Here is a 57,671-nt window from a genome sequence, read left to right on the forward strand (position 1 = left end):
CGGGCAGAAAGGCATCAGACTGCGTGAAATGCGGAAAATGTGAGAAAGTATGTCTGCAGCACCTGCAGATCAGAAACCTGCTGGAGGATTTGGTGAAAGAGTTTGAAGCGGAGCGTGCTTGAAAAAATTTCCGAAATTTACAAAAAGTACATCTGATCAGGGAGTAACCTGATCAGATGTACTTTTTTGTACGCAGTATACCAGAGTTTGATCCAAGGGGACCATTCTGCTGCAGAATAATTGGATTAATAGTTGGCTTTATAAGAATTTCTCTTTTCCGCCGTTACGCGGTGCATCCGCTCTGCCATTACAACCATCAGAATCAAAATGGCCATCAGGAATACCGGATACAGTCCGAAGGAAATATGCTGGCCGAGAACACCGAAAACCGGCGGCATCAGGCAGGTTCCGACGTAAGCAAAGGCCATCTGGATGCCGATGATTCCCTGGCTTAAGTCAGCACCGAAGTTTGCCGGTGTCTCGTGAATGATGGAAGGATAAATCGGCGCACAGCCAAGTCCGATCAGGATCAGGCCGATAAAAAGAAGGGAATCGCCAAACGGCAGCAGCATCAGAACCGCACCAACGGCGATGAAAAACTGTCCCAGACGAATCATATTCTGATCGTTCAGCTTCATGGTAACGAAACCGCAGATAAAACGTCCGATGGTAATACCAATGTAAAACAGGCTGGCCCAGCTTGCGGCACGCTGTGCATCAATACCGCGGAACAGCGTACAATAACTTGCAGCCCACATGCCAGCAGTAGATTCCACTGCACAGTAACAGAAAAAGCAGATCAGCACCTCTTTGACACCAGGAACACGGATCAGACTGGAAAAACTCCGCTCCGCCGGAACAGAGGTATCCTCTTCGGCAGCTCCGGCAGGTTTCTGCCAAAGAGGAAGGCTTAAGAACAAAACCAATGTCAGCACAATCTGGAAAATGGAAATGATGAGATATCCTTTGTTCCAGTTCAGGTGACTGATTGCCCAGCTCATCACAACAGGGCCGGTACTGCAGCCAACACCCCACATGCAGTGCAGCCAGCTCATATGGCGCGCCTTATAATGAAGCGCAACGTAGTTATTCAAAGCGGCATCGACGCTTCCGGCGCCGAGACCGTAGGGAATTCCCCAGAGGCACAGGGCCCAGAAAGAATGGCTGATGGAAAAACCAAACAGTGCCACAGCGGTTGTCAGAACACTGACAGCGGTGACCTTTCCGGTGCCAAACCGTGTGTTCAGCCGGTCACTGTTCAGACTGGAAACAATTGTTCCGGCAGAGATAATCATGGAAATGATACCGGCTGCGGAAACGGAAGTTCCAAGTTCCTGGTACATGACCGGCCACGCAGAGCCAAGCAGGGAATCCGGCAGTCCAAGACTGATGAATGCCAGATAAATGACAGGCAGCAAAAGTGAAACCATAGTAAAACCCTCCTAATAAAAAAATCATCGTAAGAAATCAGAAAAAAGAAAAGATATGCTTATTTCGGATTTCTGCAGATAGCAAGCAGGTACAGAAAATTTTCGTTAAGTTTAACGCAGAACCTCTGTACGCAATAATTTCAAGGTATCATACTTGAAAAAAAGAATCAATACTTTCTTTTCAGAAAACAAAAAAAGCGATATAGTAGAAGAAAGAAAATTCTTTCCCAAAAGCAAAGCGTGTTTGAAAAACATTTCTGCAGTTTGCAAAAAGCCTTTTTCAAATATGCTTCAGGAAAGAAATAAAAAACGAAACAAATAAAACGAGAGGGAGACATATGGAAACAAGAGTACTTCGCTATTTTCTTGCCGTAGCACGGGAAGAAAACATCAGCCGTGCGGCAGAGGTCCTGCATATCACGCAGCCAACCCTAAGCCGTCAGCTGTCCCAGATGGAAGAAGAACTGGGGGTAATCCTGTTTGAACGGGGAACTAGGAGAATCCGGCTGACAGATGCGGGGGTCCTGCTGCGCCGCAGGGCAGAAGAAATTATCGGGCTGATTGATAAGACAGAAAAAGAACTGGCAGAGCAGGAAGCACTGATCGACGGACGTGTGACAATCGGATGCGGAGAGACAAGGTCTGTGAATGTTCTGGCAGATCTGATCGAAACTTTCAGCCAAAAATATCCGAACGTGACGTTCGATCTGGTGACGGGAACCGCAGATGTATTGAAGGAGCAGATGGATCGTGGTCTGATGGATGTTGCACTGCTTCTGGAGCCGGTTGATGTGGGAAAATATGAGTTTGTGCGTCTGAAAGAAGGGGAGCGGCAGCAGGTGCTGATGCGTCCGGATGATCCGCTGGCACAAAAAGAAGTCGTACATCCGGAAGATTTAAAAGATCTTCCGCTGATTCTGCCAAGAAGACAGGATGTGCAAAATGAAATTACCAACTGGTTCGGAGCATATTATCAGAAGCTGAACATCCGATTTACCTGTAATATGCCGACAAATGGAGCAAAAATGGTTCGGAAGGGACTCGGTTATCTGATTACGGTGCAGGGCGTTTCCGAGCTATGGAAGGAAGAAGAGATTGTCGGACGATTCTTAGATCCGCCGATCATCTGCCGCAGTGTGTTTACCTGGAAAAGGGAACAGCCATTCAGCCTTGCTGCGACGAAGTTTATCGATCATATCCGGGAAAATTTGTGAAAACAGCCAGAAAATGATTTATTAATGTAAGTTATTTTTGTAATCTAATTTATTAGAAAAACTTTACAATCCGGGAAAAATCGTGTTACACTATAACAGGACAGAGCGTATGTGTAAAGAAAAACTGTGGAAACAGGGCAACCGCCCGAATTGCATATGCGTTTCGTATGATAAGGGAGAAAAAATACAAAAGAGAGGTAAACGACAAATGGGAGGCTTTTTTGGAGTTGCATCAAGAAAAGACTGTACACTGGAACTGTTTTATGGAGTAGACTATCACTCACATCTCGGAACAAGAAGAGGCGGTATGGCGACATACGGAGCAAATGGCTTTTCACGTGCTATCCACAACATTGAAAATTCACCGTTCCGTACAAAATTTGAGCGTGATGTGGAAGAAATGGAGGGAAACCTCGGCATTGGCTGCATTTCCGACTATGAACCGCAGCCGCTTTTGATCCAGTCACACCTTGGAAGCTTTGCGATTACCACGGTTGGAAAAATCAACAACATGGATCAGCTTTTAAAAGAGGTTTACGGCAACGGCCGCACCCATTTCCAGGAGATGAGCACCGGTCAGATCAATGCGACCGAACTTGCGGCATCTCTGATCTGCAGTGAAAAGACGATTCCGGAGGGCATCCGCCATCTGCAGGATGTTGTTGACGGTTCCATGACCCTGCTGCTTTTGACAAAAGACGGCATCTACGCTGCGCGCGATAAAAAAGGTCGCACCCCGCTTGTTATTGGCAAGAAAGAGGGAGCGTACTGTGCATCCTTTGAAAATTTTGCATATCTGAACCTGGGTTACACGGATTACCATGAACTCGGACCGGGTGAGATTGACTTTATTACGCCGGAGAGCGTCGAGATGCTCGTGCCGCCGCAGGAGGAGATGAAGATCTGTTCCTTCCTGTGGGTTTACTATGGTTACCCGACTGCGTCCTATGAGGGGATCAATGTAGAGGAGATGCGGTATCACTGCGGTGCCATGCTTGCCAAACGTGATGCGGGAAGCAATGTCCACCCGGATCTCATTGCAGGCGTGCCGGATTCCGGAATTGCCCATGCAATCGGCTATGCGAATGAGTCCAAAGTTCCGTTTGCAAGACCATTCATCAAATATACCCCGACCTGGCCACGCTCCTTTATGCCGACCAACCAGGAACAGAGAAATCTGATTGCCCGAATGAAGCTGATCCCGGTGCAGGCACTGATCGATCAGAAAAAACTGCTGCTGATCGACGACTCCATCGTGCGCGGTACGCAGCTCCGTGAGACAACGGAATTTTTATATCAGAGCGGTGCAAAAGAAGTTCATGTCCGCCCGGCGTGCCCGCCGCTGTTGTATGGCTGCAAATTCCTGAATTTCTCCCGCTCCAAATCCGAGCTGGATCTGATCACCAGACGGATTATTCTGGAAAAAGAGGGAGAAAACGCAGAGAAAGTACTGGAAGAGTATGCAGATCCGACCAGCGACCGCTACGAGTCCATGTGCCAGGAAATCTGCCGCCGTCAGAATTTCACCAGCCTCAGATATCACCGTCTGGACGATCTGGTAGAGTCGATCGGACTGCCGAAATGCAAAATGTGTACCTATTGCTTTGACGGAAAAGAATAAACAGGTTATAATGGTTTTTAAACAGGCCAGCTGACAGAAAAATAAGAGTCTATCGGCTGGCTTTTTTCTGTAGGAAAAAGAAGAAAAACAGAAAAAATATATTGGAGGCTTACCTATGGGAATTAGTATTCTGATTGTAGATGATGATAAGCTTCTGGTGGAAAAGCTGGAAGAAACCGTCAACTGGAGCGGAATTGGAATTGATATGGTATTTACGGCAAACAACATCCGCCAGGCGCAGAAGCTGCTGGAAGAGTATCCGATTGAAATGCTGCTGTGTGACATTGATATGCCACAGGGCAACGGGCTGGAGCTTCTGGAATGGATCCGGTACAAAAAGCTGGATATTGAATGTACCTTCCTGAGCAGCTATGCAAATTTCGCGTATGCGCAGATGGCGCTGAAGCTGTCATCAAGGGAATATCTGTTAAAACCGATTTCCAATGTGGATCTGGAAACAGCGCTGCGCAGAATTGTCGGGATTGTGCAGGAAAAACATCAAAAACAGAAGAAACAGGAGAAAAAAGGAGAGAATGAAAAGCAATTCTGGGAGGATCTTCTGGTTCAGTGTCTGCAGGAGGAGTATTGGATTGAAAGGGCAAAAAAGAGCGGATATTGTACTCCGGATGAGACCTTCCGTCTGATTCTGCTGCGGGTACTGGAAATTCCGGATAAGGAACATTATAAAAAGGAGATCAGCTTATATAATTTTGTGATTACAAATGTTCTGACGGAATATGTGGAAACAACAGAAATGAAACTGGAAACCGTGGTACATGTCAGCGATCTGGAATGGGCAGTTGTGTTGCGAAATCACGGAAGTGCGATGGGAACGCAGGAGGAACTGGCAGAACTGCGGACCTGTCTGGCGGGTGCGTTTCCGGCAAGATTCTGCATGTACATGGGAAAACCGGCGGTACTGGATGAGATTTCAAAGAGCCGCGATCAGCTCGAAGAGATGGAAAAGTATGTAGTGCCGGATGAAACAGGGATTCTGTATGAGACACGCTGGTCCTTCGTAGAGCGTGATTATCAGGAAGTGCCGTGGAAAACGTATCTGGCTGAGATGGAGCGATCCGATTCCCTTGCGGCTGTGCGGGAAAAGCTGCAGGAATATCTGAAAAAGCGTGAGAAAAGCGGCGGTCTGCGAAAAGATTTCACAAGTCGTTTTTTTGAAGAAATGATACAGAATATATATGTTTATTTAAAAGAGAGCAATATCGTTTTCGGACAGATTTTTGACAGTGAAGAGTATGAAACGAAACGGAGAGAGGCGGTTCTTTCTGTGGTAGGTGCCCATGCGTTCATCGATTATCTGTTTGATGTGCTGGAAGGTCAGAAAAAGAACGAATCCCGCAGTGACAATGTGGTGGAGCAGCTAAAAGACTATATCGAACAGAATCTGAACGAGGATCTTTCAAGATCCGTGCTTGCAGGAAAAGTGTTCCTCTCAGAGGACTACGTTTCCAAAATTTTTATGAAAACAACGGGAATGTCGCTTCCGAATTATATTGCTGAGCGGCGCATTGAGCGGGCAAAGGAGTATTTGCGCAGTTCATCGCTTCCGATTAGCAAAATTGCGATGGAAGTCGGCTATGGAAATTTTTCTTATTTCAGTAAAACGTTCCGGGAGCTGGTCGGATGTACACCAAATGAGTACCGGAGCAGACAAAAATAACAAAAAAACGATGTCAATAACAAAAAAACGTTCTGATTAAAAAAGAGATGTGAAAAGACATCTCTTTTTTAATATACAGACTGCCGGAAAATGATAGAAAAACGCCCCTCTTTTTTGTATAATATGTTCATCGGTTGAAACGAGAGCATGAAAAAGAAAAATTGTAACGATTCAGAGCCATGCGAAATGGAAGAAAAATCGAGATGGGACTCTGAACAGTTACGAAAAATTTAAAGGAAAGAAGGGATGATATGTGAGCGCCAACCATAGTAAAACCAAAAAGAAAAGCTCCATAGGATTTGTAGAGGAAGTGAGAAGAAGCAGGCCATTATATTTACTGATGCTTCCTTCCATCATCATTTTTGCACTGTTTACGTACTATCCGATGTACGGAATTGTGATTGCATTTAAAAACTTTACACCTGCGGAAGGAATTATGGGAAGCAGCTGGGCTGGACTGAAATACTTCAAACAGTACTTTAACTCCTATCAGTTCGGTCTGACCATTAAAAACACAATTATCATCAGTCTTTACACCATCGCGGTAACATTCCCGCTTCCGGTTATCATGGGACTGCTGGTTAACCAGATGAAGGCACAGAAGTTTAAAAAATTCTTCCAGGTATCAACCTACCTGCCGCACTTTATCTCCACCGTTGTTATGGCCGGAATGCTGATCCTGTTCCTTTCCCCGAGTACAGGTATTATCGCAAAGCTGGTGGGAGTGCTTGGATTCAAGCTCCCGAACCTGATGGGAAGTGCAAAAGCATTCCCACACATTTATGTATGGTCTGAGGCATGGCAGCATGTAGGATGGGACAGTATCCTCTATATCGCAACACTTTCCTCTGTAGACCCGACCCTGTATGAAGCGGCAACAATGGACGGTGCCAACAAATGGCACAAAATGATCCACATCGATGTTCCGGCTCTGCTGCCGACGGCAACCATCATGTTTATCATGAGAATGGGAAGCGTTATGAGCATTGGATTTGAGAAGGTTTACCTGCTGCAGAATACACTGAACAGTACTTCAAGTGAGATCATTTCCACCTATGTGTATAAGATGGGTCTTGTGAGCAGCCAGTACAGCCTTTCCGCTGCAATTGGCCTGTTCAACAACATTATCAACCTGATTCTTCTTCTGGCAGTCAACTTCATTTCCAGTAAAATGAGTGATACCTCACTGATCTGACAGAATTTTGAGCCTACATAGGAATGGAGAGCAAAAATATGAGTAAAGCAAAAGCAGTATCAACAAATAAAGTAAAGAAATCCAGAGAAGACTGGATTTTCGATATCATCCTGTATACGATCGGCGTGCTTCTGATCATCATCACCCTGTATCCGATGTACTTCATCATCATTGCATCGTTCAGTGATCCGGCAGCCGTATCCAACGGACAGATTATGTTCCTTCCGAAAGGAGTTAACTTCAAAGGATACAAACAGCTGGCGAGCTATGCAAAGCTGTGGACCGGCTACCGTAACACGATTGCTTACGTAATTATGGGAACACTTGTGACAATTGTTGTCAATATTCCGGCTTCCTACGCGCTTTCCAGAAAGCATTTATATGGAAGAAAATTCTTCACGGCATTTTATCTGATCCCGATGTTCTTCACCGGTGGTCTGATCCCGACCTACCTGGCAGTACAGAGATTTCATCTGCTGGATACCTTCTGGGTTATGGTTGTTCCGTTCTCCGTTGTAACGTATTACATCATCGTAGGACGAACGTTCTTCAACAACAGTATCCCGGAGGATCTCTGGGAGGCGGCGCAGCTGGATGGATGTGGATACCTTGGATTCTTCTTCAAGATTGTGCTTCCGCTTTCCAAAGCCGTTATCGCTGTTATTGCCCTGTGGGCAGCAGTAGGACAGTGGAACTCCTACTTTAATGCATTGATTTATATCCGAAGCGAAAGTCTGCAGCCGCTGCAGATTGTCCTTCGAAGCATTCTGGTCGGCAATCAGACCATGAGTGCCATGAGTACCGGCGCTGCAGCCGTTGAGGCAAAGCAGATGGCCGATCTTATCAAATACGCGATCATCGTGGTTTCCTCCGCGCCGATCATGTGTATGTACCCGTTAGTGCAGAAATACTTCAATCAGGGTGTTATGCTCGGATCCCTGAAAGGCTGATCCTGCGGACAGGAGAGAAGTATTGCAAATAAAAAAATCATAAAGGAGAGATGATGATGAGAAAGAAAACGAAAATGGCCTGGAGCGTTGCTCTTTCGGCCGCAATGGCAGCCGGACTGCTTGCAGGATGTGGAAGTAATGGAGGAGCGGAAAGTACGAGTGGAAGCACTGCAGCAAGTTCTGCCAAGACAGAATCTTCTGCCGGCGATACAGCAGATACCAGTGACCGCCCAACCTACAAAATTGCAACGGTAAGATGGACCGATACCTGGCCGACCGATTTCCTGCATGAAGGCGTCATGAAAGAAATCGAGGACAAGATGAATATCAACATCGACTGGCAGGTTTATTACAACAGTGACTGGTCCGAGCAGAAATCTCTGCTGCTGGCTTCCGGAGACCTCCCGGATGCATTTCTTGGCTCCATCTGCTTAACACAGGCAGATATGGCACAGAACAAATCGGCATTCCTGGATCTGACAGATCTGATCGAAAAAGATATGCCGAACCTGAAAGCAGCCTTTGAGGCTGATCCGGAACTGAAAGCAGTCTGCACCAGCCGTGACGGAAGAATCTACAGCTTACCGAAGAAGCTTCCGCTTCGTCCGAAGGTTTGCGGCGATGTTATGTGCATCAACCAGGAATGGCTGGATAACTTAGGACTGGAAACACCGAAGACCTATAAAGAGCTGGAAGAGGTTCTTGTTAAATTTGCAACAGAAGATGCTGATGGTGACGGGGATCCGACCAACGAAATCGGTATCACAAATTCAGCAGGCAGCGGACTGTTAAGCGGTGATCTGCGCCACATTCTTTCCCCGTTCGGAACCATGGTAAGCCGTGACGGAAACTACATGGGACTGAATGGCGAAGGAAAACCGGTCTTCATGCCGATGGAAGAAAATTACAAAGAAGCAGTAAAATGGATGCGTCAGTTATGGGAAGAGGGCGTTGTTGACCCTGAGTACTTCACACAGGATGGCTCCATGAAGACAGCAAAACAGCAGGCAGATGGAGGTTCTCAGGTAGGTCTTATCTTTGGATGGACTGCAGATGCTGAGGTTGGCCCGAACGTAAATCAGTTTAAGACCCTTGAGGCAGTAGAAGGCTACGATGGAAACCACTACGTAGAAGCAGCAACCAATTACCTTGATATCTCCGACCGTGAGCTCATGATCTCCAAAGACTGTAAAGATCCTGACACCCTGCTGAAATGGGCGGATGAATTTTACACCGATCTTGCATCGTTACAGACCTTCTATGGTACGATCGGAAGCCAGATCACAGACAATGGCGACGGAACCTACAATGTAGATGTGCCAAGCGATGGATCTTCTCTGGATACTTCCGCATGGTCCAACTCCTTACGTGACTTCGGACCAAAATACATGAACGGAGATTTCTATGACAAAGTTTCTCTTCCGGAAGATCAGGGTGATGGTATCAAACTGGCAGACGATGCAATCAACGAGAAATATGTTGATACTGAGAAAAACTGCGGATTCCCGATGGTTCAGTATACCGACGAAGACCTTTCCAGAATCACGGCAATCGGAACCGATATCTATAAATATGTAGAAGCACAGTATGCGCACTGGGTAGTAGACGGCGGCATTGATGATGAGTGGGATTCCTACATCGATCAGCTGAAAGCTATGGGCATTGACGAGTTCCTTCAGATTCAGACAGATGCTTACAATGCATACAAAGAAAATCTGGCAAAATAAACAGAAAAAAATATTACCTGTAAGAAGCAGGCGTTGATCCGGCGGGTCAATGTCTGAAGTGCCAAACAGCAGGAGAAACGGCAGGCCAGAAATGACCTGCCGTTTTTGACAAAAGGAGGATTTTTACATGTTTTGGGAAAAAGAGGGTAAGTTAATTTATTCTTACGATGGCGAGACCGTCTGCATCGAAGCGTGGGGAAAAGATGCACTGCGTGTACGCGCGACAAAAAATCGAAGCTTTACCGGCCGCGACTGGGCGCTGGAAGCAAAGGACGCGCATGCGGGAGAGGTTGAAATCTTTGAGGATCCATCAGCAAAAGGCGGAGCCTTTGCCAATATGTATGAGGGAACGGATACTTCCTACGGAAAAATCACAAATGGAAAGCTTCATGCAGTGATTGATTCTGGCAGCGTCATTACGTTCTATCATGAGGATGGAAGAGTTCTGTTAAAGGAGCATTTCCGCCGTCTGCGCGATGAGGAAAGCATGCCGCTCAACATCATGGGACGCGAGTACAGCAACGGCGTCGGGGATAATTTCCGTATTGTAGCGCGGTTTGTAGCAAGAAAAGGTGAGAAAATCTTCGGAATGGGACAGTATCAGCAGCATGAGCTGGATCTGAAGGGCTGTATGCTGGAGCTGGCACAGAGAAACTCACAGGTCAGTGTTCCGTTCTATCTTTCCAGTATCGGCTACGGCTTCTTATGGAACAATCCGGGCGTCGGACAGGTGATGTTTGCGAATAATGGAACGGAATGGGTAACGGAATCCGGGAAAGAAATCGATTATCTTGTGATTGCAGGTGATACGCCTGCCGAGATCGAGGAGAATTATATGACGCTGACCGGAAAACCGCCGATGATGCCGGAATATGGCATGGGCTTCTGGCAGTGTAAGCTCCGCTACTGGAATCAGGAACAGCTTCTGTCTGTAGCAAGAAAATACAAAGAACTCGGTGTGCCGCTTGATGTGATTGTCGTCGATTTCTTCCACTGGACGAAGCAGGGCGAGTTCAAATTTGATCCGAAATACTGGCCGGATGTGCCGGGCATGTGCCGCGAATTAAAGGAGATGGGAATTCAGGTTGTTGTGTCGGTATGGCCGACCGTTGACATTTATTCCGAAAACTTCGAGGAGATGAAAGAGAAGGGTTATCTGGTTCGCACGGAGCACGGTGTACCGCTGACGATGCTCTGCGGCGGAAATGAAGTTTTCTTCGATGCGACTAACCCGGATGCAAGAACATATGTCTGGGAGAAGATCAAGAAAAATTATTATGATCAGGGTGCCAAGCTCTTCTGGCTGGATGTGGCAGAGCCGGAATACAGCGTTTATGATTTCAAGAACTACCGCTATCAGCTCGGAAGCGTACAGGAGGTCGGAAATATTTATCCGAAATATTATCTGAAAGCGTTCTATGACGGCATGACGGCAGAAGGCGATACTATGCCAATCAGCCTGATCCGTTCTGCCTGGGCAGGCAGCGCGAAATATGGTGCACTCGTATGGTCAGGCGATATTGTAAGTACCTTTGAGTGCTTCCGGCGCCAGGTACAGGCAGGTCTTAACATGGCGGTTGCCGGTATTCCGTGGTGGACCACTGATATCGGCGGCTTCCACGGCGCAAGAACCGATGACCCGGATTTCCATCGTCTGTACATCCGCTGGTTTGAGTACGGATGCTTCTGCCCTGTCATGCGTCTGCACGGAAACCGCAACCCACAGGAGGGCTACGGTGCAGAACAGATCGGATCCGGCAGTGACAATGAGATCTGGAGCTTTGGTGATGAGGCATATGAAATTTCCAAGAAATACATTTTCCTGCGTGAGCGCCTGAGAGATTATATCCGGGTACAGATGAAGAAAGCACATGAGGACGGAACCCCGGTGATGCGGCCTGTTTTCTATGATTTCCCGACAGATCCGGAGAGCTGGAATGTGGAGGACGCTTATCTGTTCGGACCGGATCTCTATGTTGCACCTGTGATGGAGGATCACGTAACGGAGCGCGAGGTTTATCTTCCGGCCGGAACGACATGGTTTAACGCATGGACCGGAGAAAAGTATGAGGGAGGACAGAAGGTAACGGTTGCTGCTCCGATGGATACTATTCCGGTATTCGTAAAGGAAGGAGCAGATGCAGAAAAGCTGCTGAATATTTTCTCTGAATAAGAGAATGTTCCCGTTCACCGGTACCAGGCGAACGGGAACAGAAAATCCTGTTCTTGCCATGTGAAACACGGACTCTGCATGGACAAAGCCGGAAAATATGGTATAATGGGCTGTGTTACAAAGAACATAGCTGCAAATGCATTCCGTGAGTGTAAAAGGACTGCCGGAGCTGCGCGGTAAGGTGCGGCGTCCGGCAGTCGCTCTGCAGAAAGAAAAAAGGAGGGGTGGATGCGCTTATGAATCTCTGGCAGAAAGGAAAACGAAGGATGCTGCATAGCGTTCGAATACGCAGTTTGAAGGATACGTCCCTGCGGCTTGGAACTCCGGTTTTTCTGGTCCTGATGGGGCTTGTTGTCTGCCTGCTCTGGGGCGTTTGGGAAAACCGCAAGCTGGCAGATAAATATATTGCCGATACGGCAAAGCTCTATGTCGATCAGATCAACCGTGATATGTCGCAGATCAACAGTGAACTGATCTATCTGCTGGATTCTGACAGCAATATCAAAGAAATCCCGGATCAGATAACATCGACAGATGCTCAGTATTATGAAATGGAGCAGACGCTGCGGGAGCGAAACCGTGTGCTGAAAATCCGTTACCATGAGGTACAGACCTTCTTCGTCTACGGTCAGAAAGCCAATGTTCTGATTACGGACAGCGGAACTATGTTTACCGAGAGTAAGGGAATGACAACGCTGAATCAGATGCTGATGTCCTATCTGCAGATTATGACATCAAAGGATTCGATCAGCACACAATGGACTGTGATTACGTTTGGCGACGACGACTATATTGTCGGCTGGTACGCGAAAAACAAAAAAGTCATAGGCTGCGTCATCAATCTGAATCTGATTTTCCGGACCATCCGCGCCAAAACAGAGGAGTATGATGTCATTCCGTTTATGGTGGATGCCAGAGGCCGTGTCATGACGCAGGCAGATACGTCGGAAAAATATAAAAATGAGATTATCGATTTTTCCAAAGCGGGAGAGAAAAAAGAGAAAAATGCGACGGTCTATTCCTACCAGCTTGGAACGGTCGGAAAAATCAATCTTATGGTTCTGCCGGGAGGAGGTATTCTTGAGAATGTACTGATTATGCAGATTGCATTTGTCGTCCTGATCGCGGTTCTTCTGATTGTCTGCGCATTGGAAATTACAGCATATTACCACCGGATTCTGGAACCGCTGGAAAAATTCGGACAAAAACTGGAGGAGCTGGAAAAAGAGCAGAGTCTGAATGACGATGGAAGCAACAATCTGTTAGAGCTGGAGTCTGTGAGCGGCAAATTCAAGGAGCTGCTGCGGAAAATACAGGGATTGAAAATTGCGATCTACGAAAAAGAGCTTGCCGAACAGAAAGCCGAGCTGGAATACACGCAGGAACAGATCAAGCCACACTTCTTTCTGAACTGCCTGAGCCTGATCCATGGCATTGCGGATAAGAATAACGAAGGCGAGATCGTTGAGATCACAACGGTGCTGTCCGACTATATGCGCTACATTTTCCAGGATTCCAAGAAGCAGCGCGATGTGGAGGAAGAGCTGGAACACATTGAGGCATATATCCGCATCCAGAAGCTGCGGTACGGAGAAGAAGCCTTTTCCTTTGAAGCAACGACGGATGGTGATATCGGAGAATGGAAGGTTCCGTCTCTTCTGCTGCAGACACTGGTGGAAAACTCCGTAGTACACGGTGTATCCCTGGACCGGAAGAGTGAGATTTCCCTATATCTCACAAACGAGACGTACGAGGACGGTGAGTACCTCTACATCTGTATTTCCGACACCGGAAACGGATTTTCGAAAGAGGCACTGGATGCAATCGAAAACGACACGCCTATCATCTACCACGGCCGTCACCATGTCGGCATCTCCAATATAAAACGCCGCCTGGCGCTGATGTACGGCGAACGGGCGAGCATTACGTGCTCCAATATGGATGAAAATTACGGAGCCGTCGTAGAGGTGCGGCTGCCGAAAACAGAATAAAGCGAAAAGAAAAAAGGCGGGAACCCGGAGAAACATAGAGGGTTCCCGCCTTTTTGCGTGAAAAAACTGCAGGAGCTTCCGGAACCTGATGGATCCGGGAAGCTCCTGCAAAGGGGGAGATGATTCAAAAACTGTTTTCTGTATCAGATACGGGAAACTCCGTCATCGGTATAACGCTCGTAGGAAGCGCCTTCGTATCCGACCATGCGGATGCTTTCCTCTTTGATATCCGGTATGGATTCTGCAAAATCAGCAACCGGGATTGCGCAGCCTTTGCGGATGAAGAGCGGAACCTCATTCAGGGCAACTTCTACATAGTGGATACCTTTTGGAAGAACCTCCTGGAACATGTTTCCATTGCCGAGGAATTTTACAAACATCATTTCTTCCGGCAGATATACGTAACGGCCGATGGCATTCTGGGTGTAAACCGGTGCGATCATGATCTCATTACCGATCATCAACTGAGCTTCTGTATTTCTTGCCAGTTTGTCGTCCGGATAAACGAAGGCAAGCGGTTTGAAGTACATATCGTCGTTTAAAGCAGCCTTCATGTACTCGCTGTACAGATACGGAACGAGGCGGTAGCGGACGCCGATGACGTTGCGGAAGTCCTCGATATGCTCAAACTGGTAAGGTTCCTGCTCACGTGTTCCGAGTGCAGCATGGTTTCTCATCAGAGGAGTGAAAACACCAAGTGCCAGCCAGCGGAGCAGCAGGTCTCTTGTGGTATTTGCACCGAATCCGCCGAGGTCGGCTCCGGTATAGAGGAAACCGCACATGTTGAGGGACGGCATCATCTTCAGGTTCAGCAGGATGTGTGACCACCACGAGCAGTTGTCTCCGGTCCAGATTCCACCGTAACGGTGCATGCCGATGTAGGAAGAACGGGAGAACATCAGGATTCGCTTATCCGGGGAAATTCGTTCAAAAGCTTCACCGGCAGAACGTGTCATGTTGTAGCCAAACAGATTGTGTACCTTGTCATGGCGGACCTGTTCGCCGTTTACGTTGTGATAGAAGCGTTTATAGTCCTCATGGTTGTTTGCCAGTGCCTGAAGCTTTCCGCCTACCATGTAGTGCGGAACCTCCGGGTCACCTTCCACATATTTCTTTGCAGTCTCCTTGAAATCAGCAAGGCCTTCCTGGGAATAGAAGATGGATGGCTCGTTCATGTCATTCCAGAAGGCATCGATTCCCTTGGAAACGAGAACATCGTATTTGTCACCAAACCATTTTCTGGCATCTGCATTTAAGACATCCGGGAAATGAGTCCAGCCCGGCCATACAGTAGCTTCGAAGTAGGAGCCATCCTCACGGCGGCAGAAGTAGCCTTTTTCACAGCCCTCTTCGTAAATGTCATAACCCTCTTCGACTTTCACACCGGCATCGATGATCGGAACGAGATGGATCTTTTCTTTTTTCATATCCTGTACAAATCCCTCGAAATCCGGGAAACGTTCTTCATTTACGGTGAAGTCCTTGTAATCCTGCATGTAGTCAATATCCATGTAAACCATATCGAGCGGCACATGGTTTTCGCGGTATTTTTTCACTACCGTGCGGAAATCATCCTCTGTTTTGTAGCCCCAGCGGCTCTGACCGTAACCGAAAGCAAACTTCGGAGCAATGTAGCTGCGTCCGATGATGCCGCGGAACTGTTTTACGATATCAAGATCGGAATCACCGGTGATCATGTAAACGTAGAGATCTGCGTTTTCGCAGGAAACAGTCATTGTATCGGAAGTCGTGTAGCCGATATCGAAACGCAGGGTGCCCGGATAATCGAAGAAGAATCCTACGTGTGTCTTGCCGGAGATGATGATGAAGTTGTGTGCTGCATACAGAGAGGTTTTGCTCTCTACGTGGTTTGGATCATCAGCGCAGTCACTGATGTAAAGAAAACCGCGTTTGTTGATGCCGCGGTTGGCTTCGCCAAGTCCGAATACCATGTCCTCGTCAGCAAGCTTTGTAGTGAAGGAGAAGCCGTTCTCGGTGGAGAAGGTACCGTAATCCGGGTTTCCTTCGGAAGAGGGGATCTCTTTTACGACAGCTTCGGTTTCAAATGGGGTTCCGTAGACAAATTTTTTTACCATGTCATCCTCCTTGTAAAATAAATGGAAAATATAGTGTTTTGGTTAGGTTTAGCGCAACACCTTTGTAATTTTATTATAACAGGGATCGGAAAAATGTCTAGCAAAATTCTTCCTTTTTTTAACAAAAAAACGTGTACAGAAAAAAATCAGGTTATGTTGGCAGGCCTTCTGCGCGTTTCCGGAAATCTCTCGGCGTACAATGGTAAGTACGCAGAAAAATTTTGGAATAATAACTCTGATGATTGAAACCGCATGCGGTACAGATTTCCGCGATGGACATTTTGGTTGTGTTTAGCAGATGACAGCTTACTTCCAGACGGTAATGATTCAGAAAATCAATTGGGCTCTGGCAAAGATAGCGGCGGAAAATCTGACAGCATTTATTGCGGCAGACTTTTCCGGCGGCGGCGATCTCTTCCAGATTGATGGATTCACTGTAGTGGCTGTAAATATAGGAAACCATATCGCGCTGGATCAGAAGATCTGGATCCTGTGAGACGGCGGTGTTGCCGTCCGGCATCATCGGATGCGTGCGCAAAAGACGGCACCACAAAAGGGAAAGCAGAGCAGCAGCCTCGATTTCGTAGGCGGTCGGCTGTTCCTTCTTCAGCCGGAGAATTTCCGGGAGGGTCTGCAGCGCTTCAGTATCTTCCGGATTTTCCGGCTTCAGATGAAGATATTCCAGAGCCGGATTCGAAAGAACCGGCGTAATATAAGACTGGTACAGAACGCTGTTCGCGGTGAGGATTTTCGGATGGCACAGGATACAGATAAAGTCACATTCCTGGCCGTTTTCAGAATATCCGTAGTGCATCTGGCGGGAATTGACGATAATCGCCTCCCCGGCGTTTAAAAGGACTCTTTTTCCATTGATATAGTAGTTCATCTGACCGGAGCGGATCTGTACCCATTCGATATCCTCATGCCAGTGGCAGAGCGCCCGGTGATCCGGATAGGAAGAAAGCAGTCCTTCCCGGATATAAAGCGGAATGCCGACTTCATCGTAGCGGACGATCTCGGATGCGTCCTGCATGACTTTTGTAATTGGGTCATTTATCATAAAAACCTCCGTGAAAAAGTACAATTATTATAAAAAATAAGGAATATTGTCGTAGAAAAAACGCAAAACCTAAGATAATATGATTATAACATATACGTGTATGGAATAAAACAGAAAAAAGGAAAAAGAAATGAAAAATCAGAGGGAAATCAAGAAAAAAGATCCAGAATTCTACCGGAAACTTCTTGCACTGCTGATCCCGATGGTTGTACAGAATCTGATGAATGCACTGGTAAGTGCGTCCGATGCGTTAATGGTCGGTACGCTGGACCAGAATTCCCTGTCTGCAGTTTCGCTTGCCACACAGATTTCTTTTGTCCTGAATCTCTTTTATGCGGCGATTACGATCGGAACAACGGTCATGGTCGTTTATTTCCTGCTGAATCTGGATGAAATGATTAAGCTTCCTGCCGTATACAGACACTATAAAAAATATCAGTGGGTGAATAATATTACCAGGGAGGATACAGAATAATGAAAAACGTAGAGAGAAGAGACAGACAGTTACCGTACATTTCCGATGCAGAGGTCATGGAGCAGCAGATGAATGCGAGAAGACTGACGCAGAAACTGAACACCATCGACCGTTCGGATTTTGACGGAATCGCAGCCATTGTAAAAGAACTGTTTGGAAAATCCGAGGGTGCATTTGTCAATCCGCCATTTTACTGTGACTATGGCTTTCATATTGAGGTTGGAAAAAATTTCTTTGCAAATTATAACTGCACCATTCTCGATGTGGCAAAGGTAAAAATCGGAGACAACTGCCAGATGGCGCCGAACGTTGCCATCTATACTGCAGGTCATCCGGTGCATCCGGCGGCAAGAAACAGTGCGTATGAATACGGCATTGAAGTTACCATCGGAGATAATGTCTGGATTGGCGGAAATACCGTTATTTTACCAGGCGTACATATCGGAGATAACGTTGTTATCGGCGGCGGAAGTGTTGTAACAAAGGACATTCCGGACTGGTCGATTGCAGCAGGAAATCCGTGTAAAGTCATTCGGAAGATTACCGAAGAAGATAAACAGTACTATTTCAGAGATAGAAAATTTGATGATGAAGCATGGGAGGTAATCAAAAATCTGTAAAAACGAAATGTTTTCTTGGGCAGTTATGCGACGAAAAAAACTCTGTACCGTATCCATCCGGGAATTTCCGGGGATGCGGTGCAGAGTTTTTTTGCGATAGGAGACAGGAGATTCTGCCGGATTTTGCTGTGGCAAAAAATGTGAATCCTGCTTTTGTGCAGCAAAAAATGCCCAGAGCCGGAATCGAACCAGCGACACGAGGATTTTCAGTCCTCTGCTCTACCAACTGAGCTATCTGGGCATTTTGATTTCCTGTTGGAAACCTCTGTTAATATAACATGGATTCGCGAAAATTGCAACTGTTTTATCGAAAATCGCGAAAAAATTGTGCTTTTGGAGGAATGGCGGTGTATTTTCGTTCGAGAATGTGGTAGTATAAAGGGTATGCAAAGAGATGTACTCTCGGAATCTTTCTGCAAAAATCATCTCTCAAAATCAAGCACAGAAAGGCTCCGAGAGTACAGAGAGGAACAAAGGAGAAATGGTAAAAATAGTATGAAAATGATTCTGACTGCGGTCAACGCAAAATATATTCATTCCAATCTCGCAGTTTACACGCTGCAGGCGAGCGCGGAGAAAGCCGGTGTGTTCCCGGAGATCCGTGAGTTTACGATCAACCAGTCAAAAGATTCCATGCTGCGGAGTCTGTTTCTGGCGCATGCGGATGTCGTCTGTGTGTCGTGTTATATCTGGAACATATCTATTGTGGAAGATTTGATTACAGAATATCACAAAATCAGCCCGGAAACGAAGATCTGGCTTGGCGGGCCGGAGGTGTCGTACCACGCGGAGGAGATGCTGGAGCAGTATCCGTTCCTTGACGGAATCATGAAGGGTGAGGGCGAAATTACCTTCCGTGAACTGGCAGTGTATTACCAGAATCAGGAGAACGGCGCGGATGGGAAAACGCTTGAAGAGATCCACGGCATTACATACCGTGATGCAGAAGGAGCCATCAAAAGCAACCCGTGGCGTCCGGTCATGGATCTGTCCGAGGTGGATTTTCCGTATGCGAATCTGAAAAAATTCGAGAACCGCATCATTTATTATGAGTCAAGCCGCGGTTGCCCGTTTTCATGCAGTTACTGTCTTTCTTCTATTGATAAGCGGCTTCGGTTCCGAAATCTGGATCTGGTCAAAAAGGAACTCGCCTTTTTCCTGGAACAGAAAGTACCGCAGGTCAAATTTGTGGACCGTACGTTCAACTGCAAGAAAGACCATGCAATGGCGATCTGGAAATTCATTGCGGAGCATGACAACGGCGTGACGAATTTCCACTTTGAGATTGCCGCTGATCTGATTACTGAGGAGGAACTGGAACTCTTAAATACCCTGCGCCCGGGGCTGGTACAGCTTGAGATCGGCGTTCAGTCTACGAATCCGCAGACGATCGAGGCGATCCACCGGAAGATGGATTTTGGAAGAGTCACAGAGATTGTAAACCGGATTGCGAAGGGAAGAAACATCCATCAGCATCTCGACCTGATCGCGGGCCTGCCGTATGAGGATTATGACAGTTTCCGCCGTTCGTTTGCGGATGTCTATGCACTGCGTCCGCAGCAGTTACAGCTGGGATTTTTGAAAGTGCTGCGCGGTTCTTTCATGTATGAGCATACCGAGGAATATGACTGCCATTATCAGGAACGGGAGCCGTATGAGGTGCTTTATACGAAATGGCTGCCGTATGATGATGTGCTGAAACTGAAAGACGTGGAAGAGATGGTAGAAGTCTATTACAACAGCGGTCAGTTTGTCCACACGCTGCCGATGATCGAGCGGTTGTATGAGAACCCGTTCGACTTCTTCCAGGAACTCGGTGATTTCTACCGGGCGAAGGGCTACAGTGAGGCGGCGCATAACCGGATCCAGCGGTATGAAATTCTGCTCGAGTTTTTACGGGACGAAAAACAGCAGGACGAAGCATTCTTCCGCCAGATGATGGTACTCGATCTGTATGCGCGGGAAAATATGAAGACGCGGCCGCATTTTGCAAAGGATCCGTCGGAATGGAAAAACGAATCGCGTGATTTTTACCAGAAGGAAGCCGAAACGAGAACGCTTCTGCCGTCGTATGCCGCATACGACTGGAAACAGCTGCAGCGCATGACGCATCTGGAAGTCTTTGACTATGATGTGCTTGGAAGCGGAGAAAAGGCACGAAAGGTGATCCTGTTTGATTATCAGAAGCGCGATCCGCTGACCGGAAATGCGGAAATGATCGACTGCAGCAGCGGTTTTTACGCTTGACATTTCGAAAGAACATGAGATACTAATATTGCGTTGCAAAACGCGATCCGAAAAAGGAAAATACGTATGAAAATTCAAGATTTTGTAGTACTGGACCTCGAGACGACAGGGCTTTCGGTGAAGGAAGACCAGATTCTGGAGATCGGAGCGGTAAAGGTGCAGGGCGGAGAGGTCGTCGCATCGTATGAGACGTTTGTAAATCCGGGGAGAAAAGTACCGGAGCGGATCACCGCACTTACCGGCATCCGGGATGAGATGATCGCGGATGCGCCCGATGTGGAGAATGCCGTCCGTGGATTTTTAACCTTCTGCGGCGACCTGCCGCTTCTTGGCCACAATATTCTGTTCGATTACAGCTTTATCAAACAGGCGGCCGTCAACGCCCGTCTGGAGTTTGAAAAAGAGGCGTGGGATACTTTAAAAATCGCACGGAAAGCACTGCCGGATCTGGAGAGCAGAAGCCTTGAAGCACTCTGCGGCTACTATCAGATCCCGCGGGAACACGCACACCGTGCAATGGACGATGTGCTGGAAACGCTGGCACTGTTCCGAAAACTGGAAGAAGGATTTTCGGAAGATCACCCGGAATGGTTTGCCGCAGCGCCTCTGAAGGCCAAAATGAAACGTGAGGTTCCGGCGACGGAGGCACAGAAAAAATATCTGGCGGATCTGATCCGGTACCATGAGCTGGATCTCGAACCGGAGTGGGGAGCACTCACAAAAAGCCGTGCATCCCGCATGATCGATCAGATTATTCTGGCACATGGAAGAATGGAAAAACGACAGAGAACTGAGAAAAAATAGAAGAGAAAAAGAAAGGATGGAACGATGAGTAATAAAGTCAATCGAAAAGCCCCGACAGAGGCACAGAAAAAGAAGAAAGATCCGCTGGCAAAGAAGAGAAATGCAGCAAAGATACTGGCATTGATTCTTGCAGTGGTTATGGTGCTTGGTATGGTTCTTCCAGCACTTTTATGGCTGGTGTAAAGAGATTCTGTAAAAGACAGAGTGAAATGGGAAACGGATCAAGAAGAGGCACAGTATGAAAAACAGCAGAAAAATGAGAGGCCTGCTGGTGATGCTTATCGCATTCGCATTCTGCTTTTTGGCAGAACCAGTCAAAGCGGATGACCGGACAGCGCTGGACGGAATCTATGTAGAAGACATTTCCGTCGGCGGTATGACCGAAGAGCAGATCACACAGGCAGTAAACGACAAAATTGAACAGTTAAAACCCTCGGTTATCAACCTGTCTGCCGGAGAGCAGAATGCACAGGTGACAGCAGGGGATCTCGGACTTTCCTGTGCCAACCCGGAGGTGGCAAGAGAAGCCGTCACAATCGGGCAGGAAGGCAATGTACTGAAGCGGTTCCTGACACAGAACCGGCTCAAAAATGGAGAGACGGTGACGTTTTCCCTGAAATATACAGTCGATGGCGAGGCAGCGCGCCAGGCGGTAGAAAACAACACGGCTGTGCTGAACCGCGAGGCAACAGATGCAACGCTGACCCGCGAAAACGGCGAATTTATCGTCAATCCGGGCCAGACCGGATGCAGCGTCAACGTGGATGAGTCCATGGCGAAGGTTGTCAATTACCTGACGACAAGCTGGCGGGGCGGCATCGGCGGCGTAGAACTGGTAACAGAAGAAACACCGGCAGGCGGTAATCCGGAGCAGCTTGCACTTGTCAAAGATCTGCTCGGCGAGGGTACGACGGAGTATGGCAACGGTACGAGCGGCAGAAAACAGAATGTCGCAGTCGGCGCAGAGAAGATTAACGGAACGCTGGTACAGCCGGGCGAGGAATTTTCCGTAGAGGCGGTCGTTGTGCCGTTTGATGCGGAAAATGGTTATGCACTGGCAGCATCGTATGAGATGGGCAAGGTCGTCGATTCGTACGGCGGCGGTATCTGCCAGGTTTCCACAACGCTCTATGTTGCTGTCTTAAAAGCAGAGCTTGAGGTGACGGAGCGGTACAGCCATTCCATGATTGTCCACTATGTGGATCCGTCGATGGATGCGGCGATTGCAGAGGGATTGAAAGACCTGAAATTCATCAACAATACGGATGCGCCGATTTATATTGAGGCGAGCGCGGACGGAAGCACCCTGCATTTTGCCATCTACGGCCATGAGACGAGAGATCCGAACCGCACGGTCCACTATGAGAGTGAGACGACAAACACGGAGGATCCGACGCCGAGCCTGACGGAAGATGCGAATGCATCGTTTGGAACAATTGAACAGACATCGTACGGCTATCAGGGTTCGACGGCGCGGCTGTGGAAGATTGTGAATGACAATGGAAATGAGACGAAGGAGCAGGTGAATTCCAGCACTTACCGCATGACATCGGATGTCTATACCGTGGGAACAAAGACGGACAATGCAGCGGCGCGTGCGGAAATGCAGGCGGCGATTGCGGCAAATGATCTTGCAAAAGCAAAGGAAGTTGCAGCGAAATACAGCCAGAGCAGTTCGTCATCGAGTTCTTCGGAGAAGAAGGAAGACAGCAGCGATACAGAGAAAACGGAGGACGATGAGGACTAGGCGTTTTCTGGTTACAGTTCGCTGGGAACCAGTGAACTGTAACATTTTCCGTGAAAAATGGGAAAGCAGAGGGAAAAGGAGTACGGATTCCGTCTGCTTTTTCGTTTGAAACAGGAAGTTCGAGGAGGACAAGGGATGCGAAAGGGTAAATTACAGCAGAGCGTGCTGGTGCGCTCGGTGTTTAAGATGCTGGGGCAGAAAAGAGAGGACGCAGCAGGGCCGGCGGTTGGACGTGGGGTATCGGCATTTGCAGGAGAAAAGGAGACGCAGGTGTTTTCGTGTGCGCCGGTGCTGGTGAAGGATCCGGAGGACGCGGTGCTCGCGGTCTGCCGGGTGTGCAACAGTGTGGCCGCGGCGGGGGCATCGGCAAAAGGAGTGCTGGTGTCGCTGATGCTGCCGGAGGCGATGGAAGAAAAGGATTTAAAGGAGCTGATGCGGGCGGTTGACGGTGCGTGTGTGCGGTATGGAACTGCGGTGATCGGCGGGCATACGGAGGTGACGGACGGGGTTTTGTATCCGGTGCTTACCGTGACGGCGGCAGGCGGGACAACGCGTGCGGGGCTGTTTGATCCGTCGTGTGTGACAGCGGATTTGGATCTTGTCGTGACGAAGGGGATTGCGCTTGGCGCGGTGTCTTATCTGGCAAAGACAAGAAGGGATGAGCTTCTGACGAGATTTTCTCCGGGATTTATCCATGGGGCGGCGGATTTTTCGGAGGATTACTCTGTCTGCCGTGAGGCGGAGATTGCGATCGAGCACGGTGCGGCTGCGATGCAGGATCTCTCGGAGGGCGGGATTTTCGGGGCGCTCTGGGAGATGGCGGACGGCGCGGGTATCGGGCTTGATGTGGCGCTGAAGAGGATTCCGATCCAGCAGGAGACGGTGGAGATCTGTGAATTTTTCGGGGTGAATCCGTATCAGATGCTTTCGACGGGGGCGCTGCTGATTGCGGCGGCGGACGGCGAGGGGCTGGTGCAGAAAATGGCACTCGAAGGGATTCCATCGGCGGTGATTGGGCGGACGACATCCGGGAAGGAGAGGATTCTCCGGAACGGGGAAGAGGTCCGGTATCTGGATAAGCCGCAGATGGATGAGATGTACCGGGTTGGCAGATAAGGCTTAAATATACGACAGGAGTGATTGGTAAAATGGCACATTTGAATATTGTTCTTCATGAGCCGGAGATTCCAGCAAATACAGGTAATATCGGACGGACGTGTGTGGCGACGGGGACGAGGCTGCATCTGATTAAGCCGCTGGGGTTTGATATTTCGGACAAGGCGGTCAGGCGCGCGGGGCTGGATTACTGGCCGAAGCTGGATGTGACAGTGTATGAGAGTTACGAGGATTTTCTGGAGAAAAATCCGGGGGCGAAGATTTACTATGCGACGACGAAGGGGCCGCAGACGTATGTGGATGTGCAGTATGAAGAGGACTGCTTTATCATGTTCGGAAAGGAAAGCGCGGGGATTCCGGAGGATATTCTGTACGATAATCAGGAGACGGCGGTGCGGATTCCGATGATTAATGATATTCGGTCGCTGAACCTTTCAAATTCCGTGGCGATCGTACTGTACGAGGCACTGCGGCAGAATAGCTTTGACCATATGCAGCTCGCGGGGCATTTGCGGACGCATGAGTGGAGGTAGACGGACGGGACTCTGGTGATCGTAGACGGAGCTGCATTCTTTTTATAAGGAAGAAGTTAAGATCATTTCCAATTCGGCAAAGACCTGCTCTGCGTAAAGCTGTTTGATTTCGTGGCGGGTCATGCCGGAGACGTTGGTCTGGAAGGTGAAGGTGTGGGCTTGGGCTTTGTATAAAACACAGAAGTAGACGACGCCCTGTACGCTGTCAGCGTTGTTGGGGTCGAGATTTCCGGTTGTGCCGGTGATTCCGATGGCGATGGCGGTGTGCAGGTTTTCTTGTACTGTGCGGGCCATGGCTTCGGCGCATTCGGGGGAGTAGACGCCGTGGATTTCGATGACGGAAGGGTCGACGCCGACGAGGACTTTGGTTTCGTTCAGATACGTGACGTAGCCGCCGGGGAAAATGGCGGAGGCGCCTTCGGTGTCGGTGATCAGGGAGGCGATCAGGCCGGAAGTGCAGCTTTCCATGGTGGAAATGGTGGTGTGGGATGCAATGAGCTGTTTGATGATGGAATCAATGGTGTTTGGGTTCATAGTGAAAATTACCTCCAGAGTTAGTTTGATATGTCTGGCAAAAAAGCCCCTAGGCGGAGGGGCTTATTTTGGTGCTTCGCCTTTGGCGAGTGTAAAGATAAATTCGGTACCAACGCCCTCTGTACTGATGACATTGATATTCTGGTTATGCGCAGTGATGATCTCTTTGACGATTGAAAGCCCAAGTCCCGTTCCTTTGCGGTCCTTGCCGCGGGAGGCGTCGAGCTTGTAGAAGCGCTCCCAGATTTTCGTGATGCTTGCCTTTGGAATGCCGCAGCCGGTGTCCTTGACGGAGACGAAGACTTTACCGTGCTTCTCCGTTGTCTCAACTGTGATGGTGGAATCGTTGTTGCTGAATTTGATTGCATTATCAATGAGATTGTACAGCACCTGCTGGATTTTTCCCATATCGGCGCAGACGTATAAGGTGCGCGATGCGAGGATCAGTGAAATGGAAATCCGCTTTTTTGTGCAGGTTCCCTCAAACGAAGCGGCGGTATCCTTGATGACGGCGTTGATGTCAAACGAGGTCAGATCGAGCATATTCCCTTTATCGTCGATGTCGTTCAGCGTCAGCAGGCTCTGCGTCAGCTTGTGCAGCCGTTCTGTCTCAAACAGAACGATTTTCAGATATTTTTCCTGCATTTCCGGCGGAATCGTTCCGTCTAGGATTGCCTCCACGTAGCCTTTGATCGAGGTCAGCGGTGAGCGGAAGTCGTGAGAGACGTTCGCCACAAATTTCCGCTGGTATTCGCCGGTCTTGTTCAGCTCGCCGGACATGTAGTTCAGCGTGGAAGCGAGATACCCCATCTCATCGTGAGATTTAACATCAATTTTGTGGGTCAGGTTGCCGGAGGCATACTCCTTTGCACCGTTGATGATCTTTTTCAGCGGCCGGTACACGACGAGGGAGAAAAAGATCAGAATCACAAACGAGAGTCCGAACACGAGCAGGAACAGAAAATCAATCCGTGCCAGCAGACTTTCCCTCTGCTGATAGACGTCCTGCAGCGGAAGGTGGATGGCGACATAGCCATTGATCCGGAAATCGGAGGTGACGGGAACCATGACGCTCAGCATCTTGTCTTCGAAATAGCCGAAAAACGTTCCCGTGCTGTAATACTCGCTGCCGAGCGCAACTGGATCAAAACCGTCGATGATCTCCGGGTTTTCCTCATCGAGTGCAGCTGCCGTGTTCAGCAGAATTTCCCCGTCTGCGCTGATGAGCCAGATCTTGGAATTGTGATAGGAAGCCAGTGCACTGAGCGAATTGTAAAGATCCGTCAGGGAACGCTCACTGTGGTAATAAAGGTCGCCCTGTTTGGAAGCGATCTGCGTGGCCTCCCGGTACAGACTGGTGCTCGCGCTGGAGACCAGACTGTCCTCCACCATGCGGGAGCCGACCGTTGAGATCAGCGTAAAGCCGGCAATGGCGAGAATGACATAAATGAGAATTAATTTCCGGTAAAGCGTGCGTCGCATTATTTTTTAACCTCAAACTTGTAACCGATGCCCCAGACCGTCGTGATGGCCCAGGAGGCATGGTCCTTGATTTTTTCGCGGAGACGTTTGATATGAACGTCTACCGTGCGGGTATCGCCGATGTACTCATAGCCCCAGATATGGTCGAGGAGCTGTTCTCGCGTAAAGACCTGGTTTGGTGAGGAAGCAAGGAAGTAGAGAAGCTCCAGTTCCTTCGGCGGCATATCGACGGTGCGGCCCTGGTAAATGACGGAATAGTTCGTCTGGTTGATGATAAGATCCGGGTACTCGACACATTTTCCTGCGGTCGCGGACACCGGGATCGTGCGTGATGGCTGAAATCTCCGCAGCACTGCTTTCACACGGGCAACGAGCTCCTTGGAATCAAATGGTTTGATGATGTAGTCATCCGCGCCGAGTTCCAGGCCGAGGACTTTGTCGAACACCTCGCCCTTTGCCGAGAGCATGATGATCGGAACATCGGAATCGTGCCGGATTTCGCGGCAGACCTGGTAGCCGTCCATGCCGGGCAGCATCAGGTCGAGCAGAATCAGGTTCGGCTGGAAGGAGTGAAACTCCCGGACAGCCTCTTCTCCATCGTTTACAATTTTTGTGTCATAGCATTCCTTGGTCAGATAGAGAGAAATCAGTTCTGCGATATTGTTATCGTCATCGACGATCAGAATTTTCTGTTTGGAAGCCATAAAAGATTCTCCTTCACTGGGGACAGGACGGAACCGCATACAGTATGCGTTCCGTCCCATATTTTCCTGAGTTTTTATTTCTTAAACGTAACAATCGTAACGCCGGCATCGCCCTCGCCAAATTCCGCTAAATGGAAGTCCGCTACGTGTTTCTGGCGGCGCAGATAATTGTGAATGCCTTTCCGCAGTGCGCCCGTTCCTTTTCCGTGGACAACGCGGACACTCGGCAGATGGGAGAGATAAGCGTCATCGAGATATTTGTCGAGTTCGGCAACCGCTTCATCCACCGTTTTTCCGAGCAGATTGATCTCGGTAGAAATCGTGGCAGCCTTGGAAAGCTTCGATTTTCCGCTGCTTGTGCGGGAGATGGACGGGCCGGTGATGACAGCCTCGTCGATCAGCACAAGGTCGGAGATATGCACTTTGGTCCGCATGATACCCATCTGGACGAAGAGATTTCCCTTCGAATCCGGGCGGGTGCTGACAGTACCTTTGAGATTCATGCTTAAGACTTTGACGGCATCGCCGAGATGAAGATCCTGCGGGCGGAGATTTCCGGTGCGCTTCGGCACTTCCTTCGCCTTTTTCTTATCGAGCTTGTTCATTTTTTCACGCAGAGCGGTACGTTTCTGCTCCATTTCGCGGACGGAAACATTCTCTTTTCCAAATTTCTGGAAATCGCGCATCGTCTGGTCGGCGTATTCCTTCGCCTCGCGGAGAATTCTCTGTGCCTCCTCGGTTGCATTGGAGATCATCTTTTCTTTTCTTGCGTCGATCTGTTCCTGATTCTTGGCAAGGCTCTGCTTCAGGGATTCGACTTCCGCGCGGGTGCGGGCAAGCTCTTCTTTTTCGCGTTCCAGCGTGATCCGGTTCTGCTCGAGAGTGGTCAGAACGTCTTCAAACGATTCATCCTGCTCGCTGATTTCGTCTTTTGCCTTGTTGATGATGTAGTCCGGCAGGCCGAGTTTGCTGGAAATCGCAAACGCATTACTCTTTCCAGGAACGCCGACGAGCAGGCGGTATGTCGGGCTTAAAGTCTCGACATCGAATTCACAGCAGGCATTCTCCACGCCCGGTGTGGATAAGGCATAGATTTTCAGTTCACTGTAGTGTGTCGTTGCCATGGTGCGGATGCCGCGCTCGTGGAGCGTAGAGAGGATCGCGATGGCAAGCGCCGCGCCCTCTGTCGGGTCGGTACCGGCGCCGAGCTCATCGAATAGGACGAGGGAATTGCGGTCTGCCTTGTCGAGGAAGGAAACCACATTCGTCATGTGGGAGGAGAAGGTACTCAACGACTGCTCGATGCTCTGCTCATCACCGATATCGGCGTAAACCTCGTCGAAAACGGAAAGGGAGGAGCGGTCGAGTGCCGGAATGTGAAGTCCGGACTGGCCCATCAGTGTTAAGAGTCCGACCGTCTTTAAGGAAACCGTTTTACCGCCGGTATTCGGTCCTGTGACGATCAGAAGGTCGAAATCTTCGCCGAGCGACAGATCAATCGGAACGACTTTTTTCGCATTGATCAGCGGGTGGCGTGCCTTGCGCAGGTGGATTTTACCTTCGGTGTTGAAGATCGGCTCATTGGCGTTCTGCTCCATTGCAAGAGCGGCGCGCGCGAAGATGAAGTCAAGCTCTACCATGTTTTCGAGGTCGTAACGGATCTCATCGCGGTGCAGGTCTGCCTGGGCACTCAACGTAGAGAGGATGACCTCGATTTCTTTTGCTTCTTCAATTTCCAGCTCACGGATATCGTTGTTCAGTTTGACAACGGCCATCGGCTCGACAAAGAAGGTGGAACCGGTCGAGGACTGGTCATGTACCATGCCAGGAACCTGGCCTTTGTACTCGGATTTGATCGGGATACAGTAGCGGCCGTCGCGCATCGTGATGACGGCATCCTGCAGATACGTGCGGTAGGAACCGTTGACGAGCGAGATTAACTGGCTGTGGATTTTTTCCTCACACGATTTGATGGAACGACGGATACGGCGTAGATTCGGGCTTGCATCATCGCTGATTTCATCCTCGGAGAGAATACAGCGGCGGATTTCCGTGGAAAGCAGCGTCAGAGGCTCCAGTGTTTCGAAGAGATCTTCGAGGCTGTCCGGCGTCTGGTCCGCATTTTCGCGGCGGCCGTACGCTTTGACGCGTGCCGTGTTTTCCAGAAGTGCGGCGGTCTGCAGAAGCTCCGTGATGTTCATGGAGCTGCCGATTTCGAGACGCTTTAATGCGCCGCGGATATCTTTGGCATCACCAAAGGAAATGTGGCCTTTTTTAAAGAGCCGGGTGAGCGCGTCGTGTGTTTCGTGCTGCATCCGTGTAATCTGGGAAAGGGAAGAGGAAGGAACGAGTTCCAGACATTTCTTCCGGCCCAGCGGAGAACTGGCATACGAAGCCAGTTGTTCGATAATTTTGTCGTATTCGAGCGTTTTTAATGCTTTCTGATTCATAATACTTACCTTTTCGTAATTCATAATTCAGTCATTGTCTACAGATAACGCGGTATTTTTGATGCAATACCGCACGGATCTGATGTTACAGTTCACAGGTACCCTGCGAACTGTAACATTCGCAGCCCTCATTTAAAGTTTTGCTTCGCAAAAGGAGGGCTGCTCACACCTGAATCACTTTCTTACGCAGCGAAACAGCAAGTGTTTCACTGCTGAGTGAACAGTAGCGATCTGATTATATATCTGCACGGGAAGTACAGACCGGAAGTGGAATGTGGGTCACAGGTTTTTCCACTCCCCCAATTATACCTTAAAAAAGAAAAGAAAGAAACCCCAAGAACGAGAAAATGCAGGATGTTGCGCAAATGAGAAAAAAATGTAACAGTCTTCATAAAATGTTCATATCTATCTGGTAAAGTTTTTTATATATGTGAAGATTGCGGAAGCGCATATGCGCAGAGCAGTTCGGTATGGAATACAGATGTATGGAGAAAGAAATGTATGGAAAATGACCCAAAACCTTACAAATTCATGAAAGAGAGCATCAAAAAGCAGCCGCCCGACTGGAAAAAGATTGTTCTTCTGATTGCCGGATGGCTGGCACTTGCGGCGCTTGGCGGTCTGGTTGCGGCCGCGGTATTTGCGGTGACAGAGCCAAAGATTGCAGAAGCAGTTACCAGGGAAGAGCTGCCGGCGAAAGTGGATATCCCGGGAGATGAGGATCCAAACAGCGGACAGGAGCCGGATGAGACAATTACCGCATCTTCGGCGAGTGCGTCGGTAGACAGCAGCGGCTCCGGTTCGGAAATCAGCAGTTCTACAGTGGATAGCAGTACTTCAGAAAGCAGTGTATCCGAAAGTACGGTTTCCGAAAGCACAGAGGAGAATGGAGCGGCAGAGGGAACGGAAAGCAGCACTTCCGAAGAGCCGGAGGAGGGCAGCGAGGTTTCCAGTGTCGATGGGGAAACGGATGCGGAGGAAAAGAACAGCAGCCTGAAAAATTATGAAGCGCTCTACCAGGATATGCTGGAAGTAACGGAAAAACCAAAACGAGCGCTGGTTACCGTCATCGGCATTACCAATCAGATGGACTATTTTAACCAGAACTATGAAAACCAGCAGCAGATTTCCGGTCTGATTGTTGCGGACAACGGGCAGGATCTCTTTATTCTGACGGAATACCGCATCGTGGAAAATGTGGAGCGGATTCAGGTCACCTTCTGGGACGAGACGATGGTGGATGCCACATACCAGCGCCACGATCCGAGCACCGGCCTTACGATTGTGAAGGTGGATGAATCGAAGCTGGATGAGGAAACACGGGACGGTCTTGCGGTTGCGCCGCTCGGCAGTTCGTATCTCGTCAGCCAGGGTGACCCGGTCGTGGCTGTCGGAAGCCCGGTCGGCTACAGCAATTCGATTGCGTATGGTGTGGTGACTTCGGTTACGAACAAGATTTCCGCGCTGGACAATGAGTACAATCTGCTGACCACCGACATCCTCGGCAGCACGGACGGCAGCGGCATTCTGGTAAATCTTGACGGCGAAATCGTCGGCATTATTGCGCAGAGTTACAGTGCCAAGGGAAACAACGTGGTGACGGGCATTGCGATTTCCCAGATCAAAAAGCTGATCGAAAATCTTTCCAACAACGTGAGCCGCGCGTATATCGGCATCCGCGGACAGGATGTCACAGAAGAACTTTCCGATAAAACCGGCATTCCAAAAGGCGTTCTCATCAGCCGCGTCGCAGACGATTCTCCGGCGATGATGGCGGGCATGAAAGAGTACGATGTGATTGTAAAGGTCGGGGAGCACAAGGTTGAGACGATCAAACAGTACCATGAACAGCTTGGCAAATACAGCACAGGAGACGTGGTTACCGTGACGGCGATGCGGAAAGGCGCTGAAGGGTATGCGGAGATGACGTTTGATGTGACGATGGGGGAAGTATAAAAAACAGAGGCTTTCGGGAGCAGAAAAAGCCGGTTTTAGCCGGTGGGGCTTCCGGAAGCTTTTCTTTTCGAATGGTTTTCCACTGGCGGATGAAAAAATACGTGCATTCTGCAGGAAAATCTGGTAGAATTGGTAAGGCATGCAGGAGCACAGGCTTTGCATCATAAAAACGGCATCATAGAAACAAAAACGGAACACTGTGTCCGCATTTATTTTAGAAAAAGAGGATTTATTTTTATGAAGTATATCAACGAACTCCGGGAAGGAAACCGCATTTCCGGAATTTATCTCTGCAAACATAAACAGTCGGCTGTTACCAAAAACGGAAAACAGTACGAAAACGTGATCTTACAGGATAAAACCGGTACGATCGATGCGAAAATCTGGGATCCGAATTCTATGGGAATCCGTGAATTTGAAGCACTGGATTATGTAGATATTATGGGAGATGTTTCCAGTTTCAATGGAGCACTTCAGGTTTCCATTAAAAATGCAAGAAAAGCGGAAGAGGGCGAATATAATCCGGCGGACTATCTGCCGACGAGCCGTTACGACATCAATACGATGTATCAGGAGCTGCTCTCCTGGATCGGAACGGTGAAAAATCAGTATCTCTCCGAACTGCTGACGTATTATTTTATCCAGGATCAGGAGACCGCAAAACGGTTCCGCATGAGCTCTGCAGCAAAAAGCGTGCATCACGGATTCGTCGGCGGCCTTTTAGAGCATACGTTAAGTGTCACCCGTTTCTGCGATTTTATGGTAAAATCGTATCCGATTCTGAACCGCGATCTGCTGATTACGGCAGCAATTCTGCACGATATCGGAAAGACGAAAGAACTCTCCTTATTCCCGCAGAACGATTACACCAATGACGGACAGCTGCTCGGCCACATCATGATCGGTGCGGAGATGGTACACGATGCGGCGCAGAAGATCGACGGTTTCCCACAGGAACTCGAGAATCAGTTAAAGCACTGCATTCTGGCGCACCACGGCGAGCTGGAATACGGTTCCCCGAAAAAACCGGCAATGGTAGAGGCGGTAGCGCTGAACCTGGCGGACAATGCCGATGCCAAAATGGAAACCCTGACCGAGCTGTTTGACGCAGCGCCGGCCGGCAATGAGTGGCTTGGCTACAACCGGTTCTTTGAGTCCAACATCCGCAGAACAGGAGACTTTTCATGAGCTATCAGAAAAATGATGTACTGACGGTGAAAATTGAAGATATGGGACACGACGGAGAGGGTATAGGCAAATGCGAGGGCTATACCCTCTTTGTCAAGGACACCGTCATCGGCGATCTTGCCGAGGTAAAAGTGATCAAAGCAAAGAAAAATTACGGCTACGCGCGCCTGATGCGCCTGATCGAGCCGTCCGCGCACCGCGTCGAGCCGGTCTGCCCGGTTGCACGTCCGTGCGGCGGATGCCAGTTGCAGATGCTCGACTATGCGGAGCAGCTTCGCTTTAAGGAGAAGAAAATCGCCGGAAATCTCCAGCGCATCGGCGGCATGGCGGAGATCCCGATGGAGCCGATCGTGGGGATGGAAAATCCGTTCCGCTATCGAAACAAAGCCCAGTTTCCGATCGGGCAGGATAGAAATGGAAAGCTGATTACGGGATTTTATGCGGGAAGAACGCATCAGATCATGGAAAACCGGAACTGTTATCTCGGCGTGGAGCAGAACGAGGAGATTCTGAACCGCATTCTTGCCTGGATGGAGGAGAACGGCGTTCCGGCATACAACGAGGAGACCGGCAAAGGCCTGGTGCGCCATGTGCTGATCCGGTTTGGATTTATGACGAAAGAGATTATGGTCTGTCTCGTTGTGAACGGAAAGAAACTGCCGGCCGAGGAGAAACTCATCAAATCGCTGACAGAACTCGAAGGCATGACAAGCATTACCCTAAGCGTAAACCGTGAGCGGACCAATGTGATCATGGGAAAAGAAATCCGCTGCCTGTGGGGACAGGGGTATATCACCGACTATATTGGAACCGTAAAATATCGGATCTCCCCGCTGTCCTTCTACCAGGTCAACCCGGCGCAGACGGAAAAACTGTACGGTCTTGCCCTGGAATACGCAGACCTCACCGGAAATGAGACGGTCTGGGATCTCTACTGCGGCATCGGAACGATTTCCCTGTTCCTCGCGCAGAAAGCCAAAAAAGTCTACGGTGTCGAAATCGTCCCGGAGGCAATCGCGGATGCGAAGAACAATGCGAAAATTAACGAGATCGAAAACGCTGAATTTTTCGTTGGAAAATCGGAAGAGATTCTTCCGGCCTACTACGAACAGTACGCCAAAGACCACCCGGGCGAACACGCCCACGCGGACGTCATCGTCGTCGATCCGCCGAGAAAAGGCTGCGAAGAAAACCTCCTCCACACCATGGCCAGCATGCAGCCGGACCGCATCGTGTATGTATCCTGCGATTCCGCAACGCTGGCACGAGATGTGAAGGTGCTTGGGGAGCTGGGGTATGAAGTAAAGAAAGTCCGAGGGGTTGACCAATTCCCGATGACGTGCCATGTCGAGACTGTGGTGTTGCTACAAAGGAAGAATATGTAGAAATCCTTGAATTTACGCACTTTGTAGAGTTTTTCAGTTTCAGAAAAATAGGTGGAAATCACAAAGAAAAGAGCCTTGTGAAGAAAGTAACCGTTGTTGTTGCGTTAGACCTCGGGACGGGGAACACAAAGAATCTTGAATATGAAAATGAATAGAGAGCTATCAGATCATTGATAGATTATAGGGATACTTGTTAAAAGCGGGTGTCCCTATTTTTTATAGGGCATTTCAGAAATGGAGTGTCTTTTTTATACCAAAATATTAAAAATTCAGGAGGAAAATGAAAATGACAAACACAGCGTTAAGAGCAGAGAATAGCAATTCTCGCACAATTACTTTCAAGAGCAGGGAACACGAAAAATTTTATGAGGAATATCTGAAAAAATGCAGATATCAGGATGTCTACCATCGGGCTTTGGTTTATTGCCTGGGTATCGACAGAGACACAAGAGATAATGTGAATAAAATCTATAATTTTAAAACTGGATGTGTAAAAACGGAATGCCTGCAGGAAGGGTGGCAGACCAGTGGAAGTTTACGAATTGTCCGTATGGCATTTAACCTGTATTGTAATGGAACACCAAGCGTCGGAGATTACGAAGCAGAAGAAGATCAGTTGAAAGAATGTCAGTGTTATACCGTAGAGGATCTGTTTTGCTGTGGATATGCCCGGTATTTCTGGGAAGCTATTAAAATCCGTTATCCAGAGTATTGCTTTTACAAAGACTGGGAGGATATATATGCTGAAAATTAGATTACAGGGTACTTTGAGGGACATTCAATGGTTTCGACGTATTTTGGAAAATCATAAGGAATTGGATGTCCTGGAAGTATCTGATGCTTATGCAAATAAAGGAACAAGTAAATATTTTCGTGTTTATGTAGAAGTAGAAGAAAAACAGTAAATCGGAGGAAGGTATATGTGTAAAGTAATTGCTATTGCAAATCAGAAGGGCGGAGTAGCCAAAACAACGACAACCATCAATCTGGGAGCCGGATTGACAAAGAATGGGAAAAAAGTAGTGCTGGTAGATGCAGATCCGCAGGGACATTTGACAATGGGACTGGGATTTCCCAAAAATCTCAAAGTGACTTTAAAGAGTATGATGGAAAATATCATCATGGGGCTGGAGTTTGACCCAAAGGAAGCAGTTTTACACCATGAAGAAGGGATGGATCTGATTCCGTCCAATAAATTGCTTGCCGGAATGGATATGTCCTTATTTACTGTTGAGGATAGGGAAAAAGTACTGAAAGAGTATCTGGAACTGCTGAAGGATGAATATGATTATATTCTGATTGACTGTATGCCATCATTGGGAATGCTGACAATCAATGCATTAAGTGCAGCGGACAGTGTTCTGATACCGGTACAGCCACAATATTATGCGGCAGATGGACTTATGGAATTACTGAAAGTGGTAAAAGGAATCCACCAGAGATTTAATCCGGAATTGCAGATAGAAGGTATTTTGTTCACAATGGATAATTGCCGTTACAATAATGCAAAGAGAAACAAACAGGCAATTAAAACTACATATGGAAATGACATTAAGATTTTTGAGCAGACGATTCCGAGAACGGAAAGTCTTGCAGAAACAGCATCTGAAGGTGTAAGTATATTTGCTTATGATGGAAAAAGCAAAGGGGCAGACAGTTACAGAGAACTGGTTCAGGAGGTGTTGAAACATGCGTAGACCGAAAAAAGAGATTCAGCTTACCTCTTATGATGAGTTACTGGGATTAGAAGAATCACCGGAAAAGAGTATGAACCAGGTTGTGGAAATAGAACTGGAAAAGCTCTATCCTTTCAAAAATCATCCATTTCATGTAAGCGATGATGAAAAAATGGCTGAGACAGTAGAGAGTATTAAAAACTACGGTGTTTTAAATCCTGCTCTGGTAAGACCCCGATCAGAAGGTGGATATGAACTGATTTCAGGTCACAGGAGAAAAAGAGGCTGTGAACTGTGTGGCAAAACAACTATGCCGGTCCTTGTCCGAAACTATACAGATGATGAAGCTGTCATAATTATGGTCGATTCCAACATTCAGCGTGAAAATATTCTGCCAAGTGAAAAGGCCCATGCCTATAAGATGAAATATGATGCTATGAAGCACCAGGGAAGTAAAGGTGAAAAATATACGGCAGATATGGTTGGTGAAACAGCCGGGGACAGTGGAAGAACTGTGCAGAGATATATCCGTCTGGCTTCATTATCAGATGGATTATTGGAATATGTGGACGATAATAAAATCCCTATGATAGTGGGAGAAAAATTGTCTTATCTGAAACCACAGGAACAGGAATGGCTTCTGGAAGGAATTGTCAACAGTAATATCTTTCCGACAAAACAACAGGCAGAACAATTAAAGGAATGCAGTGCAAATGGAAAATTAAATCAGGGTTATATCTATGCCGTTTTATTGAAAAAAGAAAACAGTAAAATCAATGTAACCATTCCGGCAAAAAGAATCGGCAATTATTTTCCAGAGACATATTCTAAAGAACAGATAGAAGAAGTCATTTTTATGCTTTTGGATAAATGGAAACAAAACAGAGAAGGAGTAGCAGATGCAGAAGATACAGTTTGATTATTTTACGGGAATGGAAGCGGAACAATATAGCTTTTATCGTGTCCCGAAAGTGCTGTTTACAGAACCATGCTTTAAAGCTCTTTCTTGTGAAGCAAAGGTATTATACGGTCTGATGCTGGACCGTATGAGCCTGAGCATTAAGAACCGATGGCTGGATTCAGAGGACAGAGTATATATTATTTTCACGGTGGAAGAAATTGCAGAGCTGATGAACTGTGGAACCCAAAAGGCAGTGAAGCTGGTAAAAGAGTTGGACAGTAATAATGGGATTGGACTGATTGAAAAGAAACGTCTGGGTCTGGGAAAGCCTAATGTTATTTATGTGAAAAATTTTATGCTCAGAGAAGTGCCAGACCAAAAGCCGATGGATAGCTGTGCAGATTTGCAATCAGAGCAGAAAAATTATAGAAAATGTGCAGATCTGCAATCTGAGCAGGGAAACCATGAAGAATGTGCAAATCTGCAATCAGAAGCTGAGAATAGGGAAAAAACAGGCACTTTTCTGAATTGTGAAAATCATCATTCAGGAGTAGTGAAATCCACAATTCAGGATTGTGTGGAATCACAATTACAGAATGGTGAAAATCACAATTCAGGAATGATGAAAACCACAAATCAAGAATTTCCAGAATCACAATTCCAAAATTGTGAAAATCATCATTCAAGAATAGTGGAAATCACAAAACCAGAATATCCGAAATCACAATCTAATAATACTGATATTAACAAGACTGATATTAGTGAAACAGAGATAAATCAATCCTATCCAATCATATCAGGCAATCTGAAAAAGAAAAGAGATGTGATGGAGGAGATGCGGGCATATCGTGAAGTGATTCATGAAAACATAGATTATCAATATCATGCCAAAGAAGATGTGGATGAACTGGTAGAACTGATGATTGAAGTTATGATGATGCCGGAGGACAGTATGATTCGGATCGCAGGGACAGAAAAGCCAGTTGCTTTGGTGAAAAGCAGGTTTATGAAGCTGAATTATTCACATATCGAATATGTGCTGTTTTGTCTGAATCGAAATACGACCAAGGTTGGAAACATTAAAGCATATCTTTTGACTGCCCTGTATAATGCCCCGGCAACGATAAACAGCTATTATCAGGCAGAGGTTAATCACGATATGTATGGAGGATAAAGGAACATGAGAAATATGATAAAAAAAGTTATTGTTCCAGCACTGGTGATTGTTGTATTGTTTGCAGTGCTGAGACCGCTTTGTATCCAGGATGGGAAGTGCAATTATTTATTGCTGTTGCTACTGATGGGGATACCATTCGGAATTGGAAAAATGTGTGTCTGGATGGTTCCAAGAGGGTTTGACCTTGGAGGAACACTGGCAGTATGGACAATGAATTTTCTGATCGGAGGATTGATAGGAAGTGTCGTTCTTCTGGCAATGGTTGGACAGGCAATCATTTATCTTAGTGTTTTCTTGCTCACAGTTATTACAGGAATACATAAAATACCGAGAATAAAATGAAATAGATCTTTTGAAAAGCAGCTAAGACAAAATTAGCTGCTTTTTTTCTGGAAACTTTGCGACACAATGTCGTAAAGCTGGGATAAATTGCAGGAAAGGAGACACCGTATTGAGCAATCGTGCAATTTCCACAGAACTTATTGAATTGGGAGAACGGATCAGAAAACGGAGACAGGAAATGAAGTTATCACAGGAATCTTTTGCGGAAAAAGCAGGTATCAGTGTCAATACGGTCAGCAGGATAGAAGGAGGGCAAACGGCAATGTCTGTTGAGATTTTCAGGAAGATGATTGAGATCCTGGAAACAGATGCCAATATCCTGATGGGAAAAGAGGGGGACGATGCAGAAAAAAGAAAGCAGTTTGAGGAAGTATTTTATCGTATTCAGAAGATGGAATGGAAAGAGCAGAAAATTATCATGCAGACAATAGATTCACTGATAGAAAGTTTTAATGAGTACAGGTGAAATTTCACCATATATGGGGTGTAAAACAAAAAAACTCCCCATATATGCTAAGGATAATAGTTTTTTGTGCTGTTAAAATAGCAAACAGAGAGAAAGAGACAGAAACAAGGAAGGGAGATAGGATTGATGACCAGACAAGAAAATTTAATCTATCGGAAGCAGTGTCCCTATGATGCAATGGGAGACTATTCTGTTTTAATGGAAAATGAAAAGAACATAAAAACGGAAAGAAATGCAAAGAAGTCTGACCGGGACATCAGACGGAAAATAAAATAGAGGATGCTGTAAATTAGCAGAAAGGGCAGTAAGGAAGTTTCAGGCTCTCGTTAAAAAAAACGGGTGTGTCGGAAGCTGTTTTTTACTGCCCTTTTGCCAGTAGATCAGTAATAATCCTATCCTTTCTGCTGATGGGCACCTGTTGCCAGCAGGCAGAAGGGTGGTAATTATGCTGACATTGCAGGAATTGAAACAGGTTGTAGGTAACAGGGAAGAAAGAAGAAAGGTTCCGTCCGCCAGGTATTTAAGAGAAAACGATGTGGCAGTTGTAAAGCAGAGACTGATAGATGGTGCGGAAATTATTGCGTATCAGACAGGATATGTTTTCTATTGTGCAGGTGATTATGGAACGGTTTTTCCTTTATTTACCTGTCGAGATTATGTATATGAAGCAGGAAGAAAAATAACAGTTGTTAAGGAAGATTTTTTTGATAATCAGCCCTGGTATGTGCGGTTGATATTAGAAGGTGAAGATCGGCTGTGCAGGAACAGGGAGGTACGAGAACATAATAATTGCATTTCATATAGCCATATTTCAGAAGGCTGGTGCGAATTGGTGGATAAAAGGCAGAATGTACTCGAAAAACTGATCATAGAAGAAGCTATTGGAGAATTCATGGATCTGCTGACTGACCGGCAGAGACAGGTGATTCATCAAATTTATTTTCAGCAGCGGACACAAAGAGAAGTGTCACGGGTGTTTGGAATTACAGAACCGGCAGTATCAAAATGTATTTCACAGGCAAAGCAGAAAATGAGAAGAAATGCGGGCAGACTGATCGGAGTGCTTCAGAAGGGAGAATAAAAGATGCGTGGTAAAAAACCAAAGGAAAGACAACGGTATGTGCTGCGTGTAAATGAAGTTCTCGTAGAAGTTACCAGAGACGTATATCTGGCATGGTACCAGTCAAGAAGAAAAGAAAGATACCAGCTTGAAAAAATGCAGAAAAATGGTGTATGCGGAATAGAAAAAGTAGGAGAAACGAGTTACAACAGTTATTTGCATATATTATCACCAGAAGAAATAGTCATCAGGGTGTCAGAAATACAAGAGCTGCAGGAAGCACTGAAATATTTGTCTGAAGAAGAAATGGAATTGATAAGATTATTATTTTTTGAAGAGTACACAGTTAAAAAAACAGCACAGTATTTCGGGTGTTGTACAAAGACAATCAGAAACAGGAAAAACAAAGTATTGCAGAAACTAAAAGACAGGCTGGAAACTTTGTAAGTTTTTGCTGTTTCAAAAAAATTTTATAAAAAAATTTCAAACAGGTTAATTTTTGCCCTTTCACACATGCGGTTAGTGGAGGGGCAAATGTCTATTTTAATTCAAAACAATAAATTCCCCCCTAAAAGTGAACCTTGACAATTTCATATCAGCAGCAAGAGGATACCTGAATTTCCCAGCTACGCATCTGGCGGCGGGCATTCGGTGACAACGTGAAGGGCAATGGATGAGAGGCACCCTTGGCAGGAATGATTACGAATTACCTCTTGCGGCTTAAATAGCTCAATCCTGTTTTTATTTAAAAGTCAATCCAAGACATAAGGGAGGTGGTTCCTATGATTGATTCATGCAGGTGTAAGCCTGAACGAAAGTGGAGTAAATTATCGAAGAAAGAGAGGACTCAGTCAAAATGAAAATGCGATTTAAAAGATTCTTGTCAGGATTTATGGCAGTTGCAACTTTGGCGTCTGTTATCGTTCAACCAGTCACGGTTTCTGCTTCTGAATTAGAACCAGAGCCAACTTCATTTGAACAGCAATATCCGGAACTGCAGGATGTGCAGGATACTCTTGATAAAGATGAAATTGTGGAAGCAAAGGATATTGAGATTCCCTATGGAGAAGAATTTGAGGTGGAAGTCGATCTGTCCGGTATAGAGGGCGTGAATGAAAAAAAGGTGAAAGTTTTATTCCATGAAGCAAAGAGTGAAGCCGGTACAGATTTTGACGCACATACACCGGATACCTACAAAGCTGTCTATGCAGTAGAGCCAGTCAGCGGTCACCCAGCTTACAGAGTAAGCAGAAACATTACGGTAAAAGAGCCAGAAACAGAAGAACAGACAAAGAGTTCTTCTGAAAATACAGCTGGTGAAGGAAATGCCGGTGAAACAGAAGATTCCGGTAATGCGGATGAAGATGCTGATTCGGACGGGTCAAAAGAAATTGTAACTGATCTTACAGATGAGCAGGAAGTGACGACAGATGAAGAATCCGGTCTGGCTGTTTCAGAAGTAATGGATCAGGCAGCGGAGAACGGTATCGACCTTTATTCTATGGAAGAAGGAGAAGCGGTTACTTTCATGGCAACAGACATTGCAACACAGAGTACCAAGAAAGTTACAGTAACAAGAGGAACCTGTTATCAGTATTCGGATTACGGGTATGGAAGTTATCTGACTTACAAATATACGGTTCAGTTTGGTAATGTTTCTGCAACAGCATATTGCGTGGAGCCTTCTAAATCCAGTCCGGGAAGTGGTACTTATGATATTACAAAGCTCAGTGATGGTAAGAAGCTGGCAAAGGTTTGTTACTATGGCACAAAGGCTTCCGGTGATGAAGGATTTTTCACAGAGGAAAATGGATATGGAAACCTAAGTGCAGGTGCCAGATTTATTCTGGTACATCTGGCAGCATCTTATGCTAATGGTGGAGATTCTGCCTTTTCCGGTGCAAGCGGTACAGCAAAGACACTTGCAATGAAACTGTATAATTACTGTATTTCACAGCCGGAGATTCCAGATGTAGATATGAGTTTTTCTGATGCAGATGTGACAGCCTATGTAGATGGCAACAGCCAGAGAACAAAGGAAATCATTTTTAAAGCAGATGAACTGCAGAGTATCACAATGAAACTTCCAAGTGGTGTGAAACTTCACAACGTGACAACCGGAAAGACAAGCAAAGCTGGCGAAGCAGTGGAAATCAGTGGTGGAACCAAGTTTTACTTATCTGCACCTCTTACACAGGTACAGGATGTCGCAGGAAACTGGTCTGCAACGATGAAAGGCAGTGTAACAAAAGATTATTCTGCGTATAAGATCAGTACCGGATCTGGTTCACAGGACCTGGCACTGGTATTTGGTGAAGGTGTTGATGATGAAAAATATGTGGACTTCAAAGTAACATGGGTACAGTACGCAAGTGTTAAGGTGATTAAAAGAGATGCAAAAGCAGACGCAAAGCTGGCAGGTGCCGTGTTTGGTTTATACAGTGATGCAAACTGTACAAATTTGATCACAAAGTTACCGGCAACTGATGCGAATGGGGAAGCGTCCGTACAGATCATTAAGACACAGAATACCGTATATCTGAAAGAGATTACAGCTCCGACAGGATACCGTATCAATGCAACTGCCTACAACGTAAAACTGGAAGTCAGCAAAACAGCAACTGTGACTGTTCCGGATGAAGAACAGATGGGCCAGCTGACTGTTTATAAAGAAGGTCAGGTTCTGACAGGTGCAGATGTCACCGAGAATGGAACAACATTTAAGTATGAAAAACGCAGACAGAAAGGTGCGATTTATGATGTGTATGCCGGGGCAGATATTAAAACTGCTTATGGTGCCAAGGTTTACAGCAAGGGTGATCTGGTCAAAGAGAATCTGACAACAGACTCGAATGGGGCAGTCATTCTGAAAAACCTGCATCTTGGTACATATATCGTCAAAGAAAAACAGGCTCCGACCGGATTTTATAATGCCGGGGAAGAAAAGTCTGTCACTCTTTCTTATGCAGGACAGAATGTAGATGTTGTTTTTTCTGAGACAACCTTTACGAATGACAGACAGAAAGCAGAAGTGATTGTGACAAAGCAGGATAAGGATACAGAAAATCCTCTGGATGGAGGAATTTTTGGACTTTATGCAGCCAGTGACATTAAAAATGCAGATGGAACGGTTGTTGTAAAGAAAGGCACTCTGATTGAGAAAGTGACAACTGGAAATGATGGAATGGCGAAGTTTACCGCAGACCTGCCGCTGGGATTTTCCTATGATGTAAAGGAAGTACAGGCTCCGGAAGGCTATCTGAGAAATGCGGATGATGTCTATACGTTTACTTTTTCTTATACAAACGATAAGGAAGCGAAACTGACATTTAAGCATACCTTCAGAAACGAGCGTGTGATAGCAAAGATTTCCTTACAGAAGCAGGACAAAGAAACAAAGAAGGCTGTTCCACAGGGAGATGCTACTTTAGAAAAGGCAGTCTATGGACTGTATGCCCGTGAGGATATTGTCCATCCGGATGGAGCAACTGGTGTGATCTACAAAGCAGGCGAGCAGGTTGCCACTCTCACAACAGATAAGAATGGACAGGCTTCCGTAGATGGATTATACCTTGGTAATTACTATGTAAAAGAGATTACTCCGCCAACGGGTTACCTGGCAGATAAAGAAGAACATGATCTGGTCTGCAACTACGAGGGTGATCTTGTAGCGGAAGTGAAGCGTGACTGTCTGTCTCTGGAACAGGTGATGAAGCAGCCATTTGAGATTATCAAGGCAGCGAACAACGGAAAGACAGATGCCGATTTACTGAAAGGTGCAGGATTTACCGCTTATCTGGTATCATCCCTGACAGTAAAAGAAGATGGCAGCTATGACTTTGATTCTGTCAAGCCGGTAGTGATAGGGGAAAATGGTGCAACAGAGATCTTTACGGATGAGAAAGGGTATGCCCGCAGTATTGCACTTCCTTATGGAACTTACATCGTCCGTGAAACAACCACGCCACATAATTACACTCCGGTCAATGATTTCATCGTGCAGATTACGGAAAATCATCCGACTACACCGCAGGTATGGAGAGTGCTGCTTGACAAAGAGTTTGAAGCAAAGCTGAAGATCATCAAACAGGACGATGAGACAAAGAAAGCAGTGCTTCAGAAGAATACAGAGTTTAAGATTTTTAACCTGGATACAGAAAAGTATGTGGAACAGGTAACAACCTATCCGACGACGGTAAAACACAAATCTTATTTTACAGATGAGCAGGGATACTTAATCCTTCCACAGAATCTGAAAATTGGACATTACCGTATTGAGGAAGTGAACGCACCTTATGGATATACGCTCAATGAGAATTACTATGAGGTGAATGTAGATTCCAATACAGCATATCAGATGGACGGAACTTCCGGCGATGTGATCATCGAGATTGCATACGAGAATCATCCGGTTAAGGGAGAACTGAACATCGTAAAACAGGGTAAGGTCTTAAATGGTTATAAAGATGACTTTACTTATCAGAAAGAAACTCTGGAGGGAGCAGTCTTTGAGATGTATGCTGCAGAAGATATTTATACAGCAGACTTCCAGAAAGATGATAACGGAAACCGTATCCTGGAGTATGCTTCCGGGGAACTGGTAGGAACTGTTACCACGGATAAGGATGGAAAGGCACAGATCACCGACCTTCCACTTGGAACCTATAAGATTGTTGAAAAGACAGCACCAGAGGGCTTTGTGTTAAACGAAGAAGCACAGACAGTAACATTTGAATACAAAGACCAGAAAACACCAGTCATCGAGCAGACAGCAACTTTTGAGAATGACCGTCAGAAAGTGGAAGTGTCCGTAGTAAAACAGGATGCAGAGACAGAAACGGTTGTGGCAGGTGCAGAGTTTGGCATCTATGCAAAAGAAGATATTCTGACACATGAAGAAGTGATTGTGAAGGCAGATACCTTACTTGGAAAAGCAGTCAGTGGGGAAGATGGAAGGGCAGTATTTGACGTTGACCTTCCATTTGGTACTTACTATATCAAAGAACTTGCAGCTCCGGCAGGGTATGTCTCTTCTTTTGAGACTTTGGAAGTGACTGCCAAATATCAGGGACAGGATGTGAAAGTGGTAGAGCTGGAATCTGTATTTAAGAACCAGCCGACAAAAGTAACCTTTACGAAGTCCGATATTACGACAGGCGTGGAACTTTCAGGGGCAACGCTTACGGTGCTTGATAAGGATGGAAATGTGGTAGATACATGGAAGTCTGTAAAGGGTGAGGAACATCTGATTGAAAGACTCACAGCCGGGGAGACGTATACCCTTCGTGAAGAAATGGCTCCTTATGGCTATCTGATGGCGGAAGAAGTTTCTTTTACTGTGGACGATACTGCCGAGATCCAGAAGGTAGAGATGAAAGATGCAGTGCCAACCGGAACACTTATCATCAATAAAAAAGGTGAGTTCCTGGAGAAAGTATCTGCACTGGATTCCATTGGCGGATGGATGAAGCATCTGTTTGAATATCTTTCCGGTTCCCTGAAAGAGGTTACTTTTGAGGTTTATGCCTTAGAAGATATAAAAGCAGCGGATGGCGAGAGTGAAGATTACTACAAGAAAGATGCACTGGTAGCAACGATCACGACGGATGAAACAGGCGTGGCAAAACTGACAGACCTTCCTCTTGGCAAATACTATGTCAAAGAGAAAGAGACAGCAAGTGGATATGTCTTGGATGGAGAAACTCGTGAAGTAGATTTGACTTACCGTGACCAGAATACCGCAGTTGTTACTTATTCCGCTGACTGGCAGAACAAACGTCAGAAGGCAGAAGTGAACGTGCTAAAGAAAGAAAAAGATTCCGACCGTGTACTGGAAGGGGCTGTATTTGCCCTGTGCAATAAAGAAGATATTGTCAATGCAAAAGGCGATGTGATCCTGAAAGCAAATACGGTTATTGAGGAGCAGGCTACGGATAAGGAAGGAAAACTGACCTTTACGGCAGATCTGCCACTTGGCTATACCTACTATGTGAAAGAAACTTCCCCGGCACCGGGATTTGCGACAACAGACCAGGTACAGGAATTTACTTTTGAATATGGTGGGGCAGATAAGGAAACACTGTCTTATGCGTTCACTTTTGAAGATGAGCCGACAACCGTAGAGTTTACCAAAACATCCCTGACAGACGGAAAGGAGATTGAGGGAGCAAAACTAAAAGTCACAGATGAGAGTGGAAACACTGTGGATGAATGGACTTCCGGTAAAGAAGCACATATCATCAAAGAACTGACCGCTGGCAAGAAGTACACCATGACAGAAACACTTCCTGCGGACGGTTATGTGACAGCAGAGAGCATCACTTTTACGGTGGAAGATACCAGTGAAGTACAGAAAGTGGAAATGAAGGATGATGTGACAAAAGTGCAGATTTCCAAGACCGATATTTCTGGTAAGGAGCTGCCAGGAGCGAAACTGACGATCCTTGACAAAGATGGAAAGACCGTAGAAAGCTGGACATCTGAAGAAAAACCACACTATATTGAGATGCTTCCAATCGGGGAATATACCCTTCGTGAAGAAACTGCACCGGACGGTTATCTGGTTGCAGAGGATGTAAAGTTTACGGTCAAAGATACTGGAGAAATCCAGAAGGTTGTGATGAAGGATGAGGCGAAACCGGAGGAAACTCCAACAGAGACACCGACGGAAACACCAGAAACCACACCAACGCCGGAGACGAAAACCACAGAAGAAACAAAGAAATCGACTTCACCAAAGACAGGAGATAATACTCCGATTCTGTTCTGGATTCTGCTTGCAGGGGCTGGAATGGCTGGTCTTGGTGGCACAGTGATTCTTCGCAAAAAGAAAAAATAAGAGATCATAGGATTTTTCAGTAATGGATGAGGGCATTTATGGACACAGGATTCATAGATGCCCTTTTGAAAAATTTCAAGAGATGTGAAGGGAGAAAAGAAGATGACAAAAACAGTATTGATCGTTGCTGCGGCTGCAGTATTTCTGGTATATGGATTTGTCCTTTGGTGCTGTATCAAAGTGGGGGCGGAATCAGAAAAAGAATATATGAAACTGGCAGAAAAGAGAGGAAAGGAGCAGCAATGTGATAAATGAGGATAAGACAGCAGTGAGAGAAGAAAGGGCGTGGTGTGATTGCAGGATGAAGTGAATGAGAAAACAGTCTCACTTTGTATCCGCTGTGGCAAGGTCACTGCCAACTTGCTGAAAGCTGCCATGGTAAAGGCTCTTGCAAAGATGGAGCAGGAGAAAAAACAGCAGGGACAGAAAACAAACCAGAAGCAGCCCCAGAAGGAAAAGGAGGATAAGACCTACAAGGGAAAACAGAGCCTTGATAAGCTGATGAAGCAGAATGTACAGCTGTCCAACATTGAGATCACAGATGGAAACATCAAGTCTTTTGAACGGGTAGCAAAGAAGTACAGCATTGATTTCAGCCTGAAAAAAGATGTGACTGCGGACCCGCCAAGATACTATGTGTTCTTTAAGGCAAGGGATGCTGATGTGATGACTGCCGCTTTTAAGGAATACACGGGCAAGTCTCTGAATAAGGACAAAAAACCATCTGTGAGGAAGAAGTTACAGCAGGCAATCACCAAATCGCTTGCAAAGCACAGGGAACTGGAGAAAACAAAAGGAAAGGAGAAGGAGCCGTCATTATGAGCAGATTACAGAAGTTGCTTGGTGTAGGAAAAGGATACCTGGAGAGATTACCGCCGGTGGATGTACATAAGCTGCTTCGGATTGTTCTGATGAATCTTCCATATATCGTGATCTTTTATGTGGGAAATAAGCTGGCATGGTTATATCAATACTGTGTAGGTGATTCCATGATAGAAAGACTGATGGTACTGATCTTAAATTTCCAGATGGCATTTAGCAGGATTCTCCCAAGTATGCATAAAAATGAATTGCTGGTTGGGATTACTGGAGCCGTGGCAGTGAAGCTCATGGTCTACATGAAAGGAAAAAATGCCAAAAAGTTCCGGCAGGGAGTGGAGTATGGTTCGGCAAGATGGGGGACGGCAAAAGACATTGCACCCTTTATCGACCCGGTATTTGAAAACAATATCCTGCTGACCATGACGGAACGGCTGACCATGAATGGCAGACCAAAGAATCCGAAATTTGCGAGGAACAAGAACGTGATCGTGATTGGCGGATCTGGCTCAGGAAAGACACGTTTTTATGTAAAACCCAACTTGATGCAGATGGGAAAATACATCAGTTATGTGGTCACGGACCCGAAAGGGACGATCATCATTGAGTGCGGAAAGATGCTGGTACGGCATGGATATAAAGTGAAAGTATTGAATACGATCAATTTTTCCAAGAGTATGCATTATAACCCCTTCCACTATATCCATTCGGAAAAGGATATTTTGAAACTGGTAAATACGATCATGGTGAACACGAAAGGGGAAGGCGAGAAGTCCAGTGAGGATTTCTGGACGAAAGCAGAGAGGCTTCTGTACTGTGCCCTGATCGGCTATATCTGGTATGAAGCACCGGAAGAAGAACAGAACTTTGCGACCCTGCTTGAGTTTATCAACGCTTCGGAAACAAGGGAAGATGATGAGACATTTAAAAATGCAGTAGATATGCTGTTTGAGGAACTGGAAAAGGAAGAACCGGAGCATTTTGCAGTGCGTCAGTATAAGAAATATAAACTGGCGGCAGGAAAAACAGCAAAGAGTATTTTGATTTCCTGTGGTGCAAGGCTTGCACCGTTTGACATTGCAGAGCTTCGTGAGATCATGAGCTATGATGAGATGGAATTGGATATGGTAGGTGACCAGAGGACAGCACTGTTTATTATCATTTCTGATACGGATGATACCTTTAACTTTGTTGTGGCGATGATGTACAGCCAGTTATTCAACCTGTTATGTGACAGAGCGGACGATGTACATCATGGAAGATTGCCATATCATGTCAGAATCCTCTGTGACGAGTTCGCAAATATCGGTCAGATTCCAAAGTTTGACAAGCTGATCGCCACCATCCGTAGCAGGGAAATCTCTGCATCCATTATCCTCCAGTCGCAGTCCCAGTTAAAGACGATCTACAAAGATGCAGCTGAGACAATCTTAGGTAACTGCGACACGATGTTATTCCTTGGCGGTAAGGAAAGTTCGACCTTAAAGGAGATTTCCGAGACGCTGGGAAAAGAAACGATTGATTTATATAACACTTCGGACACCCGTGGACAGAGCCGTTCTTACGGGATGAACTATCAAAAAACAGGAAAGGAATTGATGAGCCGGGACGAACTTGCGGTCATGGATGGCAGCAAATGTATCTTGCAGCTTCGAGGTGTAAGACCATTTTTCAGTGACAAGTTCGATATTACCAAACACAAACGGTATAAGGAGCTGTCAGACTACGATAAGAAAAATGAGTTTGATGTGGAAGCGTATATGCGGCATCGGATGGAAGTGAAACTGACGAGGACACAGGAATTTGACCTGTATGAGTTTTCGGAAGAGAGTCTGGCAAAAGAATTAAATACAGAAAACAAGGAAGCAGAGCATGTGAAAGATTCGGACACATAGCTCTTTTTTCTTTGCCCTTTTGGGAGGTGATGGATTTGAGAGATCATGAAAGGCCGCCCGTAAGGGCAGAGCCGGAAAAGACTTCTTAAAGATAGAAACCAAAGAAATACAGAGATTTGAAAGGAGACAACGAATATGGCGTTTTTTAATCAGGCAATCAATATTTTACAGACACTAGTGGTGGCAATCGGAGCAGGACTTGCAGTATGGGGTGTTATTAACCTGTTAGAAGGATATGGAAACGACAACCCAGGTGCAAAGTCCCAGGGGATCAAGCAGCTGATGGCAGGAGGCGGTGTCGTTCTGATTGGCACCCAGCTGGTACCGTTACTGTCCGGATTGTTCAGCTGAGAGAAGCAGGAGGGAGATGACTCATGGATCGGATATTTGAAGCGATTGAAGAATGGATGAGGAATCTTCTGACAGGCATGGTAAGTTCCAACCTGACAACAATGTATACCGATGTCAATGAAAAGACCGGTCAGATTGCTGCTCAGGTTGGGCAGACACCGCAGGGCTGGAATGGCAGCATTTACAGCATGATACAGAATCTTTCCGAGTCGGTCATTGTACCGATTGCCGGTATGATTATCACATTTGTACTTTGTTATGAGCTGATCTCCATGTTGACGGAAAAGAACAACATGCACGACATCGACACCTGGATGTTCTTTAAATACTTTTTCAAGATGTGGGTGGCAGTCTGGATCGTCAGCCATACCTTTACGATCACGATGGCGGTATTTGATGTCGGGCAGTCCGTAGTCAGCCGGGCAGCTGGAGTTATCAGTTCTGATACAGCGATCAATATAGATACGATGATCTCTACAATGGAAACGGCGATGGAATCTATGGAGATTGGTGAACTTGTCATACTGGCACTGGAAACGATGCTTGTAAGCCTGTGTATGAAGATTATCTCAGTCTTTATTACAGTGATTTTGTATGGACGTATGATTGAGATTTATCTCTATTCGTCCGTTGGAGCGATCCCGTTCGCAACCATGTCCAACCGGGAATGGGGGCAGATCGGGAACAACTATCTTCGTGGATTGTTTGCACTGGCATTCCAGGGATTTTTTATGATGGTCTGCGTGGGAATCTATGCGGTCCTGGTCGCAAACATCCAAATGTCAGATAACATACATTCTGCATTGTTCGGCGTGATGGCATACACGGTGATCCTGTGTTTCAGTCTGATGAAAACAGGAAACTTCGCCCGCAGTATCTTTAACGCCCATTAAGAAAGGAGGAATTGGCAATGGCATTTGTATCTGTGCCTAAAGACTTAACCAAGGTCAAGAATAAGATCATTTTCAATCTGACGAAACGGCAGCTGATCTGCTTTGGGATTGCGGCGGCGGTAGGGCTTCCGTTTTATTTCTTAAGCAGGGGAATTATTGGTTCCAGTAACGCAGCGACCGGGATGTGCCTTCTGATGCTTCCGGCATTTTTGTTTGCCATGTATGAGAAGGATGGGCTTCCGTTAGAAAAGGTCTTAAAAAATATGATCACCGTAAAATTTATCCGTCCTCCGGTACGCAAGTACCAGATGGAAAATATGTACGAGAAAAAATATACCGTGGTCAGAAAGAAGAAAGGGGGAACGAAGAGTGTTAAAAAGAAAAAACGATAGACAGCCGCCACAGAGTTTAGACGAATTATATCCGGATGATTACTGGCTGGATGAGGAGGATGGAGAAGAAGAACTTCCAGACCCCGCAATGAAAAGAAGACCAGTAAGCGGCAGACTGCATGATGAGCCGATGGTGACAGGGTATGAAGCACTGGAACGGCAAAGAGGTGTCCGCAGACCGAACCGGAAACTGACACGCAGGGAAAAGAAAGCCCTCAAAAGGGCACAGAAATATGAAGAAAAACTGCATAAGGAACATGAAAAAGCGGATAAGAAAAATGCAAAAAGGGAAGCAAAGCTGGCAGCCAGAGCAGAAAAGCAGGCAGTGCGTGACGCAAAGAAAAACGCAAAAAAGAAAAAGAGCAGACCTGTCGCAGCACCGTCGGGGCAGCGTCCGGCAGGAAAAGTGGTTTCCGGAACGAAAGGCAGTGGGACAGGAAAGAAAACACCGGATAGTGCCAGAGATAAGAGGATCACTGCACAGCAGTCGATTCCATACCATGAGATGGGAAGGGACGGTATCTGCCGGGTGCAGGACAAGTTTTATTCCAAGACGATCCGTTTTTATGACATCAACTATCAGCTGGCACAGAATGAAGATAAGAACGCCATCTTTGAAAACTGGTGTGATTTCCTGAATTACTTTGACAGCACGATTCATTTTCAGCTGTCTTTTATCAACCAGCACAGCAACATGGCAGAGTATGAGAAGGTCATCCATATCAATCCGCAGGAGGATGCATTTGATGACCTGCGTATGGAGTTTGCCCAGATGCTCAATAACCAGCTGGCAAAAGGAAATAACGGGCTGATGCGTACCAAATATATCACATTTGGGATTGAAGCGGAGAATATCCGGGAAGCACGGCCAAAACTGGAACGTATCGAGTCGGATATTCTGAATAACTTTAAGATCCTTGGGGTATCTGCCTATCCGCTGAACGGAGAGGAACGGTTACAGATCATGTATGAAACCTTTAACCAGGACAGCAAAGTTCCGTTCCATTTCTCTTATGACGATGTACTTCGGACAGGGCTTAGTACCAAGGATTATGTCGCACCGACCAGTTTTGTATTTAAGAATGGAAAAGATTTTGAGATGGGCGGCACGATGGGAGCTGTTTCCTATTTACAGATCCTTGCACCGGAACTTACCGACAAGATGCTGGCAGAGTTTCTGGAGATGGACAGTAACCTGATGGTAAATTTCCATATCCAGTCCATCGACCAGATGAAGGCGATCAAACTGGTGAAAAGCAAGGTGACGGATATTAACCGTATGAAGATCGAGGAACAGAAAAAAGCGGTCCGGGCAGGTTATGACATGGACATTATCCCTTCGGACTTAAATACATACGGTGGGGAAGCAAAAAGGCTTCTGGAAGATCTGCAGTCCAGAAATGAGCGAATGTTCCTTGTGACAGCGTTGTTTTTAAATACCGCACCGACCAAACAGGAATTGGAAAATGTGGTGTTCCAGACTGCCGGCATCGCACAGAAATATAATTGTGCATTGAAACGGCTGGATTACCAGCAGGAGCCGGGACTGATGAGCTGCCTGCCGCTTGCGATGAATTTTGTGCCGATCAAACGGGCACTGACAACGACATCCACAGCAATTTTTGTTCCGTTTACCACACAGGAATTATTTATGGCTGGGGAATCTATTTATTATGGATTAAATGCCCTGTCCAATAACCTTATCATGGCAGACAGGAAGAAGCTGAAAAACCCGAACGGACTGATTCTTGGTACACCGGGTTCCGGTAAGTCGTTTGCGGCAAAACGAGAGATTGCAAACGCATTTATCGTGACGAAAGATGACATTATCGTCTGTGATCCGGAAGGTGAATATTATCCGTTAGTCCGGGCATTTCATGGACAGGTGATCCGTATTTCCCCGACCAGCCACGATTATATCAATCCGATGGATATTAACCTGGATTACGCTGACGATGATGACCCACTTTCCTTAAAATCGGACTTCATCCTGTCTCTTTGTGAGCTGGTAGTAGGCGGAAAGAACGGACTGGAGCCGGTTGAAAAGACCGTCATTGACCGATGCGTAAGGCTGGTCTATCAGGATTTCCTTTCTGACCCGGTACCGGAAAAAATGCCGATCTTAGAGGATCTATATAATCTTCTCCGTAATCAGAAAGAGCAGGAAGCACAGCGTCTGGCAACGGCACTTGAGATTTACGTCAATGGTTCCTTAAAAGTGTTTAACCATAGAACCAACGTGGAACTGAGTAACCGTATCGTATGTTTTGACATTAAGGATCTGGGAAAACAGCTGAAAAAACTGGGGATGCTGATCGTACAGGACCAGGTGTGGAACAGGGTAACGATCAACCGTTCTGCGAATAAGAGTACCAGATATTACATTGATGAGTTCCATCTGCTCTTAAAAGAGGAGCAGACAGCAGCATACAGCGTGGAGATCTGGAAGCGATTCCGTAAATGGGGTGGTATCCCGACGGGTATCACACAGAACGTAAAAGACCTGTTAGCCAGCCGGGAGATTGAGAACATCTTTGAAAACTCTGACTTTATACTGATGCTCAATCAGGCATCCGGTGACAGACAGATCCTTGCAAAGCAGCTCAACATTTCCCCACACCAGCTTTCTTATGTAACGAACAGCGGGGAAGGTGAGGGACTGGTCTTTTATGGCAGTACCATTATCCCGTTCAAGGATAAGTTTGATAATTCCCTGATGTTGTATGCCCTGATGACTTCCAAGCCGGACGAGGTGGAGAAACGGAAGAAACTTGGTATTGGAGAACGGAACGATTAAAGAAATAAACGAAACAAAATAAAACAGAGTAGAGGATGAGCCGGGAGATACTTCCGGCAATTTTTCTGCCCGGAAATCATGGAGGATTACAAGATGGAAGATTACAGAAACATGGAGAGATGCAGCGGTGAGCCTTGCTGCGTATTTGCAGAAAGAATCTGTGCAGACAATGAAAAGGAGATTTTGAAAATGGAAAAGGACAGAAAGGAAAAAGTAATGGCTGATGAGATGGTGGATGACCTTATCTATCTGGCAGAACTGATTGACTTTACGGGAATTGTATCTTGTCTGGCTGTAAGGGGGACTTTAAGTGAGCGAATGACAGACAAGCTGACGGATTCCATTGCAGGGATGGCAGATGAAGTGTTGGAAAAATGGGAGGACTATCAGGATAAGACAGAATAACCGGTACAAAACAGTAAAGGGGATGGTCAAAGTTGCAGGAGCATGAGTATAAGGCGAGAGATAAAACCGTCCAGAAAATGAGCCGGGATGGTCTGCGGGAAGAAAACCTCCGGAACAAGGAAGAAAAAAGGATCACCGGACGGGATACGGATACCGAGATTTCCCGCAGTGAGAAGAAAGAGGAACTGGATTTTAGTAAACGCAGACATGAACGGCTGAAAGAAGAACGGGAGATGGAACAGCCGGAGCAGAGTTCCAGAAAACCCAGATATAGTAGGGAACATGCAGATATATTGGATGATGAACAAGATATAGCAACTGATGCGGATGTAGAAGAGGGGCTTACAGACGATAGCAGCGAGAACCCCAAATCTGCCTTTCGCACAGAGAGTATCCGTGGACAGCCAAGAGGGGAACGGGCATATCTGGAGACAGTTGCAGACAGCCGGGATCTTCAGAAGAAAAAGATGGTCAGGGATTATGCTGCAAAGGAAAGAAGGAAGGAAAAGGAGACTTCCAGAGAAGAAAAAGCAGCCAAAAGAGAATCTGCCCGTTACCGGGAAACTTCCGAAGTGATGGAAGATTCCCTGGATAAGTTCCACGAGGAGATCAAAGGCAAGTCCAAAAGGGAACGGGTGCTGAAGGAACAGCGGAAAAAAGTTTCCCGTCTGTCTTTTGGTGATGAGGGTGACGGCATGGTACATGGTGCCGGGATCGGTATCCGGAATCCGGCATCGGCAGTCAAAGATGCGGCAGTCACAGCAGCACACTGGAAAACGCACGAAGAAGAGGATGAAAATGCGGCAGTGGAAGGGGCACACCGGGCAGAACTTGCCGGGGAAAGCCTTGCAAGGAAATCCATCTACATGCGGGAACAGCTGAAAGGGCGGAGGGAAGAATCTCGGAGATTAAAAGAAAGCGTCCTGGATGAAGCAGAAAGGAGCAGGCTGGTATTTGAGACTGCCTATGGAAATGAAGCGAAGGACGCAGTGAAAAGAGAAGCAGAGAAGAAAAAGAAATCTGCCCTGCAGAAACTCTTTCAGAAGAAGCGTTACCAGAAGCAGTATCAGGCAGCCAGACAGAGTAAAAAAGTAAAGGATGCAGCGATCACTTCCGCACAGAAGTTTACGGAAAAAGCGAAAGATGCGGTCAAGATGGTGATGGCACAGAACCGGGGAATTTTTGCCACGGTAGCAGTCTTTGCCCTGATCTTTGTGCTGATCGCAGCCAGTTTTACCAGCTGTACGGCATCCTTGCAGGGAGCTTCCTCAGCGATCATCTCTACCAGCTATTCCAGTACGGATGAAGATATTTATGCCGCTGAAAATGCGTACCGTGCCTTGGAAGAAGCACTGAATACACAGATCAACCAGATGGAATCCACCCATCCGGATTACGATGAATACCGGTATCAGATTGATGAGATCGGTCATAACCCATATCAGCTGATCTCTTATCTTACGGTAAAATATGGCGGCTTCACTTACGAGGAAGTGGCAGAGGAGATTAAGGAAATCTTCCGACAGCAGTATGGGATCACCACAGACTCTACCAGAGAGACGGTTACGGAAACCAAGACGGTCCGGGTAGGGGAATCCTTGGGACAGGTTGTGACGAGTGGATACTGTAACTGCCCGATCTGCTGTGGGCAGTGGAGTGGCGGACCGACAGCCAGTGGGGCGATGCCGACAGCAAACCATACGATTGCCGTGGATGCAGCGAACCCATTTGTGCCGATCGGAACACATGTAGTCATGAACGGTGTGGAATATGTAGTAGAAGATACTGGAGCGTTTGCAAGATATGGGGTACAGTTCGATGTTTACTATGACAATCATGCGGCGGCATCCGCACATGGACACCAGACATGGGAAGCCTACATAGCAGACAGTAATGGAAGCCAGGAAGTGCAGGTCACGACCACAAAAGAAGTGAACCGCCTGGATGTAACGATGACAAACCACAGCCTGGATGCCGTGTTAAGGAGCCGTATGACAGAGGAAGAACAGGAACGCTACGATGCGTATAACAAATATTATGGCAACCGTGATTATCTGTTTGATCTAAACAGCATACCCACCGGAAGCAGTGGATTTGGTTACGACATACCGGCAGATGCTTTATCTGATCCACAGTTTGCAAAAATGATACAGGAAGCAGAAAAATATCTGGGTGTTCCATATGTATGGGGCGGTTATTCCCCAAGTGGTTTTGACTGTTCCGGCTTTGTAAGCTGGGTTATCAATAACTGTGGAAATGGATGGAATGTCGGAAGATGTACTGCCGATGAGCTGCGGTCACACTGTTCGCAGGTATCGCCATCGGAGGCAAAACCGGGAGATCTGATCTTCTTCCAGGGAACCTATGACACAGCGGGAGCAAGCCATGTGGGAATCTATGTCGGCAATAACATGATGATCCACTGTGGCAAGCCTGTCCAGTATACGAGCATCGCAAGTGCCTACTGGCAGGAACATTTTATGGCGTTTGGTCGTCTGCATTAGAGGAGGTGACAGGGCAGATGAACATGAAATTAAAAAAACTTCTGGATGATATTCAGAAAACGGAGGATAAGATTGCTGAATTACAGGAACACCTGAAGCGGCAGAATACATTGAGACAGCAGATGGAAGATATAGAGATCGTTAAGTCGTTCCGTTCCATGAAGCTGGACAGCCGCAGCCTGCTTGTCTTGCTTGACGGGATTCAGAAAGGAACCGTTACGATCCAGATGGATGAGGATGGCGGTATTACGGTGGAGGATGCAAAAGCTCCGCAGAAAAAGGAAAACAACGCAGAAGTTCATAGACCATCTGTTGGTCAGATGACAGAAAGAGAGGTTTTAGACGATGAGGAATAAAGTGGTAAAGAAACTGCTTATGATTGCCATGGCAGTCACCATGATCTCCGGGACATCCATTGCTACGGTTTACGCAAATGCAAACCCACCGGCGGAGGAGACAACGACACAGGTAGTAGAAGAAACAACAACAGAATCAACAGAAGATACGGAGAAGAAAGAGGATATCGGAAGGGTCACCGGGGAAGGGGATAATTCTGCTTTTTCTACTCCGGGAAATGCCCAGCTGGTGGATGATAAGGAAAATGATGATACGAAACAGTTCCTTACCATCCAGACCAAGAAGGGAAACACGTTTTACATGGTCATTGACCGTTCCAGCAATACAGAAAACGTGTACATGATGTCCCTGGTCGATGAGAATGACCTGGCAGAATTTCTGGATGAGACAGAAAAGAGCAAAGAAACCGAAGAATCAACCGT

47 protein-coding genes and 1 tRNA gene (1 of these 48 cut by a window edge) are annotated in these 57,671 nt (G+C 46.8%); 40 read left to right on the top strand and 8 right to left on the bottom strand.

The features are described 5' to 3' along the window. Positions 1-245: 245 nt before the first annotated feature. Positions 246-1,430 carry an MFS transporter gene (locus DWY63_RS10885; protein ID WP_055227985.1) on the bottom strand — a complete coding sequence of 395 codons (1,185 nt, stop codon included), beginning with the start codon at positions 1,428-1,430 and terminating at the stop codon, positions 246-248. A 338-nt stretch (positions 1,431-1,768) separates the two neighbouring features. Here DWY63_RS10885 and DWY63_RS10890 point away from each other — a divergent pair, with 338 nt between their 5' ends. The 8 genes from DWY63_RS10890 to DWY63_RS10925 all read left to right on the top strand — a co-directional run bounded on the left by DWY63_RS10890 (position 1,769) and on the right by DWY63_RS10925 (position 13,979). After that, a complete protein-coding gene (locus DWY63_RS10890; RefSeq protein ID WP_055227986.1) occupies positions 1,769-2,644 on the top strand; it encodes a LysR family transcriptional regulator in 876 nt (291 codons plus the stop codon). Between the two features lie 208 nt (positions 2,645-2,852). Continuing rightward, a complete protein-coding gene (locus tag DWY63_RS10895) occupies positions 2,853-4,265 on the top strand; it encodes an amidophosphoribosyltransferase (RefSeq protein ID WP_055227987.1) in 1,413 nt (470 codons plus the stop codon). 115 nt (positions 4,266-4,380) lie between these two features. Then, on the top strand, positions 4,381-5,943 hold the full coding sequence (locus tag DWY63_RS10900; protein ID WP_117802085.1) for a response regulator transcription factor: 1,563 nt from the start codon (positions 4,381-4,383) through the stop codon (positions 5,941-5,943). Between the two features lie 253 nt (positions 5,944-6,196). After that, positions 6,197-7,138, top strand: a complete 942-nt coding sequence (locus tag DWY63_RS10905) for an ABC transporter permease (RefSeq protein WP_243001880.1) — start codon at positions 6,197-6,199, stop codon at positions 7,136-7,138. A 38-nt stretch (positions 7,139-7,176) separates the two neighbouring features. Continuing rightward, positions 7,177-8,088, top strand: coding sequence for a carbohydrate ABC transporter permease (locus DWY63_RS10910; protein WP_117760703.1), 912 nt, complete (start codon positions 7,177-7,179; stop codon positions 8,086-8,088). A 56-nt stretch (positions 8,089-8,144) separates the two neighbouring features. Further along, positions 8,145-9,815, top strand: coding sequence for an extracellular solute-binding protein (locus DWY63_RS10915; RefSeq protein ID WP_158568350.1), 1,671 nt, complete (start codon positions 8,145-8,147; stop codon positions 9,813-9,815). Between the two features lie 127 nt (positions 9,816-9,942). After that, entirely contained in the window at positions 9,943-11,988 is a 2,046-nt protein-coding gene (locus tag DWY63_RS10920) for a glycoside hydrolase family 31 protein (protein WP_117802087.1), read from the top strand. Between the two features lie 236 nt (positions 11,989-12,224). Next, on the top strand, positions 12,225-13,979 hold the full coding sequence (locus DWY63_RS10925) for a sensor histidine kinase (protein ID WP_117802088.1): 1,755 nt from the start codon (positions 12,225-12,227) through the stop codon (positions 13,977-13,979). A 143-nt stretch (positions 13,980-14,122) separates the two neighbouring features. On the opposite strand, the gene DWY63_RS10930 is transcribed toward DWY63_RS10925, so the two are convergent. Both DWY63_RS10930 and DWY63_RS10935 read right to left on the bottom strand, forming a co-directional pair. Continuing rightward, positions 14,123-16,075 carry a glycoside hydrolase family 31 protein gene (locus tag DWY63_RS10930; protein WP_117802089.1) on the bottom strand — a complete coding sequence of 651 codons (1,953 nt, stop codon included), beginning with the start codon at positions 16,073-16,075 and terminating at the stop codon, positions 14,123-14,125. Positions 16,076-16,226: 151 nt separating this feature from the next. Continuing rightward, a complete protein-coding gene (locus DWY63_RS10935) occupies positions 16,227-17,135 on the bottom strand; it encodes an AraC family transcriptional regulator (protein WP_022462407.1) in 909 nt (302 codons plus the stop codon). A gap of 130 nt (positions 17,136-17,265) precedes the next feature. Between DWY63_RS10935 and DWY63_RS10940 the strand changes: the two genes are divergently transcribed. Both DWY63_RS10940 and DWY63_RS10945 read left to right on the top strand, forming a co-directional pair. Continuing rightward, on the top strand, positions 17,266-17,610 hold the full coding sequence (locus tag DWY63_RS10940; protein WP_117509327.1) for an MATE family efflux transporter: 345 nt from the start codon (positions 17,266-17,268) through the stop codon (positions 17,608-17,610). Beyond that, positions 17,610-18,230, top strand: coding sequence for a sugar O-acetyltransferase (locus DWY63_RS10945; protein WP_022462409.1), 621 nt, complete (start codon positions 17,610-17,612; stop codon positions 18,228-18,230). Before DWY63_RS10940 ends, DWY63_RS10945 begins: the two co-directional genes overlap by 1 nt. Positions 18,231-18,398: 168 nt before the next feature. Here the strand turns inward: DWY63_RS10945 and DWY63_RS10950 are convergent. Next, positions 18,399-18,471, bottom strand: a tRNA-Phe gene (locus DWY63_RS10950). 254 nt (positions 18,472-18,725) lie between these two features. Here DWY63_RS10950 and DWY63_RS10955 point away from each other — a divergent pair. The 6 genes from DWY63_RS10955 to trmL all read left to right on the top strand — a co-directional run bounded on the left by DWY63_RS10955 (position 18,726) and on the right by trmL (position 24,677). Beyond that, positions 18,726-20,477 carry a B12-binding domain-containing radical SAM protein gene (locus DWY63_RS10955; RefSeq protein WP_117802090.1) on the top strand — a complete coding sequence of 584 codons (1,752 nt, stop codon included), beginning with the start codon at positions 18,726-18,728 and terminating at the stop codon, positions 20,475-20,477. Between the two features lie 66 nt (positions 20,478-20,543). Then, a complete protein-coding gene (locus tag DWY63_RS10960; RefSeq protein ID WP_243001881.1) occupies positions 20,544-21,281 on the top strand; it encodes a 3'-5' exonuclease in 738 nt (245 codons plus the stop codon). A gap of 24 nt (positions 21,282-21,305) precedes the next feature. Further along, positions 21,306-21,464, top strand: a complete 159-nt coding sequence (locus tag DWY63_RS17980) for a hypothetical protein (RefSeq protein ID WP_022462412.1) — start codon at positions 21,306-21,308, stop codon at positions 21,462-21,464. A gap of 55 nt (positions 21,465-21,519) precedes the next feature. Further along, on the top strand, positions 21,520-23,028 hold the full coding sequence (locus DWY63_RS10965) for a VanW family protein (protein WP_117802091.1): 1,509 nt from the start codon (positions 21,520-21,522) through the stop codon (positions 23,026-23,028). Positions 23,029-23,163: 135 nt separating this feature from the next. Beyond that, complete coding sequence (locus DWY63_RS10970; protein WP_118666573.1) at positions 23,164-24,144, top strand: AIR synthase-related protein; 981 nt, start codon at positions 23,164-23,166, stop codon at positions 24,142-24,144. 32 nt (positions 24,145-24,176) lie between these two features. Continuing rightward, positions 24,177-24,677, top strand: coding sequence for a tRNA (uridine(34)/cytosine(34)/5-carboxymethylaminomethyluridine(34)-2'-O)-methyltransferase TrmL (gene trmL, locus DWY63_RS10975; protein WP_117802093.1), 501 nt, complete (start codon positions 24,177-24,179; stop codon positions 24,675-24,677). A gap of 42 nt (positions 24,678-24,719) precedes the next feature. Here the strand turns inward: trmL and DWY63_RS10980 are convergent, their stop codons facing one another. From DWY63_RS10980 to DWY63_RS10995, 4 genes are all read right to left on the bottom strand, one after another. Continuing rightward, a complete protein-coding gene (locus DWY63_RS10980) occupies positions 24,720-25,211 on the bottom strand; it encodes a CinA family protein (RefSeq protein ID WP_117802094.1) in 492 nt (163 codons plus the stop codon). 63 nt (positions 25,212-25,274) lie between these two features. Further along, the gene (locus tag DWY63_RS10985) at positions 25,275-26,693 is read right to left on the bottom strand and encodes a sensor histidine kinase (protein WP_117802095.1); all 1,419 of its coding nucleotides are present in this window, start codon (positions 26,691-26,693) and stop codon (positions 25,275-25,277) included. Beyond that, the gene (locus tag DWY63_RS10990) at positions 26,693-27,397 is read right to left on the bottom strand and encodes a response regulator transcription factor (protein ID WP_022461607.1); all 705 of its coding nucleotides are present in this window, start codon (positions 27,395-27,397) and stop codon (positions 26,693-26,695) included. Before DWY63_RS10990 ends, DWY63_RS10985 begins: the two co-directional genes overlap by 1 nt. Before the next feature lie 74 nt (positions 27,398-27,471). Further along, positions 27,472-29,847 (bottom strand): endonuclease MutS2, encoded by a 2,376-nt coding sequence (locus DWY63_RS10995; protein WP_055220632.1) that lies wholly within the window; start codon positions 29,845-29,847, stop codon positions 27,472-27,474. Between the two features lie 501 nt (positions 29,848-30,348). Between DWY63_RS10995 and DWY63_RS11000 the strand changes: the two genes are divergently transcribed. The 24 genes from DWY63_RS11000 to DWY63_RS11110 all read left to right on the top strand — a co-directional run. Further along, on the top strand, positions 30,349-31,803 hold the full coding sequence (locus DWY63_RS11000) for a S1C family serine protease (RefSeq protein WP_117760729.1): 1,455 nt from the start codon (positions 30,349-30,351) through the stop codon (positions 31,801-31,803). A 237-nt stretch (positions 31,804-32,040) separates the two neighbouring features. Beyond that, complete coding sequence (locus DWY63_RS11005; RefSeq protein ID WP_055228015.1) at positions 32,041-32,991, top strand: 3'-5' exoribonuclease YhaM family protein; 951 nt, start codon at positions 32,041-32,043, stop codon at positions 32,989-32,991. Then, complete coding sequence (rlmD, locus tag DWY63_RS11010; RefSeq protein ID WP_117802096.1) at positions 32,988-34,376, top strand: 23S rRNA (uracil(1939)-C(5))-methyltransferase RlmD; 1,389 nt, start codon at positions 32,988-32,990, stop codon at positions 34,374-34,376. Before DWY63_RS11005 ends, rlmD begins: the two co-directional genes overlap by 4 nt. Positions 34,377-34,662: 286 nt before the next feature. Further along, the gene (locus DWY63_RS11020) at positions 34,663-35,130 is read left to right on the top strand and encodes a DUF6075 family protein (protein WP_117802098.1); all 468 of its coding nucleotides are present in this window, start codon (positions 34,663-34,665) and stop codon (positions 35,128-35,130) included. Further along, entirely contained in the window at positions 35,117-35,281 is a 165-nt protein-coding gene (locus tag DWY63_RS18175) for a hypothetical protein (RefSeq protein ID WP_166462287.1), read from the top strand. Before DWY63_RS11020 ends, DWY63_RS18175 begins: the two co-directional genes overlap by 14 nt. 15 nt (positions 35,282-35,296) lie before the next feature. Then, complete coding sequence (locus DWY63_RS11025; protein WP_117802099.1) at positions 35,297-36,073, top strand: ParA family protein; 777 nt, start codon at positions 35,297-35,299, stop codon at positions 36,071-36,073. Then, complete coding sequence (locus tag DWY63_RS11030) at positions 36,066-36,971, top strand: ParB/RepB/Spo0J family partition protein (RefSeq protein ID WP_117548358.1); 906 nt, start codon at positions 36,066-36,068, stop codon at positions 36,969-36,971. Before DWY63_RS11025 ends, DWY63_RS11030 begins: the two co-directional genes overlap by 8 nt. Beyond that, positions 36,952-38,127: a DUF6017 domain-containing protein gene (locus tag DWY63_RS11035; RefSeq protein ID WP_117548359.1), complete on the top strand. Its 1,176-nt coding sequence runs from the start codon at positions 36,952-36,954 to the stop codon at positions 38,125-38,127. Before DWY63_RS11030 ends, DWY63_RS11035 begins: the two co-directional genes overlap by 20 nt. Positions 38,128-38,133: 6 nt before the next feature. After that, positions 38,134-38,472 carry a DUF6050 family protein gene (locus DWY63_RS11040; RefSeq protein WP_096241083.1) on the top strand — a complete coding sequence of 113 codons (339 nt, stop codon included), beginning with the start codon at positions 38,134-38,136 and terminating at the stop codon, positions 38,470-38,472. A 145-nt stretch (positions 38,473-38,617) separates the two neighbouring features. Continuing rightward, a complete protein-coding gene (locus tag DWY63_RS11045; RefSeq protein WP_278309072.1) occupies positions 38,618-38,938 on the top strand; it encodes a helix-turn-helix domain-containing protein in 321 nt (106 codons plus the stop codon). 445 nt (positions 38,939-39,383) lie between these two features. Further along, positions 39,384-40,019, top strand: a complete 636-nt coding sequence (locus tag DWY63_RS11050; RefSeq protein ID WP_004612797.1) for a sigma-70 family RNA polymerase sigma factor — start codon at positions 39,384-39,386, stop codon at positions 40,017-40,019. A gap of 3 nt (positions 40,020-40,022) precedes the next feature. Next, complete coding sequence (locus DWY63_RS11055) at positions 40,023-40,445, top strand: RNA polymerase sigma factor (protein ID WP_004612796.1); 423 nt, start codon at positions 40,023-40,025, stop codon at positions 40,443-40,445. A gap of 409 nt (positions 40,446-40,854) precedes the next feature. Continuing rightward, positions 40,855-46,836, top strand: coding sequence for a SpaA isopeptide-forming pilin-related protein (locus DWY63_RS11060; RefSeq protein ID WP_117802100.1), 5,982 nt, complete (start codon positions 40,855-40,857; stop codon positions 46,834-46,836). Between the two features lie 102 nt (positions 46,837-46,938). Beyond that, positions 46,939-47,091 (top strand): hypothetical protein, encoded by a 153-nt coding sequence (locus tag DWY63_RS18180; RefSeq protein WP_004612794.1) that lies wholly within the window; start codon positions 46,939-46,941, stop codon positions 47,089-47,091. 39 nt (positions 47,092-47,130) lie between these two features. Continuing rightward, positions 47,131-47,658 (top strand): PcfB family protein, encoded by a 528-nt coding sequence (locus tag DWY63_RS11065; protein WP_004612793.1) that lies wholly within the window; start codon positions 47,131-47,133, stop codon positions 47,656-47,658. After that, complete coding sequence (locus DWY63_RS11070) at positions 47,655-49,550, top strand: VirD4-like conjugal transfer protein, CD1115 family (protein WP_117802101.1); 1,896 nt, start codon at positions 47,655-47,657, stop codon at positions 49,548-49,550. Before DWY63_RS11065 ends, DWY63_RS11070 begins: the two co-directional genes overlap by 4 nt. 135 nt (positions 49,551-49,685) lie before the next feature. Continuing rightward, positions 49,686-49,901 carry a Maff2 family mobile element protein gene (locus tag DWY63_RS11075; protein WP_005338487.1) on the top strand — a complete coding sequence of 72 codons (216 nt, stop codon included), beginning with the start codon at positions 49,686-49,688 and terminating at the stop codon, positions 49,899-49,901. Between the two features lie 23 nt (positions 49,902-49,924). Beyond that, positions 49,925-50,794, top strand: a complete 870-nt coding sequence (locus DWY63_RS11080) for a VirB6/TrbL-like conjugal transfer protein, CD1112 family (RefSeq protein WP_004612759.1) — start codon at positions 49,925-49,927, stop codon at positions 50,792-50,794. A gap of 17 nt (positions 50,795-50,811) precedes the next feature. Then, complete coding sequence (locus DWY63_RS11085) at positions 50,812-51,186, top strand: PrgI family protein (RefSeq protein WP_096241069.1); 375 nt, start codon at positions 50,812-50,814, stop codon at positions 51,184-51,186. Beyond that, positions 51,164-53,983: a VirB4-like conjugal transfer ATPase, CD1110 family gene (locus tag DWY63_RS11090; RefSeq protein ID WP_117802102.1), complete on the top strand. Its 2,820-nt coding sequence runs from the start codon at positions 51,164-51,166 to the stop codon at positions 53,981-53,983. Before DWY63_RS11085 ends, DWY63_RS11090 begins: the two co-directional genes overlap by 23 nt. Before the next feature lie 93 nt (positions 53,984-54,076). Then, entirely contained in the window at positions 54,077-54,388 is a 312-nt protein-coding gene (locus tag DWY63_RS11095) for a hypothetical protein (protein ID WP_096241066.1), read from the top strand. 32 nt (positions 54,389-54,420) lie between these two features. Continuing rightward, entirely contained in the window at positions 54,421-56,892 is a 2,472-nt protein-coding gene (locus DWY63_RS11100) for a C40 family peptidase (protein ID WP_117802103.1), read from the top strand. Positions 56,893-56,909: 17 nt separating this feature from the next. Further along, a complete protein-coding gene (locus tag DWY63_RS11105; RefSeq protein WP_117640121.1) occupies positions 56,910-57,248 on the top strand; it encodes a DUF4315 family protein in 339 nt (112 codons plus the stop codon). Next, positions 57,238-57,671, top strand: partial view of a CD1107 family mobile element protein gene (locus tag DWY63_RS11110; protein ID WP_117640123.1) — the 5' portion only. 250 nt of this gene lie beyond the right edge of the window; only the first 434 of its 684 coding nucleotides appear in the window; the start codon lies at positions 57,238-57,240; the stop codon falls past the right edge of the window. Before DWY63_RS11105 ends, DWY63_RS11110 begins: the two co-directional genes overlap by 11 nt.

The sequence above is a fragment of the Blautia sp. AF26-2 genome (assembly GCF_003460955.1).
Lineage (GTDB): Bacteria > Bacillota > Clostridia > Lachnospirales > Lachnospiraceae > Fusicatenibacter > Fusicatenibacter saccharivorans.

Excerpts from the sequence above, each read along its gene's own strand:
- DWY63_RS10885 (WP_055227985.1), bottom strand. The coding sequence starts at position 1,430 with ATGGTTTCACTTTTGCTGCCTGTCATTTATCTGGCATTCATCAGTCTT.
- DWY63_RS10890 (WP_055227986.1), top strand. The coding sequence starts at position 1,769 with ATGGAAACAAGAGTACTTCGCTATTTTCTTGCCGTAGCACGGGAAGAA.
- DWY63_RS10895 (WP_055227987.1), top strand. The coding sequence starts at position 2,853 with ATGGGAGGCTTTTTTGGAGTTGCATCAAGAAAAGACTGTACACTGGAA.
- DWY63_RS10900 (WP_117802085.1), top strand. The coding sequence starts at position 4,381 with ATGGGAATTAGTATTCTGATTGTAGATGATGATAAGCTTCTGGTGGAA.
- DWY63_RS10910 (WP_117760703.1), top strand. The coding sequence starts at position 7,177 with ATGAGTAAAGCAAAAGCAGTATCAACAAATAAAGTAAAGAAATCCAGA.
- DWY63_RS10915 (WP_158568350.1), top strand. The coding sequence starts at position 8,145 with ATGAGAAAGAAAACGAAAATGGCCTGGAGCGTTGCTCTTTCGGCCGCA.
- DWY63_RS10920 (WP_117802087.1), top strand. The coding sequence starts at position 9,943 with ATGTTTTGGGAAAAAGAGGGTAAGTTAATTTATTCTTACGATGGCGAG.
- DWY63_RS10925 (WP_117802088.1), top strand. The coding sequence starts at position 12,225 with ATGAATCTCTGGCAGAAAGGAAAACGAAGGATGCTGCATAGCGTTCGA.
- DWY63_RS10930 (WP_117802089.1), bottom strand. The coding sequence starts at position 16,075 with ATGGTAAAAAAATTTGTCTACGGAACCCCATTTGAAACCGAAGCTGTC.
- DWY63_RS10935 (WP_022462407.1), bottom strand. The coding sequence starts at position 17,135 with ATGATAAATGACCCAATTACAAAAGTCATGCAGGACGCATCCGAGATC.
- DWY63_RS10940 (WP_117509327.1), top strand. The coding sequence starts at position 17,266 with ATGAAAAATCAGAGGGAAATCAAGAAAAAAGATCCAGAATTCTACCGG.
- DWY63_RS10945 (WP_022462409.1), top strand. The coding sequence starts at position 17,610 with ATGAAAAACGTAGAGAGAAGAGACAGACAGTTACCGTACATTTCCGAT.
- DWY63_RS10955 (WP_117802090.1), top strand. The coding sequence starts at position 18,726 with ATGAAAATGATTCTGACTGCGGTCAACGCAAAATATATTCATTCCAAT.
- DWY63_RS10960 (WP_243001881.1), top strand. The coding sequence starts at position 20,544 with ATGAAAATTCAAGATTTTGTAGTACTGGACCTCGAGACGACAGGGCTT.
- DWY63_RS17980 (WP_022462412.1), top strand. The coding sequence starts at position 21,306 with ATGAGTAATAAAGTCAATCGAAAAGCCCCGACAGAGGCACAGAAAAAG.
- DWY63_RS10965 (WP_117802091.1), top strand. The coding sequence starts at position 21,520 with ATGAAAAACAGCAGAAAAATGAGAGGCCTGCTGGTGATGCTTATCGCA.
- DWY63_RS10970 (WP_118666573.1), top strand. The coding sequence starts at position 23,164 with ATGCGAAAGGGTAAATTACAGCAGAGCGTGCTGGTGCGCTCGGTGTTT.
- trmL (WP_117802093.1), top strand. The coding sequence starts at position 24,177 with ATGGCACATTTGAATATTGTTCTTCATGAGCCGGAGATTCCAGCAAAT.
- DWY63_RS10980 (WP_117802094.1), bottom strand. The coding sequence starts at position 25,211 with ATGAACCCAAACACCATTGATTCCATCATCAAACAGCTCATTGCATCC.
- DWY63_RS10985 (WP_117802095.1), bottom strand. The coding sequence starts at position 26,693 with ATGCGACGCACGCTTTACCGGAAATTAATTCTCATTTATGTCATTCTC.
- DWY63_RS10990 (WP_022461607.1), bottom strand. The coding sequence starts at position 27,397 with ATGGCTTCCAAACAGAAAATTCTGATCGTCGATGACGATAACAATATC.
- DWY63_RS10995 (WP_055220632.1), bottom strand. The coding sequence starts at position 29,847 with ATGAATCAGAAAGCATTAAAAACGCTCGAATACGACAAAATTATCGAA.
- DWY63_RS11000 (WP_117760729.1), top strand. The coding sequence starts at position 30,349 with ATGGAAAATGACCCAAAACCTTACAAATTCATGAAAGAGAGCATCAAA.
- DWY63_RS11005 (WP_055228015.1), top strand. The coding sequence starts at position 32,041 with ATGAAGTATATCAACGAACTCCGGGAAGGAAACCGCATTTCCGGAATT.
- rlmD (WP_117802096.1), top strand. The coding sequence starts at position 32,988 with ATGAGCTATCAGAAAAATGATGTACTGACGGTGAAAATTGAAGATATG.
- DWY63_RS11020 (WP_117802098.1), top strand. The coding sequence starts at position 34,663 with ATGACAAACACAGCGTTAAGAGCAGAGAATAGCAATTCTCGCACAATT.
- DWY63_RS18175 (WP_166462287.1), top strand. The coding sequence starts at position 35,117 with ATGCTGAAAATTAGATTACAGGGTACTTTGAGGGACATTCAATGGTTT.
- DWY63_RS11025 (WP_117802099.1), top strand. The coding sequence starts at position 35,297 with ATGTGTAAAGTAATTGCTATTGCAAATCAGAAGGGCGGAGTAGCCAAA.
- DWY63_RS11030 (WP_117548358.1), top strand. The coding sequence starts at position 36,066 with ATGCGTAGACCGAAAAAAGAGATTCAGCTTACCTCTTATGATGAGTTA.
- DWY63_RS11035 (WP_117548359.1), top strand. The coding sequence starts at position 36,952 with ATGCAGAAGATACAGTTTGATTATTTTACGGGAATGGAAGCGGAACAA.
- DWY63_RS11040 (WP_096241083.1), top strand. The coding sequence starts at position 38,134 with ATGAGAAATATGATAAAAAAAGTTATTGTTCCAGCACTGGTGATTGTT.
- DWY63_RS11050 (WP_004612797.1), top strand. The coding sequence starts at position 39,384 with ATGCTGACATTGCAGGAATTGAAACAGGTTGTAGGTAACAGGGAAGAA.
- DWY63_RS11055 (WP_004612796.1), top strand. The coding sequence starts at position 40,023 with ATGCGTGGTAAAAAACCAAAGGAAAGACAACGGTATGTGCTGCGTGTA.
- DWY63_RS11060 (WP_117802100.1), top strand. The coding sequence starts at position 40,855 with ATGAAAATGCGATTTAAAAGATTCTTGTCAGGATTTATGGCAGTTGCA.
- DWY63_RS18180 (WP_004612794.1), top strand. The coding sequence starts at position 46,939 with ATGACAAAAACAGTATTGATCGTTGCTGCGGCTGCAGTATTTCTGGTA.
- DWY63_RS11070 (WP_117802101.1), top strand. The coding sequence starts at position 47,655 with ATGAGCAGATTACAGAAGTTGCTTGGTGTAGGAAAAGGATACCTGGAG.
- DWY63_RS11075 (WP_005338487.1), top strand. The coding sequence starts at position 49,686 with ATGGCGTTTTTTAATCAGGCAATCAATATTTTACAGACACTAGTGGTG.
- DWY63_RS11080 (WP_004612759.1), top strand. The coding sequence starts at position 49,925 with ATGGATCGGATATTTGAAGCGATTGAAGAATGGATGAGGAATCTTCTG.
- DWY63_RS11085 (WP_096241069.1), top strand. The coding sequence starts at position 50,812 with ATGGCATTTGTATCTGTGCCTAAAGACTTAACCAAGGTCAAGAATAAG.
- DWY63_RS11095 (WP_096241066.1), top strand. The coding sequence starts at position 54,077 with ATGGAAGATTACAGAAACATGGAGAGATGCAGCGGTGAGCCTTGCTGC.
- DWY63_RS11105 (WP_117640121.1), top strand. The coding sequence starts at position 56,910 with ATGAACATGAAATTAAAAAAACTTCTGGATGATATTCAGAAAACGGAG.